The organism is Burkholderia sp. 8Y (genome assembly GCF_902506145.1).
GTDB lineage: Bacteria > Pseudomonadota > Gammaproteobacteria > Burkholderiales > Burkholderiaceae > Caballeronia.
Map to the genome: position 1 here is coordinate 1 of NZ_LR733523.1, position 49,567 is coordinate 49,567.

A 49,567-nucleotide genomic window follows, 5' to 3' on the forward strand; every position below is an offset into this window, starting at 1 on the left:
ATGGAACCACTCGGCTATATCCCTCCCGCTGAGGCTGAGGCACACTACTACAGGCAACTCCGAAGTGCCGCTGACATGCCCGCATTAACTTAACCCAACCGGCCTCCACGATTCCCGGTGCGGTTCAGTCACGCTGTACGGGCTGATTGAGTCGGGATTCACATACTCGAACAATCAAGACGGAAACAAGACTTACCAGATGGTGAGCGGGACCAACACTGGAAGTCGTTGGGGCCTTAAGGGAGCGGAAGAACTGGGCGGAGGATACAAAGCGATCTTCACGCTCGAAAGCGGGTTCGACTCGTTCACGGGTGCGTTGGGCCAGGGGGGGCGTGAGTTCGGTCGCCAAGCTTTCCTCGGTGTGACGGGACCGATAGGCACCGTCACGGTTGGTCGTCAATATGATGCGATTTATGACGGACTGGGGCCGTTCACGACCAACTACCTGTATGGCGGGGGCTATTTCTCTCACGCCAACGACGTCGATAACACTGACGGTGGCTTCCGGGTCAATAATGCGATCAAGTACGTCAGCCCCGTACTAGCTGGTTTCACGCTAGAAGGCTTCTACAGCCTCGGCGGTGTTGAAGGAAATTTTTCGAACAGCCAGGTCTGGGGCGCCACTCTCACTTTCGCACACGGCCCGCTGAGCGGCGCGGCCGGATACGAGAAAGTCAACACGCCGGCGGCAGTTGAAGTCAACGGTTACCTGAGCGGCGGCGGCTACAACAACGTTATTTACGGGCCGTATCTCGCGGGCGCGCACGACCAGCAGATCTTCGGTGCAGGTGCCGCGTACACGGTCGGCAGAGCGAACTTTCTCCTCAACTACACGCATGTAGTGTTTGGCGGCGGAGCGTTGGCTGGCGACGCAAAGTTCGACAACTTTGAGGTGGGCGTTGGTTTCCACTTCACTCCCGCGCTACAAGGTGTCGCCGGCTATCAATTTACGCGTGCAGTAGACGATGCCACCGGCAGTAGCTCGAGATATCATCAAGTGAACCTAATGGGAGACTATGCGCTGTCGAAAAGAACGGACGTCTACGCTCAGGCGGTGTACCAGCGAGCAGCCGGGGCAGCGCAGCAGGCCCAGATCGCCGGGTTGGACCCATCGAGCAGCAGGTCGCAACTTGCACTCCGCGTTGCATTTCGGCATCGATTCTAGACGCCGCTCCGCCATTTCGGAATGTAGCACTCGCCAGAAGCGTCCGTGTCGGTGGCCAACCTCGCATATCGATCGCCCGCCCGGTTTGTGATTTCCTGGCCAGCGCTGGCTGGCCGGGCGCCCGGGATAATGCGGCACGCCAGCCTTCAACGCCTGCAGAGATATAGCTAAAAGCACTGCGAGCAGGAATCCACGTAGCCGAAGCTCCTCGAGCAGCTTGAACGGTTCGGCGTCCCCAAACCGGCTTCATTTTTTGTTTTTGCCTCTTGGCTATTCATTCAATCTCGACGGTTCCACAACCTATTGCACCTTCGCGACGGTTTTTACCAGGCAGGCGTATAGGATCTACCTTAGTTTCGTGCAGCAGGCGTCGATGTTGGCGATTTCGTTGCTGACCAGTAATGGCATGGCGGCGGTGCGAAGGGCGTCACTGGCGGTCATTGCCGCCAAGGCCAGTCCAATACCCAAAAGCAGGCCTGCTTCTCATCACGGGAGCTGACCAGTTCCTCGATATTGCGCCGCATGGCTGTGAAAGTGGCTTGGCGACAGCGTTGCTTCAGCAGTCGTCGCTAAGTGGGAGAGGGAACTGGGGAACAGAGATGACTGAGGCCGAGTTCGCTGGACACGGAACTGGGCCTGAGCGCGCAGTGGCTTGTCTACGGGCAGGGGAGGGAAGGAGCGATCGCCTTGCTCTAGCCCAAGCCGTCGCGCCCAGCAATTTGAAGATCACAACCGCTTGGGTTCGCGAAAGATACGGCGGAAGCAGTAGGAAGCGCCCACTCGCCGAACGGGCGCCGCAGCGATTGGGACCAATGCGAGAAACAGACGATAAACCGAATGCGATCGCCGGAGCAGTATGGATCCGTGACACTAAGCGGCGGGCAAGTCTAATTACCTTTGCAACAAGGGCGCGTGCAGTGTTGCCGGGCCCGGCTCGCCGGCGTGGACGTGCGTGCCGAGCAGCGCGGCGACGGGAACCGTTGGAGCTGACAGCCACCGACAAAAGGGCGGAGCGGCAAGAGAAAGCTAGCCGCACGAGTGACTGCGGCAAAGCGGCCGCCCCTTGCATAATGAGGAGAAGGGATAAAAAACGCGCCAAGGGTGCCGTTAAAGAGGGGATGGACCTGAAAAACTCTACTACCTCCGCATCGTGCCTAATTGACGCGGTTGCGGACACAAAGCGATGAACCGCCTTCTTTTTTTTCGGCGGTTGCGGTCGCTGTTTTCTATTCCTCGCGATAATCCGCAACTGCTGATCGCGCAGTTCGGGGCATTCCGACGCCAGATGCCGCTGATGTATGGCGTGCTCATCGCAAATACATGGGCGCTCGCTGTCACGCATTCAAGTACTGCGCCAACATGGCTGACCCTCTATGTACCCGGCCTTTTCACCACGATAGGTCTGATGCGGATCTGGAGATGGATACGCGAGGGGCGTCGGCCGCCATCGGAGGACGCGGCGCACCAGGCTCTTTCAAACGCCAACTGGCTTGCTGCGGGGCTTTCGGTGCTTTTTGCCGCGTGGGCGCTTCTGCTGGTCCGCTATGGGAACGCATTCGCTCAGGCGCACGTCGCTTTCTGTATGGCCATTACAGTCATAGGCGTGATGTTCTCGCTGATGCATCTTCCGCGCGCTGCCGCTATCATTGCCGTCACCATCAACGGTGCTTTTTTCGGATACTTCGTGATGTACGGAAACAGTATATTTCGCGCTGTTTCCTTAAACGTCGGGCTAGTCTCTGGTGCGATGCTTGTAATTTTGGCGAATCACTACCGCGACTTCATTCGGATGGTCGAGGCCCGCGCCGAAACAGACCGGCTTGCTCATCTCGATAGCTTAACCGGGCTGCCCAACCGGCGGTCTTTCTTCAACGAACTCCAAGTGGCCTACGCGACGGCCGTCGCGGGCAAAAGGATGCTCGCCGTCGGCATTGTCGACCTGGACGGACTCAAGCCGGTCAACGACATTCACGGTCACGCCATGGGGGACAAGTTGCTCAGCCAGGTAGGCGAGCGTCTGGCAGGATTCGTCGCACCGCATCTCAGGCTGGCTCGCCTTGGTGGGGATGAATTCGGGCTGCTGATCTCAGATCTCGTTTGCGCGGAGGATCTTGTCGCGCTAGGCGAACGAGTCTGTGGAGCGCTGCGTGAGCCTTTCACTGCGGGAGATTTCGAGGTTCGCATCTCGGGCTCTTTAGGCTTCGCGATCTACCCGACGCACTGTACTACAGCCGCAGAACTCTACGAGTTCGCCGATTACGCGCTTTACTCGGGAAAGCGGAGTCGCCGCGGTCGCGCTGTGATCTTCTCCGCAGATCATCATTTCGCCATCCGGCGCAATACGATGGTGGAACATGCCCTCCTTATGGCCGACCTTGACGGGGAATTGTCTGTCGCATTTCAGCCGATTGTCCGCGTCACGACGGGCCAAGTTTTAGGCTTTGAGGCCCTCGCCCGCTGGTCGAATCCTCTGCTCGGCAGCGTACCGCCCGCCGAGTTCATCATGGTCGCCGAGCGTGCCGGGATCGTGAGCAGCCTGACCTGTATTTTGCTTAGAAAAGCGCTTGCCACCGCGCTTCGTTGGCCGCACCCGATTCGGCTGTCCTTCAACCTTTCGGCGATCGACCTTGCCTCGGCTGAGACCGTGTCAGACATTCTCAGACTCGTTGCCGAGAGCGGCTTTGATCCATCTCGGCTCGACTTTGAGATAACCGAAACGGCCATTGCTCGGGAGTTTGAGGCCATGATGCAGGCTGCGTCGCGCCTGCGCGCCCTAGGGTGTGGGCTATCGCTGGACGACTTCGGGGTCGGCTATTCGAGCCTGTCGTATCTGCACGCGCTGCCGCTTACAAAAGTAAAGATCGATCGCAGTTTCGTTCGCGAAATGCATACGGTGCGTACGAGCTACAAAATCGTCAAGTCGTTGCTAGCTCTCGGTCGAGACATGGGCGTCGAAACCATCGTGGAGGGCGTCGAGACCCAGGGCGAGTTAGAGGCACTCAAGTGTGCTGGTGGGAAACTGGCCCAAGGATTCCTGTTCTCACGGCCGGTGCAGCCGGACGAGACGAGCATCGTGCTTGACCTGTGCTTGTTGCCGGCGCGCCCGGAGGAGAACGTTCGGGAACGCGCTGGTAATCGGGGAGGATTCCATTCGCAGAACGTGAAGACGCGGAACGAACGAACTTGACATAGGACAAAGATGCATCATTTATTCGTGGTCCTAATTCATCGCGGGCAGGACCAGCAACCAGCACCTCAGTGGATCCTCCATAGTACGCAGCGTTCCTTCGATCGCCCGGCACTTTTGGCGCTGCCGCGAGTGTCGCCGGAGGTCGGTTCTCATATCCTGACGATGGCCATTGGGTCGGCCGCATCGTAAGACATGCGCGTGGAGGAGAACCGGCAAACCGCAGCAGCGTGCGCAAAACCGCCCACGCAGCGCGCGTATTCGTCGGTCAGGAGGTCACCAACCGGGCTTGAACGTAATACAACGCCGCACACGATATACAATGCAAATAATGTATATCCTGGGGAGATCATGCAGGTGGCAAAATGGGGTAATAGCCTTGCCGTGCGGCTGCCAGCGAGCGGGTTGACGCAGACGACTGGTCTACGAGCTGCGTTCCTACTCCTTGGGAGCACGACATGAAGGTGTTAATGGTTTTGACCTCGCACGATCGACTGGGCAAAACGGGTCGCAAGACCGGCTTCTGGCTGGAAGAACTCGCCGCGCCTTACTACACGTTCAAGGACGCAGGCGCTGAGATCGTGCTGGCTTCGCCGCAAGGCGGGCAGCCACCGCTCGACCCAAAAAGCAACGAGCCGGCGAATCAGACGGCCACAACGAGGCGCTTCGAACAAGACGCAGCGGCCAAGGCGCAACTCGCGGCGACGGTGCGCCTCGATAGCATCTCGCAGGCGGACTTCGATACTGTGTTTTATCCCGGTGGTCACGGCCCGCTGTGGGATCTGACGGGAGACGCAAACTCGATCGCGCTGATCAAGTCGTTCGTCGCCGCGGGCAAGCCCGTCGCGCTGGTATGTCATGCACCGGGCGTGCTGCGGCACGTCACCGCGCCGGACGGCAAGCCGCTCGTCGATGGCAAGCAGGTCACGGGCTTCGCGAATTCCGAAGAGGCGGCGGTCGGCCTGACCGACATCGTGCCGTTCCTGGTCGAAGACGAACTGAAGGCCAAGGGCGGCATCTACTCGAAGACTGACGACTGGGCGCCGTACGTAATCACGGACGGGCTGCTCATCACTGGACAAAACCCGGCTTCGTCGTCTTCCGCTGCCGCTACGTTGATGAAGCACCCGGCGCTCGCCGCGCAATGAAGGCAGCGTATGCGCCGACGCGCGTTGCCCTCGGCGAGCGCGCGACCGTTTCAAAAAAAATCTGTAGTGGCCGTTCGAGCGTCCGTATTCGCAGCGGGCTCCCGAGCGGCTCCCAAAGCTCAGCCGTTGCACCTAAGCTACGATCAGCGCCGTATCGACGTGGCGCGGAAGTATCAACCGTTTCCAACATTTCCTGCGTGCATCGGCGGCTTCAGGGGTCCAGTTCAAAGTGATCAGAGTAGATGTCCGACCGGCACTTTTCTCGGCGCCGATGCACCTAGACTGAGTTCGTTATAGCACGACCTGGACTCCGAGCTCGACGACGTCCTCGCTTCTGAGCCCGAAGTACTCCGCGCTCGATGTCGCATGGACCGACATTTCCCCGTACGGCCGTTCGCGCCAGCGCGACATTTGTCCATGCGAACAACCGGGCATGGCGTCGTCGCGCGGCAGGAAATAGGTCGTGTGCTTGTGATCGAAGCGCCAGTCGCCGAGCTGGCCATTAAGCGATTCGAGCAGACGCGGCAGATTCGGACGCTCGGTGAAGCCATGTCGCAAGATAACTTCGTAGCAGCCCGCGCCGAGGTCGCGCACCTCGACGCGCGTGTGCTCGTCCACGCGAGGTGCGGACTCCGAGCGATTCGTGAAAATTACCGTCGTCTGATTCAGCACGCGGTTGTGGCGCACGTTGCTCGTGAGCGCGGACGGCGTCGCGCCCGGCACGCTGCCAGGATAAATCGCTGTGCCTTGCACCCGTGCCGGCGCGTCGGCGCCGGCGAGCGTGTCGCGCAGAAAGTCCGCGACGGGCTGCGCATGCGATGCGTGCCGCTGCGCAAGTTCGGACCCGCGATGCCATGTCGCCATTAGCACGAACAGCACGATGCGGACGGCCACAGGAAACCAGCCGCCTTGCGGAATCTTGTGGACGTTCGCCGCGACCAGCAGCGCATCGACCACAATGAGCGGCGCGCTGATCGCCAGCACCGCGACCCGGGGCCAGCCCCAGACGTTGCGCGACAGGCTCACCATCTGCAGGGTGGTAATCAACATCGTAAGACCCACCGCAATGCCATACGCCGATGTGAGCCGGTCGGAGCTGCGAAACACGAGCACCAGAAACATCACAGCGCCAAACAGCAGCGTCTTGACGGCGGGCACCTACACCTGGCCGCGCTGCGACGACGACGTTTCCACCACGCGCAGGCGCGGCAGAAAGCCGAGCTCGATCGCCTGGCTTGCCATCGAGAACGCGCCCGAGATTACCGCTTGCGACGCGATGACGGTGGCGAGCAGAGCGATCAGCACAGTCGTTATTAGCGCCCACGAAGGCGCCGCAAAGAAGAACGGCTGCTTCGCCGCACCAGGCTGATGTTGCATCGTCACGGCTTGTCCGAAGTAGCCGATCAAATCGAAGGGAATACGACGAAAAGCCATGCCAGGCGAATCGCGCGCCGGCCATAGTGACCGATGTGGCGTAGAGTGCCTCCGCCCCTGTCAGCGCGAGAATAACGGCACCGAGTATGGTGAACGCGAGCGCCGGGTGCGTATGTGCCAGTGCCCAAGCGTGCGCCGGTGAAAGCGCGAGCAATATGTCCAGATGCTGCGTGATCCGGTACGCAACTTATCCGATCCAGGCGTAGACCATTAGGTTGCCGTACGCAGAACCCAATCAGAGCATCTTGCCTGGCGGAACGAGTCCATCGTGCGCCGTTGTCTTGCTTGGCGTGGTGGATCGGATTGGAGCGCTGCGCGTTGAAACTGTTAGAAAGGGCCTAAGGTCGAGCTATGCGCCTCGGAGGGAGCCGAGAGCAATCTCGCACTACAACTGTAGGCGACAAGCGTCCGTGTTCGCCTTTTCTCAGAGCTCGGGATTTCTCAAGTCCGCACTCACTATTGCTTCGCCACGTCGCTGGGCGGCATGCAGCGCCTCATCCTTGCTCGCGAACGGACCGATCTGCTCTGCCCCGTCGAACGGAAAGAGGAGTTTGCCGTCCGTTTTCCTCACGACCTTTAGCTTGCCGTAAAAGCCGGCCCTCGCGTGGCCGTGTGTAGAGGTGTAGATGAAGAAATCCGCCTCAGATATGGCGCGCGCTGGCGCCACGGTCTTTGTTGGGAAAAGCACCACCTTCGGTCGCTTGCCGACTACGTGTTCCATAGATCAAGCTCCACAAGAGAAATTGAGTTGCGACAGGGCAAAAACCCGATGGATCAATGTGCCTTGCCTCGCTTCTGCGGGTATCGAGCTTCGCGGCGCGCGTACGACAGGATATTGAACCGGCAGTGATCGCATGCAACAACTACACCCAACGACGATCCTCGTGCGGAGATGCTCGACCCGCCGGTGGCGCGTCCCTTGACGCGTCTTCTACGGCGCTCGCCAAACGCGTGCGACAACACAGACAACCGAAGCTGAGCACGTTCACCGCGTCGCGCTGGTAGTCCCGTTAGCTTGGTCGTTGCTGTTGGCCTGCGCTTCCAGTACTGCCAGGCGTACGTCGTCAGGCAGCGGCGAAATGCGGGCGCTTCTGATGAAGGCTTCGAGCCGTTCTGTTGCGGCTGTCAGGTCACGATAGGTGATCCCACGCAACTGCTCATCATGCAGTCGCAGCACCTGCTCGAGAACGCTCGCAGTTTCAGCGTCGATAAACCAAGGATCGTCCTGTTTTTCGCGAGACAGGCATCCATTCAAGTTCTTCTCGGCACGCGCGTACAACTCCAGCGGAAGCGCGCCGAAGCCGTTCTCCTGGAGGAAAAGCGTCATGTAAAGCACGCGCAGCAGCTCGTTGAATTGATAAGCCGTTCCACTTCGTTCGCGCCGGCATGCGGCGAGCGCGAGGTGGATGGCCAGGGACATCTTACTAGCGGTCTCGACTGGCAACGGAAGCAACATGGCGCGGGTCAGCGGACGACGCGGACGGGCCGTGCTGCGAGTTTTGCGCGTAACACTACGGGGCATGGCGGAAATAATAAATGGTGGACAAGAGGGGGCATAATGGCCGTCTTGGACGATCGATCGTGCCGGAAGGTTTTCCCTTGCTGTTATCAAACTGATAAATATATCTGCGAAGCCTAATAGTACGTCGCGTTGGACGCTGTTATTCTCGTCGAGCACAACACTTCCTAATAGTAAGGGACGATCATGGCAACAGGTACTGTGAAGTGGTTCAACGACGCAAAGGGTTATGGATTTATTACGCCGGATGACGGAGGCGACGATCTGTTCGCGCACTTCTCCGAGATCCGGGCAGAAGGCTTCAAGTCACTGGCGGAAAACCAGAAGGTGAGCTTCGAGATTACGCAAGGACCGAAAGGCAAGCAGGCGGCAAACATCAAGCCGCAATGAACTAACGCCCGTGGACGACCGGCGCCGAGGCTTTTCCGGCGGCACGATGGAAAGTTATCCGGGGCCCGTCGCAAGCATGAACCTGTGAGACCTATATAAAATGACTCAAGCATTGAGCGCACTGACCGGCTTGACGCCTAGGAACCTCGACTCTGAAATCGAGCATCTTGAGCGCGTTCTCGCGAAAGACGCGGCGAACTCCCTGTTCGGTCGCACTTATTGGCGCAATCGCGTCGTCAAGGCGCGGGCGACGCTAGGAGTAGGACCCTCACAAGGTTCACGACTCGAGCGGCTGTTGTTCCGCGTGACTAATCAAGCAACTCACGCAGGCTAGTACGTCTCCCAGCCCGTCCGATTGGCACTAGCTTCCGCTAGGGATCATCGTTCCTACGGCTGGTCTGTTGCCGGTGCGGACTTGAACCGGCTGAGAAAGCTCTGCATGGCGGTTCGAACATACTCCCTAGCTGCTCCTGCCGTTGGTCGCCATGCAGTACCCGTCGGTACCCCAGCCGGTACGAGACTTTGATTTGGATGATTCGCTGGATGAGAGCCTCGACGCTAGGCTCCATCCGATCAGCGAGGCATTCCTTTACCCGGTTGCACATCGGATGATGCAGCAATGCGATTCTATCCTGCGCATCGACGGTGAATCCAGCGGAGCGGATGCGAACGTGGAAGCGGCCCGCAAACTAGGGTTGCGGATCTATCACCGCGTTGACGATATCCCGGCTGCACCGGCAGACGAAGGCAGCGTTGAGTGAGCACTACGGGTTGAGGGTCGGCTTCTGAACCAAGCGAGATCCGTCCAGTCTCGGGTTTAATTTCTCGGCATCCGAAGAACGGTAAACAGCCTTAGGTTCGGCTACCGTTCAGGGCTGCTAAGCTGGGGCCATGGATGGATCGGTTCGACTAAACCGATAGCCTCCACCGGCTCGCTTTGCTTTGTACATTGCAGTGTCGGCTCTTTTTAAGAGACCCCCAAGCGACTCCTTTGCCGCCTTGCGCGTTGCGATCCCGATGCTCAGCCCACGGGCAGGAAATCATCGGCCAGGGGCCGAATTGCGGTAAAAAGCCTGTCGCATAACTGGTCGACCTCCTCACGCTTTTCGAGTCCTGGGGCGATCAGGACGAATTCATCGCCGCCGACACGCGCAAGGATATCGCCCAACCGTGTCGCTTCCTTCAGGGAATCGGCGACTCGACGCAGAACGGTGTCCCCGGTCGCATGCCCCAAGCCCCAACTTGTCATTCACCGACTTGAAACCGTCTAGATCGATGAACAGGGCTGTGAGGGGACGCCCACCCTGGCTGGCGGCGTCGTTCAGTTGATCCAGTTCTCGCTAGAGGTCTCGCCCGGCAGTCCCGTCAAAGCATCGAGGTAAGCCGCTCGAGTCATTCGCTCTGTGCCCCGAACAACGCCCTTGAACCCCCTTCTCTGCATTCCTGAGAGCGAAGGCGAGCAGTGCTGCGACGGCAAGCAATAACCCAGCAAAGGCACAGCCTGTCAACTCGACCCGGACTGTCTCATCTGCAAGCCCCGCGACTCGCCTGGCCTCACACTCGGCGGCGAGCTGCGCGATCTGCATGCGTATCCGGTCCATCGATTCCTTCCCGGCGTTCCAGGCGCTCGTCATCGAAAATCTAAGCAGCACGCTCGAAACGGTTCACGGGGAAAAGGTGGAGATCACCGGCCGCCTAGAGCAGGTGCTAGCGGAACGCGACGCCGCGCTCGAAGAATCCAGTACGGAGCGTCAAGCTGCCGAAAGCGCCCGAACCGAGTTGGCGAAGGCACTGCTGCGTCCTGAAACTTTGCCTCGCCTCGAGAGCGAGCTTCATGGTTTGAGGCGTCACGTCGAAACTGAGAACTCTACACGGGTAGCCGCCGAACAAGAGGCTGCGGTGGCCGCGGCGAAACTTGAGGCCTCGATTGAGGCGAGAGCCGTCGCGGCGAAAGCGTTTGAAGAGGCGAAAGCAGAGTATCAGCTTCGAGGCGTCGAGCTGGCGGATGTGCGATCCGAACTACGTGAGGCGCTCAAGACAATCGCCGAATTACGGGCGAAGCTCTCTAAGAGTCGCGGCCCGCGCACCACATTACCCGTGAAGCCCGACAAGAGGCCCGGTTGAGAAGTATGACGCACGCGCCGACGCCTTTGCACGAGCGTCGGCTTGACTCTCCCACGCGGACCGTAGTCTGTCACTTGTACCGCGCGGCCTGAACAATCTGAACGGGTTGCCGTTATGCACAGTTGTGTCCATGTGCGGGCCGTCGCAACCGCTCAGTAAATCCGCGGCAACAATCGGAAGGATCACGCAACGATGCTGGAAAAGAAACGGAACACGTCTGACTGGATGGAAATCGGTCGAGAGCTACTAGCCCACAAGAAGCAAGTGCTCGCCGCGTACGCGGTTGACTCCACTGGCCGCGAAAAACGCGCCGCTCAACTCTTCTATAGCTTTGCCGAGTTGACCCACAAAACGAAAAAGAGCACCGCGCGTCACCTGATCAGGAACTACGAACGGTTTGAAGCGTCCTCAATGAAAGACGACCATGAACGTGCTTTCACCACCAACGAGCTGACTATATTGGCGGCGAGAACAGACGATGAGGTCGCTGAATTCGTTGAGCCGCGGAACCTGACACCGGAAGAGAACGACGCGCTGAGCCTGGCTCTCGCCCAGAAGGAGCTTTTCCAACTCCCTCGGGGCATAGGAAATTGCGCGCATGCGGTGTCGTATTACGCTGTGGGCTGAAGCCCTTGTTTTGGCCAAAGCCTCCTTGATGTTGTCGTCGCTTCCCGAGCCCATTCCCTTAACGGCGCGCAGTTCTTTCCGCTCATCGCAATTAACTGGGCGACCGTCTTGACGCCGGCCGTCGCCACCAACGAGTTATGCGCCCTCGTTCCGAGACCAAGGTCGCTGATGGTCATCGACTTCAAAGCTTCGTTTCTCGCTTGAGTCGTATGAGCGGCGATATAGCCGTTCAGGGTGTCGATTGCAATCAGCGCTTTAGTGACGCTGGTGATGCGAAGGTTCAGTTCATGGCGATAGGTTCGAAGATAGCTAAGGCCCGCGATAGTAGCACTTCGCGTCCCTTAGATAGGGACGCCCGCGCTAGAGGATGTTATGCGCCCTCGTCGTGGCCGCCCGTCACTTGGGCAGCCAGAGCACTCCCGAACGTGTGCGTCCGTTCAGGTAGTCATCCGTTCGCCAGACGATAGCCAACGCCGCGAACTGTCACGATCTCATCTTCGCCGATCTTGTGACGGAGGCCGTTGACGTAGACTTGGATCGCGTTTGTTCGCTGTTCCTTTGCGTCGTTGTAGATCTTCCGCTCGATTTCGGTCCGGCTCAACACGCGGGCCGGTTCCTCCATTAGCGTGTGCATAACGGCAAACTCGCGAGGTGTGAGGTAGAGTTGCTTTCCGGCGAACCGGAACTCTTGCGCAGTCGGGTCCAGCATGAGCTGCCGGTGACGAAATATCTTTTGCTTGTGGCCTTTGCGTCGTCGCAACAAGAAGTGCACTCGCGATGACATTTCCTCGCGGTCCAGTGGTCTTGTCATGTGATCGTCGGCACCAGCATAGAGCGCTTGGATGCGTTCGTTGGTCTGACGATGTTCCGTAAGGACAACTACGGGGGCATCTCCGCCTGCCTTCCGATAGCTAATGAGAATCTCGATGCTGTCCGGATGTGCGAGGTCGAATGACAAGAGCACAAGGTCGTAGGACTCGCGCATCAACGCTTGCTCTGCTGCAGCTCTGTCGCTCTTCCAATCAATGGTGTAGCCCGCGAGACGCATTGACTCGACTATCGCCTCGGCTTCAGTCCTGTTTCGTTCAATCAATAAGAGCCGCATAGCAAGAGGCCAACGAAAGCAGCAGGCACGACGGCGCCCGCGACTTCGGACGACGTTTGTTGGTGGATCAGTATTTTTGCATGCGCCGTTGTTGGCAAATCCCGGATCAGCTCTTTGCCATGTGCAGGCCTCTGACGACACACGTCGCGCGGGTAAAAGCCGGTCTGTGCAATGTGGCCATAAAGCAAAAAAGCCCGGAGGCCAATGGCGTCCGGGCTTTGAGATGCGCTACCGCAGTTCTTAGAACTTGTGACGAACGCCGATAAGCGCAACTTCTTGGTGGTTGCGACCAGCCGCGTAGCCCATGTCGGAGACCGAAGCTTGAGCGGAAGATGCGCTGCCGTCGGTACCGCGTTGCGTGCCGTTTGCATGCTGGTACACGCCTTCGGCGTACAAGTCGGTACGCTTCGACAGCGCGTAGTCGGCGCCAATGCTCACTTGGTGATAGGTAGCGTTGGTGTCGCCCATGCCGTGCGTATAGGTATAGCCGAGGCCAAGCAACGTAGCCGGCGTCAGTTGGAAGTTCACGAAGCCATTGGCAACGTGGAACTTCTCTTGCGTCCGGAATGTCGAGAGAGCGTCCGGCTTGTACTGAGCGAAGCTGTACGATGCGCCGGCCGTGAACGGGCCGAACGTGTACTGGCCAGCGCCACGTGCGATGCCGATCGAGTGAGCCGACGAGTACCCTTGGTTAATCACAGTGTAGGTAAGCGAGTCGGAGGACGGGCTATTCCACGCCGTCGCAGAGCGGCCTGCCGACGGATTGTCTGCGTGCAAATAGCTCGCCGCGAGCCCGAGCGGACCATTGTTATAAGCAACTGCGCCACCCCACGTCTTGCCTTGGCCTGTCGTGCCAGCCAAGTTGCTGAAGCCGTAGATGCCTTCGAACTGGAAGCCCGCAAACACCGGCGAGACGTACTTCACAGCGTTGCTCACGCGCAGGCTGTTGTCATAGTTATCGAGATCGCCGGGCGTGGCGAACGCCGAACCCCAGTAGTTGTCGGCAGTAAGACCTTGGACCAAGTCGACAGACGGGTCATATTGGCGACCGAGGGTGACCGAACCCCACTGGTTGCCCGACAAGCCGACAAATGCTTGACGGCCGAACTCACGTCCACCTTGGTTCAGGCGACCGGTGCCGAGGTCATAGCCGCTTTCCAATTGGAAAAGCGCCTTCAGGCCACCGCCCAAATCCTCCTGCCCCTTCAGGCCCCAGCGATCGCCTGACAGGTTGCCGCTTTGCATGGCGAACACGCGACCACCGGTTCCGTTTGCGTTGGTCGAATGGCTCACATAGGTAAGGGCTGTGTCCAGAACGCCGTAGAGCGTCACGCTGGACTGAGCGTTTGCCGCGCCGGCCGCGCCAAGAAGGGCCAGGGACACCATCGCTGCTTGCGTCTTTTTCATTTCGGAAGCTCCGCCACGTAAATTTGTTTGAATATTGCTATAAAGAACGGGGTGAAGCATACATTGCGGTAAGAGATTTTCATTATTTGTTGCAAATTTGCGACAAGCCGCCGTCACGGTGCGGCGCGATTGCTGAGTTGTGTGCGTCAAGCTGTGCAGAAACCGGATGCCAGTGGTTTCAGTTGATCCTTCTGTGCGACGTTCGGTGCGAAGGGCGTAGCCCGCAGCGCCGAACGCCGCACGCCGCTATGCAGCAGCGCGCAAGAACTCCTTGGTAGTGACGCCGGCAACCAGCGCTTCCGCTGACGGCCGGTTCGTACTACGCTTGGTCGTGGCCATGGTGTAAGCCCTCCCGAGGGCAGTGCTGAACGATGTGCAAAAACGCTGAGGCGTCAGGAGCGCAGAGGCGGGGGTGGCCGTGGTGTAAGTTGATGAATGTCCAGTTCGTCAACCAGCGACTGAATGAGGAAATCCGGCGGCGCACGCGTATCGTGCGCATCTTTCCCAACGATGCGTCCTGCCTTCGGCTGATCAGGGCCCTGTGTAGCGAAACGCATGAAACGTGGCTCGAAGACAGCCGTTATCTGAACATGGCCTTGCTGGCCGAGCAGAAGAAGGAGTTTTTGCGCGCTGCTGCATAGCGGGCGCGCGGGTTCGGCGCTGCGGGCTACGCCCTCCGCGCCGCACTCAGCGCAGATGGATCAACTGAAACCACCGGCATCCGGTTTCTGCACAACTTGACGCACACAACTGATGAGCGTGGCGGCGCTCGGCTGGACTCGAGGGCCAGCCGAAGCAACTGCTATGGTCGTCAGGAAGTTTACAGGCGCAGTCAGTGACTGGCTCGGCAGAAGCAAGGCGCTGTTGCCCCGCGGCCGGGGGGCAACACTCTGTGCAACGCGCTCGCACACTCATCGCGTCGTTCTGACTGACCCCGGGCCTGGTCGGCGTACTGCTGACGGAAGAAAAGTGCAGCTTGAGACCGAGATGCGGTCTGCTTAGGCCCTTCGAACCTGCGGGGAACGCCCGCGCGACGCGCCTCGTTGCACCCTTAAGCTCGTTTTAAGCACTGCGGCCTACTTTTGAAGCGTCAACAGCCTAACGTCAGGCGTGGCCGCATCGCATCCCGCAGAAGCGGGCCGCAAGACGCGATGCCTAGCGCCGGGCGCTCACACGGGAGAAGGAACATGAACCAGCATCAGCGATTTGCCGCCGCGTGCGCCTTGATGGCGGCCGCTTATTGTGGCGGAACGGTACAGGCGGCTGCCTTACCGCAAACCGTTGCATCCGACATGGGTAAGGTATCAGGGAAGGGGAACGAGGCGTTCCAGCAAATCGAACTCGCGCGCCTCGCGATTTTCAACGGTCACGGGGCGGAAGCCGCGAAGCTCGTGAATGCCGCTCAGGAGTCACTCAGGGCGGCGCAGGCGGACAACACCGCATTTACCAAGGCTGAGAAAGACCTCAAACTTCCTCCCGCCGCCTCGGGCGGACAGCACGAACAGCCGGGCGTCGCCGCAGCTTCGCAGGACCTGGTGTGGCTTCCGATCGGAGCAGACGTAACCATCACCGACAATCTGGCCCAATCTCCGAAGAAAGCTAAAGCTGTTGCATCAGCGAACGCGCACATCAAGCAAGGAGAGCGCGATCAGGCACTCAACGCCCTGAAAGTTGCGAATATCAACGTTGCCTACACCATGGAGCTCGTGCCTCTCAAGCTAGTGATGGCGGACGTCGACGACGCCGCGAGGCTGCTCGGCCAGCACAAGTACTATGAAGCCAACGACGCTCTCAAACAAGCGGTCGCAAGCGTGCGCTATGACTGGCTAGATCTAGATGCAATTCCGAAACAAGGTCGCAAGAGCAGTTCGGCGCAGCCGATTGCAAAAGCCGCCTCAAATACGGCGTCGTCATCCACAAGCGCGCAATGAACAGGCTCGCGTTGGGGATAGATGCAAAAGTAAAGGATGAGAGCGATAGCTCAATTCGACATGTGCTGGGGGTGCTGCCGTGGATACGGTTGACAAACCATCTCTCGATGCCGGCCGGCGCAGGCTTCTCGTCGCCACGTCCGGCGCAGCGGCACTGGGAGGCGTCGCTACACTGGTTCCATTTGTCGGCTCCCTGGCCCCCTCTGACAAGGCGCGCGCACTGGGAGCGCCGGTGACGGCCGATGTCAGCGCACTGGAGCCCGGCGCAATGATGGCTATTGCCTGGCGCGGTATGCCGGTCTTCTTGGTTGCCCGAACAGACTCCATGTTGGCGGACGTAGTGGCCGCGGACGCTATGGTGGCGGACCCGGCCAGCGAACGCCCATTTTCTATGCGACTGCCGCCCTATTGCTCGACCGAATACCGTTCACGAGCGAGCAATCCCAAGCTGCTCGTCGTAATCGGCGTGTGCACGCACCTCGGATGCACGCCTACGCCGCGCTTTGTGCCCGGGGCGCAGCCGAATCTGCCCGATAACTGGCCCGGTGGCTTCCTGTGTCCCTGCCATGGATCGACTTATGACCTTGCCGGCCGCGTGTTCAAGGACAAGCCCGCGCCGTGCAACCTAGATGTGCCTCGCTTCGAATTTCTTTCCTCTTCGACGGTCGTGATCGGAAGAGACGAACAGGGCGAAGCCTAATTGCACACGCGAAAGGTGAAATGATCGAAAGCTTGGAAGTCATGTGACCGTTCGTTAGGAAGAGTTGCGTTAGTAGTACTTGAGCCGCTTCCGCACAGCTCCAGACGTGTTGAAAAAACCGATTACGGCCTATCTTGTGCCCAAGCTTCAACTTACAACTAAGGGCGGTGATTCGGTCACTCTCGATTCGTGTCGCTCGTGGTTGGCAGTTTCGCTCAATGTCATGGACTTGAGCGGCCGTCGCGGCTGCGATGAACGTCGAGTATGGCGAGAAGCCCCTGAAGGTTCACGGGCTTAACTAGATGATGATCGAACCCGGCCGCCTGCGAGCGCAGACGATCTTCGGCCCGACCGTATCCAGTGATGGCGACAAGCACAGGTTTGCTGCTGCCTTTTGCTCGCAACAGCGGGGCGAGCGTGTGGCCGTCAATATCAGGCAGGCCGATGTCAAGCAGCGCAACATCGAATTCAATTTTCTTCGCTGCCGCAACCGCCGCATGCGCCTCATAGACGATCGTCGTTTCGTGCCCCTCGGCCTGACAGAGCATGCCCAAGGAGTCGGCTGCATCTTTATTGTCGTCGACGATGAGGATGCGCGTATGGCCAGGATGGTGTTCGTCCTGCTTGCCCGCCGTAGGCGTTTCCGCCCTCGTTCTCGGTTGTACCCTCGGAAGGGTTATGCTAACGCTTGTTCCCTGCCCGGGCCCGGCGCTGTCGATGGATATTGAGCCGTCATGCATCTGTACGAGTCGCTTGACAAGCGACAGACCGATCCCCAAGCCTCCCTCCGAGCGATCGAGCGTCCGCGCGCCCTGTGAGAACAGGTCGAAGAGCGACAGGCATTGGTAGGTGAAGACCGGCATACCCTGACTCGCTCGAAGTTAAGAAGTCACGCCTCGGAGCTTTCTATGACCCATCTCAGCCATCGGAAATGACGCAAAATGCCGTGCTTGCGCTGCGCCGACTTCGGTTTGTGACGCCGTCACTTTGTCATCGCCCGACACGCATCGGCGCAGGTCCGACAAGTCTGCGCGCACTGTTGGCAATGCACCGCTTGATGCCTTGCGCACTCGGCGGCACAGGCATCGCACGCTTCAGCGCACAACTCACAGAACTCATGGCTCAGCTCGCTCGAACGCGACAGCAGTGAAGCGCCAAGACGGCAGATGGCCGAGCAGTCGATGTCGAGCGCGATGCAGACATCCATACCGCCGGCGCTGCCCTCCCTGAGACACGCAGCGGCGCATCGATCGCACGCGTCCGCACAATCGTTACATGCGTCGATGCAGTCCTGATAGGGGTGCATGATGGTTCCCCGAGAGTTGATGGGCAGGTTTCTTAATAGCAAGCGGCGAACCATTGTCGAGGCCACGGATACGCGAGCAAACTCGGTTCGCGGTCGTTCGAGCAATTGCTAGAGCACGCGCTACGCCGCTGCATCGCTGCTGTGTCATTTAGTCAAGCGAGAACAGTGCACCTGCGTAGCAACTTCAAGTCGGCTTGGCCGTTCCGCGGGTGGCTGTCTACCCCACAGACGATTATCGATGCCGTCATCGGCGACCTGCCGCGCTATCGCCGCCCCGTCGTCCCCGGCATGCTTTGCAAACCATTTGTAGAAATGGCACATCGTGATGCATATTCCGACGGACGAAACTTGATGCGGGGCGGATCCGTATGGCTTAGCATCCGGTGACCGAGAGAGAAGGTCGCTATAAGCGAGTTTGAACTGCGTGAAGAGGCCATGTGAGCGAACAACATTGCGCCTGCCGAGCAGTTGGATAAATATGCCGTGAGGGCGTGTCAAGTCCCTCTATCGTCGAGGCGAAGCAGTTGGTCACGAGACGCTCGCGGCATGGCGTAGTTTATGCGTCGCAAGGGCGAGTGCAGGCTGCTCATGTTTCGCTGGGGTTGCCTTGAACGCGATCCGTGAAACAGCGGCCGGAAACTCGCGCCTTGCATTAAGTGCATAGCGTGCTCACGCAACAGCGAACGACCACGGTCACGAGAGGCCGTGCTTATCGTTCAAAACCCCTAATCGATTGCCCCCCGCTGGGACGGAGTGTCCAAAGCGAGAGTTTCGAAGCATATTGGATCATCGTCGTTGAGTAACTCTTGGACGCATCGGTACGCCCTAGTGAGGCGTTGCGCAATGCTGATAGAAATCGTTGCGTGCACGGTGGGGCTTGTAGTCGTCCGCTTGTTTGGTGCCCGACTGAAGTTCTTGGGGGCCACGCCGCGCTGTATCTGGTTGTCGGCCGTCGGAGGTATATCGGTTGCGCTCGTGTTCGTCTACGCCGAAGGACAGGCGATCATCCGCCTGGCGGTGACGGGCGTTCTTTTAGCAGCTAGGCCAGCACGATGGCTTTCTGTGGGTTGGCCCCTTCTAAGGAACTGAGCGAGCGGCGAAGGGGTCGGGCTGTAGGACGTGCAGGTTCTGACAGCGATGCGCCCAGCGCCGCTATTTTCTGGCTGCATATGACATCGTTCTCGCTCTGCAACGTGCTCATTGGCTATCTCCTCACAAACAACTTTCGCGCGGCAGGACCGCTGATGTTTCTCGTCGCAGCGATGGCGCTGCATTTTCTGGTGACGTCACCCTGGTGGCTATCTTGGGGGGCGGCGTGATCATGATTGTGCTGAAGGAGGAGTTGCCTGAAGGGTGTAGGAGCCAACGTGGCCCTTTCCTTCTGGGGCAGCAGCATAGGCCGGGCGGTTGCTTACGTGGTGAGACCCAAGACGCGATGTCGGTCGGCCGCTAAGAGTTTCAGAATGCCGGCGGACGTCTCAAGGCAATCCTCGGCAAAGAGCGACCGGACTACGATGGGCCTGGTGACGCTCGGCAGCGCCGTTCAGTGGGATCCGGTGCCAGGCAAGATTTCGGTGTTCCGGTGAAACCGCTGTGGGCGCGACGAGTGCCGTGTCTGAATTCGATCGAAAGCTGAACGGAGGACGTATGAAGGCAATAGGAAAAACGACGTGGGCGATCGCTGAGGGATACCTACCGCCATACAGCAACGGCGACGGACCTGATCTGGTTAGTCACGAAGCAGCGTGCATTCTCAACACGGGCGACGTTGATGCTCATATCGAATTGAACGTATTTTTCAAGGACCGTGCGCCGGCCGGTCCTTACCACGTCACCGTGCCAGCGATGCGGACGTTGCATATGCGCTTCAACGATCTTCGCGATCCCGAAACAATACCAGTCGGCACTGAGTATGCCAGCTGCTTTCAGTCGGACGTGCCAGTGGTTATCCAGCACACCCGCCTTGACTCTCGGCAGTCGGAGTTAGCGTTACTAACAACGATTGCATTCTCCAGTGACTGATTGGTCGGTTGGCGCTTTGGGCAGTAGACGGAACGATGGGACACCATCAACCAAAGCGTTCTCTGGCAGGGGATGCTGCTCCGGCGTCCCCCACGGTTATCTGAAAGTTCGACGGAGCTGCCAGCCTCTAGGTCGGGGCGTCGCGGTTCTCGTTGCGTAACGTTCCGCTGCGCAGTCGACGGGACTCGACCGTGTTCGCCGCCCACATCTGTTCTTGCCGTGCGACGATTAATCGTCCGAAGAGCCGGACAGGGGGGCGATGCGCTTGTCCCCCTCTACACGACCCAACGCGAACAACGCAAGTCGCCCGACGTTGCGTCAGCGTGCGTGCGCAATGGCAAACAGGCCGGCTGTGGCGAGGACGTACAGGACGAGCACGGTTAGAGAATCGAGACCCATGCCGAGCACCTTGCGCTTTGGCCGAAATATTAGCCCGGCAAGATAGACACTGGTCAACAATACGCCAAGCCCCGCCAGGTAGATATCAGTATTTTGAGCTTGCGGCAGCACCGCCTGGCCTGACACGACTGTAGCGACGAGGAAAAGCACGGGCAGGAAGGCATTACCCCCGAAGATGTCGCTCACTGCAAGCTGATAATCACCCGCCTTTGCCGAGGTCAGCCCCGTTGAGACTTCGGGCAGCGACGTTGCTGCAGCGAGGACAGTCGCCCCAAAAAGCACGCCGGTCATTCCAATGTGCTTAGCAATCGCATCGCCGGAGCGCTCGAGCACCACGCCGGCTACGAGGGTGACGATTGCAGCGACAAAGAAAAGGAGCACCGTTTTAGCGGTCCTTGTGCCACTTTTGATTGCACTATTGTTTTTCTCAGACTGCGAATGCCCCTTTGGCTTTTCTTGAGTGTCGGGCGCGTCGCCCGCTTTATCGTGCCAGGGAAGTCCGCGGTTGGCCACGCCGATGAGCCAGACACCGATTAGCCAGATTACCGTGATCAGAACGGCGACAGGGGTGAGGCGCGCGGCGATTAAGGAAGCCGGCATTTGGGTGCCCATGACCGAGACGATCAAAACCCCGACGACAAGAAGCCCTTCTATAACGAGTGTGAGGCTCGCCGCCTTGTACATAAGCGGCACCTTCTCGCGCATACCGAATGCGTCAACAATGACGAGGACCACCGTCTGGATCGCTATGCCGCCAAGGATGTTGCCGACGGCAACGCCGATATTGTTGGAGGCGGCCGCACTGACCGTAATCGCGATTTCAGGAAGGTTTGTCGCTATCGCCAACAGAATCACTCCGCCGAGGGCCTGACCTAGCCCAAACCGCGTCGATAGTATGTCGGTCGTGTCTGATAGCTTTATACCGGCGAACCAAACGGCGACGGCGGCGGCTGCGAAAACGCCGAGCAGTGCGACTAGTGGTAATCCGTCAAACATGGTGTTGTCCCATCACGGCTTTTCCTCCGGTCAGCAAGTGCCGGTCCAAAGTTGCGACAGTACAGAGATACCACGGAGTCGACACGTCACCGCCGATCGGGGATGCCCGGGATCTGGCGTTCGTCTGTTGCATCGTCAGACACAAGAATGTCACGGTGTGCTCTTAACCTGCATGCCACCGCAGGCGACATACAATGAGGAGTCGTGCATGAAGCTCCGGCAAACAGCGCTGGTTATCGGTGCCCTGTGCGCCACTGGCGCAAACGCGGCAAACATCACAGGGCGCGGGCACTACATTCGCGGCACCGATCTACATGAAATGGGCCGATGCTTGGTAGTGTGCTGAAGGATGTGCAAAAACGCTGAGGCGTCAGGAGCGCAGAGGCGGGGGTGGCCGTGGTGTAAGTTGATGAATGTCCAGTTCGTCAACCTGCCCTCGGGAGGGCTTACACCATGGCCACGACCAAGCGTAGTACGAACCGGCCGTCAGCGGAAGCGCTGGTTGCCGGCGATCGGGATCTGATGAAGGCGCTTATGAAGGATGCGCTGCAGGAAGTGCTCGAAGCGGAAATGACAGAGCTGCTGGGCGCTGCGCCCAATGAGCGCAGCGAGACGCGAAGCGGCTATCGTGCGGGCTACTACGGCCGCGCTCTGGTGACCCGCATCGGCAAACTCGAGCTGCGCGTGCCACGTGATCGGCATGGCGAATTCTCAACGGCGCTGTTTGAGCGCTATGCGCGCAGCGAGAAGGCGTTGGTGGCGGCGTTGGCCGAGATGTACGTGCAGGGTGTGTCTACGCGCAAGGTCAAGGCGATTACCGAAGAGCTGTGCGGTCACAGCTTTTCGGCCTCGGCGATTTCGGCGATCAACAAGGGGCTGGATGCGACGCTGGCAAAGTTTGCACACCGGCCACTGGAAGAAGCGTATCCGTATCTGATCGTCGACGCGCGCTATGAGAAGGTGCGTGAGTCGGGCGTGATCCGTTCGCAGGCGGTGCTGATTGCCATCGGCATCAACTGGGAAGGCCACCGGCAGGTGCTGGCTGTGGAGTTGGCCAACCGCGAAAGCCATTCGAGCTGGAAAGAATTTCTTCTGGCGCTAAAAAAGCGCGGCCTGTCAGGCGTCGAGTTCGTCGCCTCGGACGACCACGCGGGGCTAAAGAAGGCGATCGGTGAGGTGCTGCCGGAAGCCGCCTGGCAGCGCTGCTACGTTCACTTTTTGCGCAACGCATTGGACTACCTGCCACGCAAGGCCGACGACGACTGCCTGCAGGAACTACGCTGGATGTACGACCGACGCGACCTGCAAGAGGCGCAACGAGATCTCGCGGCGTGGATTACAAAGTGGCAGGGCAAATATCCGAAGCTTGTCGATTGGGTTGAAGGCAACATTGCCGAGACGCTCACGTTCTACCGGTTGCCGCGCGCGCATCACAAGCACCTGAAGTCCACCAACATGCTGGAGCGGCTGAATGAGGAAATCCGGCGACGCACGCGTATCGTGCGCATCTTCCCAAACGATGCGTCATGCCTTCGGCTGATCAGGGCTGTCACCGGGCGGCACTATGGAGCCATTCTGAGGGCGGCGTAAAGGCGCCACTTGATGGGCGGCGTAATAGCGCCACCCCAAGGGCGGCGTATTGGAGCCACTCAAGGGGCGGCGCATAGGAGCCAGCAGCATCGGGGCGAGAACGCGATTCGAACTTTCCAACTCGGTACGCTCCGTTCTATTTGAACGGAGCGTCCATGGCCAATCGGAGGTTCGAATTGTTCGAGTACCGCCAAGTCCTTGTCCGCATGCGGCAGGGCGATTCCGACCGCGACATCGCGCGCGGCCGCTTAATGGGACGCAAGAAGTTGACGACCGTGCGCCGCGAAGCCGAGGCGCTCGGATGGCTGGATCCGACACAGCCGTTGCCGGATGACGCCACGATCGCTGGCGTTTTCGGTCGCTCGCCGCACCTGCCGCACACCTGCGTGTCGACGGCCGAGCCGTTCCGTGAACAGATCCGCGACTGGTCGGCTGCGGGCGTCCAGGGCACCACCATCCACGCCGCCCTTCAACGCAATCACGGCTACACGGGCAGCTATGACGCCGTGAAGCGCATGCTGCGCCGTCTCGGTGCCGAGCGTAATCCGGGCACTACGACGACGATCCTAGAGTTTCCTCCGTCGGACGCGGCGCAAGTCGACTTCGGCGCCGGCCCAGTGCTGACACATGAATCGGGCCTGCCGCTCAAGACGTGGATCTTTGTGATGACGCTTTGCTGGTCGCGTCACCAGTACGCCGAGATCGTGCTCGACCAGACGGTAGAGACGTGGCTGGCCTGCCATCGGCGCGCCTTCGAATGGTTCGGTGGCTGTCCCGGCCGGGTCATCATCGATAACGCGAAGTGCGCGATCATCAAGGCGTGCCGATATGAGCCTGCAGTCCAGCGCTCCTACGCCGCGCTTGCTGAGGGATATGGATTCCGGATCGACGCATGTCCGCCGCACGACCCTGCTAAAAAAGGAATTGTTGAATCCGGAGTCAAATACGTTAAAAGATCCTTCGTACCGCTACGCGAGTTCAGGAATCTGGCCGATGCGAACCGGCAATTGCGTGACTGGGTCATGCAGCAGGCCGGCACTCGCGTGCACGGCACGACCCGCGACCTGCCGCTCGCGCGCTTTGCCATCGAACGCCCGCTGCTTGCACGACTGCCTGACGTGCCGCCGGTACTGGCCGTGTGGAGCGAGGTCAAGGTGCATACGGACGGCCACATCGTCTACAAGAACGCGCTGTACTCGGTGCCGTTCACGCTTGTTGGCAAGCAGCTGTGGTTGAAGGTCACCGACACCGTGGTTCAAGCGTTCCACCGGCATGAGCTCGTTGCGACCCATCCGCGACTACGCAAGCCTGGTGATCGGCATACGGTGCGAGATCACCAGCCGCCCGAGGCGCAGGCGTGGCTTGAGCGCGATCCGCAGTGGTGTCTGGCACAAGCTAAAGAGATTGGGCCGGCCTGCCTTGCAGTGATCCTCGCGATGTTCAACGACAAGGTGCTCGTGAACCTGCGCGGCGCGCAGGGTCTCGTCCGTCTACGCGAGAAATACGGTGACGCGCGCCTGAACGCCGCCTGCGAGCGTGCACTCACGTTCTCCAGCCCGAAGTATCGCACCGTCAAAGTCATTCTCGACAAGGCACTGGACGGCCAGCCAGCGGCGACGACACAGGCGACGGAACCTGCCGACACCTATCTGAACGGCGGACGCTTCGGCCGCGATCTCCAGTCCCTTCTTCTGCATTGAACGCCATGAATCCAAGTCCCGAACTGAATTCCATCCTCAAGCAGTTGCGACTGTCTGGCATCCTGGACTCCCTCGAACAGCGCAATCGGGAGGCCATCGATGCGCAACTCGCCTATACCGAGTTTCTTGCCATGCTGCTGCATGACGAAGTCGCGCGACGTGCGCAGAAGAAGCTCGGCGCGCGTCTTGGCCGCGCCGGCTTTGCGCTGGGCAAGACGCTCGAAACCTTCGACTTCGACCGACTGCCCAAACTAAATCGTTCGCACCTTCACGATCTGGCTACGGGCCGATACATCGACGAGAAGGTCTGCGTTCTGATGGTCGGGCAGACAGGCGTCGGCAAGTCGCATTTAGCGCAGGCCCTCGGGCACTGTGCCGCGCGCCAAGGTCACGATGTGCTGTTTATCAACCAGACGGATCTACTCAAGAAACTGCATGCGGCGCGCGCCACGGATCTCTACGAACGTAAGTTTCAGCAGTTCGTGCGTGTGCCATTGCTGATCGTTGACGACTTCGCGCTCAAGCCCCTTCGTGCACCCCACGATGAGGACTTCCACGACCTGATCGCTGCAAGGTACGAACGCGCAGCCTCGATCTTGACTTCAAACTTGGACTTCAGCGAATGGGGCGACGCCTTCCCCGACAACCGCGTTCTTGGAGCGGCAACGCTCGATCGCCTGCGCCACGGCGCCTATCGTGTCGTCATCGAGGGCGAGAGCTTCCGCAAGCCCAAACCGATGCCCGACAACGGCGAAAATGCGGTTGCCAAAAACGGCAAAAAACCGCAATCTTGAAACCGTTCGAATCCGCGTTTATCCGTTTCTGCTGGCACCATTACGCCGCCCACCCCCGGCGCCATTACGCCGCCCCGTGACAAGGGCCCTGTGTAGCGAAACGCATGAAACGTGGCTGGAAGACAGCCGCTATCTGAACATGGCCTTGCTGGCCGAGCAGAAAAAGGAGTTCTTGCGCGCTGCTGCATAGCGAGCGTGCGGCGTTCGGCGCTCCGGGCCACGCCCTTCGCGCCGCACGCCGCACAGAAGGATCAACTGAAACCACCGGCATCCGGTTTCTGCACAACTTGACGCACACAACTCGATGCTTACCTGAAGAGCGGTGGAAGCAGGGTTACTTACCAAAGGCATCGGTTCATCAGGCGGTATAAAGCAGATCATCGCAAAGACAGTCGATTTCGCCGGGTCAGATGCTCCGCTGACGGACGGGAAATTTTCGAAGGACGGCCTTTTTCAGTTCCCCGCGGTGGTCGGGGCAGTAGTGCCGGCTATCAACGTTCCCGGCGTAAAGGCTGGTGGGCTGGTGCTGTCGGGCGAAGTACTAGGCGACATCTATCTGGGCAAGATCAAGAAGTGGAACGACCGGGATATCGTTGCGATGAACGAGAAGGTCAAACTGCCGGACAGGGACATTACCGTCGTCCGCCGTGCTGACGGCTCTACCGATTGGAAGTCGAAGGTTGGACAGGGGACGACCGTCAACTGGCCAACCGGCACGGGTGGTAAGGGCGACGACGGCGTCGCCGCCTTCGTGGGGCGTCTGCCCGGCGCGATCGGCTACGTCGAATAGGCGCGCGCAAAGCAGAATCACATGGTGTACACGGCCATGAAGAACGAATCCGGCGCTGTCGTAGAGCCAACCACGGATACATTTGAGGCAGCTCCTGCGGGCGCAACGGGCGAGAGACGTTCTATCAATACTTACGAACAAGCCGGGGAAGGACGCGTGGCCGGTCGTCGGCGCCACATTCGTGTTGCTGCGTACAGTGCAGGACACGCCCGAGCACGGAAAAGAAACGCCCAAGTTTTTCGATTGGGCGTTCCGGAACGGCTCAAGTGCAGCGGATAGCCTTGATGACGTTTCCTTGCCGCAGTCCGTGGTAAGCGAGATAGAGGCGCAGTAGAAGACGAAGGTAAGAGACACTTCCGGCGAGCCGGTGGCCGACTGACAACGCAGCATTTCGGTATTTGATCCCGTTGTCTTACTCAGATGGAAGTCCTATGAAAGCCCGGCCCGCCTCACCCGCCTCCGCGCTGTAGCGTTGGCCCGCACAGCCCGAGCGCCGTCGTGATGACGGCAAGATGAGTCAGCGCCTGCGGGAAGTTGCCTGCAAGTTCTTTGCGCTCGGCGTTGTACTGTTCCGAAAGCAATCCGAGTTCGTTCGCCACGGCAAGAACTCGCTCGAACTGCTGCCGCGCCTCGTCCGTGCGCCCCTGCATCTGCAGGCAATCGGCCATCCAGCACGAGCATGCCAGAAAGGTGCCTTCGTGAGGCCCTTCCCCCCGCTTCTTATGGCGCCTTATAAGTCCGTCTTCGCTCAAGTCTCGGCGAATCCTCTCGATGGTCGATGCCATTCGCGGTTCATGCGCCGGCAGGAAGCCAACGAGCGGTATTAGAAGCAGGCTGGCGTCAAGCTCGTCGGCGCCATAATAGCGCGTGAAGCTGCCCAAACTCTCGTTCCATGCCTCGCGACAGACTTCCTCGCGGATCGTCTCTCGCAGCGACGTCAGCCGTTCTACTAACGACGAGCAAGCGGCATCTGCGGACCGGCTATTCACGAATCGATCAAGGGCGGCCCACACCATGACGCGTGAATACGTGTAGTGCCGCGGAGTCGAGCGCGACTCCCAGATGCCCGAGCCCGGCGTGTTCCAGACGTGTTGCAGATGCTCAACGATGCACGTCTCGACGAAGTCCTGGCTGCTCGCGGCCGCGAGCCCGCCCCGGCGCCCGACGTCAAGGCAGTCGATGATCTCCCCGAGCACGTCAACCTGATGCTGATCCGCCGCTGCGTTCCCAACACGAACAGGCGACGCGTAGCGGTGGCCCGCCAGCCAGTCGACCGTCCATTCCGAAAGATGACGTCCTCCATCAACGCGATACATGATGCGAATCTGGTCTGGCGATGCGCCAATCGAACGCAGCAGCCAATCCCGCCATGCGCTCGCTTCGTCGTTGAAGCCTGCGTTCAAGAGAGCAACCATTGCGAAGCTCGTATCGCGCAGCCAGCCATAACGATAATCCCAGTTCATTCGGCCGCCCGGCGCTTCGGGCAAAGACGTCGTCGGTGCGGCGACGATCGCGCCCGTGCGCCCGTGGGTGAGCGCCTTGAGTGTGAGCAGAGAACGTCTCACGGCCTGTGGCCAGGCGGTCCTGGTGTTATCGAACCGGCTGATCCAGTCGCGCCAAAAGTGCTGCGTTTCGCGTAGCGCGGCCTGCACGTCCACGGGCGGCGGTGGCGCTTCCTGCGCCGCGCCATAGCTCATCACGCACGTGATCGTTTCGCCGGCATGCACTATGAACGACGCTTCAGCCGTGCCGTTGCTCATGGTCAGCGCGATATCCGTACGCAGGACGACCCGGTCCGGTCCGATGCAGGATTGAACCGCGCCGTCGATCGGTTCGCTCCAGGGAGAAAGCGCGCCGTAGTTGAAGCGCAATCGCAGCAGCATGTTCATCTGCACGACGCCCCGCAGGCCGATGACCATGCGGATCACCGAACTTGATGCTTCGCCCACGGGCATGAAATCAATCAAGCGTACCGCGCCGTCGTGCAGATCGAAATCGGTCTCCATGACGAGCGTGTCGTCCTGATACCGCCGCGTCTGTCGCTCGATGGGCCCGGCGGGCGTAATCGACCAGCATCCGTTTTCGGATGTGCCGAGCAGGGCGGCGAAGCACGCATCGGAGTCGAAGCGCGGCCAGCAGAGCCAATCGACCGATCCGTCGCGGCTCACGAGCGCGGCGGTCTGTCCGTCGCCCAACAACGCGTAATCTTCGATGCGCCGGCTCACCGCAGCCCGCTCCGTCGTTTCGCCAGCAGCCCAACGAGGCCAAGCGTGCTGATTCCCGCCAGTCCCCAGAACAGCGCGCGGTGCCGATCGGTGAACATCTCGACGCTTCGTTGCCGCGCTTCGTCGTCGAAACGTCCGTGAGCGCCATAGTCACCGGGGACGGGATCGAACAGATTGCTCGGGGCGTCCTTCGGCAGCGGTTCGTTGGTGAGCTGGCCGCTATAGCCCGAGCGGGCCAGATACCGGTCGATGAGCGCGGGCGCGATGCGATTCGCGAGAATCGCCTTGACGCTCGAGAAGCCCACCCACACCTCGCGCCGGCGGTGCGTCGCGGCGAAATAAATGGCGCGCGCCGCGACCTCGGGTTCGAAGATCGGCGCGACGGGCCGCGCACGCTTGCCCATCTTGTTGAGCGCCCAGTCGAACTGCGGTGTATTCACGGCGGGCAAAACCACCATCGTCAGGTGGATATTTAGTCGGTCATGGATGATCTCGGAGCGGAGCGAATCCGTGAAGCCGCGAATGGCGAATTTAGCGCCGCAATACACCGCCTGCAGTGGCACAGAGCGGTAGCCCAACGCTGAGCCGACGTTCACTATGGTGCCACGGTTGCGCGTCCGCATGCGCGAAAGGGCGGCCATCATGCCGTGGACCTGTCCGAGGTAAGTGACCTTCGTGCCGCGCTCGATCTCCTGCGCGCTAAGTTCGGAGACCGGTGCAAAGGCCGTGGCCATCGCGACGTTCACCCAGACTTCGATCGGTCCCAGCGTCCCCTCGACACGCGACGCAGCGCGGTCGACCGCGTCGGCATCCGCGACATCGGTAGGGATGGCTAACGTGCGAACGCCGTATGTCGATCGGACTTGCGACGCCGCTCGCTCCAGCCGCGAGGAATCGCGTGAAAGGAGGGCGACGTCGTAGCCCTGGCGCGCGAATTCTTCCACGGTCGCGCGACCGACACCGGCACCCGCGCCTGTGATCACGACTACCTTTGGCATAGTGCCTCCTGGTTGACGCAGATGGCATACGAAGGACAACGCTCGAGCGGCTACAAGCACTGCGCGTGCCGAGCCTAGTCGTCCTCAATTCTCTCCCGGCTGCGCGCAAGTATGTCACAATCTGCTCGTTTGCTCACCGGCAAGCTCTCCATGCGCATCTCACAATTATTCGACCGGCGCACCGTTCTACACGCCCGGAAGGTCTGGCTCCACTACGGAGTGTTCTGGCTCGGCGCAATCGCTACTGGCCTTACTGCAGTGCTATACGCGCGGCTGATCGATTTTGGCTACGAAGCGTTCCTGCGATGCACCAATCGTGTTTGGTGGCTGCCACTGATCCTCACGCCGACCGTGGCTGCGCTCGGCGTCTGGGTTACGCGGCGGTGGTTCCGCGGTGCAGAAGGCAGTGGCATCCCGCAGGTCATTGCAACACTCCACGCTCGACACGAGGTGGGACCGCGTCTGCTCACTCTTCGCATTCTTGTTGGCAAGATTGCAGTATCGTTTCTCTCGATTATCGGCGGCCTTACAATCGGGCGTGAAGGGCCGACAATACACGTCGGTGCCGCGCTGATGTTCAGCCTCCGGCGGTTCTATCCCGCCCGTTTGCGACGTATGGGCGGAGTCAGTCTGGAGTACCGGCTGGCGCTTGCAGGGGCGGCCGCCGGACTATCGGCGGCCTTCAATGCTCCGTTGGCCGGCGTCGTGTTTGCGATTGAGGAACTGACTCGCAGCTTCGAACAGCGTACCAGTGGCGTTTTGATCACGGCCATCATCTTCGCGGGCATCGTATCGTTAGGCATTCAGGGCAATTACACTTACTTCGGGTCAATTGATGTAGGTAGCCGCTTACCGGATTCACTGGCCGTGGCAGTCGTCCTGATAGGGTTGATAGCAGGCGTGCTGGGCGGCTCCTTCTGCTGGATCTTGCTCAATACACACCGCTGGATGCCAGCAGCCCTGCTTAACTGGCGCGGGCGTTATCCGGTGTTTTTTGGCGGTGCGTGTGGTCTAGTTATCGCCGTCGTTGGCGTAGCCACGGCCAATCACACGTTTGGCAGCGGTTACGCGGAAGCGCGCGGAATGCTTGATGGCAGCGTACACCTAGGGGGCGCGTATCCAATTCTCAAGATGCTATCGATGATAGCCTCGTATCTACCAGGTGCGCCAGGCGGGCTTTTTGCGCCGTCGCTTGCTATTGGAGCCGGAATCGGAAATGCGTTGCATCTCCTGTTCGAACAGATGCAGCTGCCGATGCTGGTCGCCCTCGGAATGGTGGGTTACCTTGCAGCGGTCACTCAAAGCCCGATCACCGCTTTCATCATCGTCATCGAAATGATCAATGGTCACGCACTCGTGATTTCACTGATGGCCACCGCGCTCATTGCCAGCCAGATTTCGAAGTTATTCGCTCCGCCGCTGTATGAGGCACTTGCCAAGCGATACGAGCCTCCGGCCTGAGCGACGCCTGGGCCGAGTGACTACTCGAGCGGCAGTCGGGCGACCGGGCGAGTGCCGTGGAGACGAGCGTCAGACGCTGCTCGCCAGCCAGCCGAACGTGTGCATTTCGGTGAGATGCATCGCAGCGAGCTTGTGCAAGCATCGCTCCCCTTTCAACGTGAGATGCACTTCCACTTGGCGCCGGTCGCTTGCTCCCGGTTTTCGCACAACGAGTCCTGCGCGTTGACACCGGCTTACCAGGGCGGCGGTGCCATTGGGCGCAGCTTGCAGGCGTTCCGCCAGTTCACCGACACTCGCCCACGTGCGTCCCGGGATGCCGCGAACATGTAATAGAAGTTGATACTGGAGAGCCGTGACACCGGCTGCGTGCGTAATTTCCTCTGAGTACCGGAGGAACTTCCGAAGCTGATAGCGAAAGTTGGAAAGCGACTCGAGATCCGCCTTGCTTGGCAATCCCTTGGCGCCGCGGTTGTTCCCTTGCTTCATTTTTGCGCTGGGTCCTACTGTCCAGTTAGTCTTGGGTACGTCCCTCTTTGCGGAGGTGTCGATAATGGTAGCAGATGAGCAATCGCACATGGCGGGCATCACGGTTTGCGCAGCGTCGGGTAGTTCTTGCAATCAAGGTAAAAAGCGCACGGTGTGCTACAAACCGGCAACTGGACGAATCGCTGCGCGAGAGGCCCCGTTTCGTTACTTGAAGAAGGCTGCGGATCGTTGCCAAACGGGGAATGCAGTTTGCTCTTTTCAGGCGCCGACAGTGGTGGAGGTTGGGCGATAACTCGGTTGCTCGCAAGCGCGTCGCCTTATCTAATGTTGCGGAGAACTTAGATGCCGGCACACTGGTCGATCGGTTGTGCACAGGTGTGGCTTGCATTATCGGTGCTTTCTGCTTGCGCCGTCGCATTTGACATCGTGGTCGCGCGGCACCGTCAACCGATGGTCATCATGTCGGTGGTGTGGCCGCTCACGATGCTTTACTGGGGCCCAGTAGGGCTAGTCTTTTACTTCTGGTTCGGGCGCGCTACGCCCGGCGGGCAGGGGCATGAGGCGTCGATGTGGCAGGCGACGTTCCTCGGCGCAACGCATTGCGGCGCAGGGTGTGCGCTGGGGGACTTCGTTGGTGATTGGCTCGCGTTCCTGCTGGCTTTCAGCATCGCCGGATCGGAGTTGGGAGGACGGCTTGCGCTGGCTTTCGCCCTGGCCTACCTGATCGGGGTGGCTTTCCAATATTTCTCGATAGCGCCTATGCGGGGCATTGGCCTGAGCGATGGCGTGAAGGCCGCGGTGAAAGCCGATACGCTTTCTCTCGTTGCGTATGAAGTCGGTATGTTCGGCGTTATGATCGCTTTCGCGAAGCTCGCCACGCCGCTCAAGCCGACTGACGCCGAGTACTGGTTGAGAATGCAGTTGGCGATGGTGGCAGGGTTCCTGACGACGTACCCGGTCAACTACTGGCTCATACGGCGAGGCATCAAGGAGAAGATGTGATCTGCGTGCGTCGGTTTCTCGTATCCCTCTTCCAAACCGGGCTGGCGCTTGAGCTTTCGCTTGGTCAGATCGCAGCGTCTGCGAACGAGACTGCGCCCGATACAGCCGATTCGCTCACCAGCGGGCCGACGCCGCTTGCCTATTTCCTTCACAGCAAAGGGCCGGCGGCGCATCCCGTTCTTCAGCTCGACTGGGTGCTGACGGCCATTTGCAGTCTCGTTTGCATCATTATCGCGGTGATGCTGTTGATCGCAACCTTCCGCCGCCGCAAGAATGAGCATCACCGGGCGCTCGGTGAAGGAGGCGGCTTGGGCTTCATCTATGTCGGCACCGCCATATCGACTGTGGCGTTGTTCGGCATTGCCGTCTACATGCTGACAGTACTCGCGGAAGTCGCCGATCCGCCCAAAGCGCCTGCGCTCACCGTGACCGTGACCGCCTACGACTGGTGGTGGAAAGTGGACTACGGCCAGGGCGCGAGCGCTTTTACGACCGCGAACGAGCTGCATATTCCGGTGGGTGTACCGGTGCTCGTGCTGCTCAAGAGCGCGGACGTGATTCACGCGTTCTGGGTGCCGCAGTTGTCCGGCAAGACACAGACCATACCTGGCAACACGAACCGTCAGTGGATACAGGCAGACCGCCCCGGCATCTTTCGCGGTCAATGCACGCAGTACTGCGGCGTGCAACATGCTCACATGGCATTCGAAGTCTATGCGCAGTCGCAAGCAGACTACGACCGATGGTACGCCGCGCAACAACGTGATGCGCCCGCGCCCGCCACCGTGCGGGCGATGCACGGCAGGAAGCTCTTCGAGGAACGCTGCGCGGGCTGCCACGCGGTTCGTGGCAGCAAGTCGGCGGGCGTGCAGGCGCCCGATCTCACGCATGTTCTGTCGCGCCGGCTGCTGGCGGCGGGAACCGTCGTCAATACGCCGGAAGATCTGATGGACTGGATCCAGCATGCGCAGGAAATCAAACCCGGCACGCTCATGCCCGACATGAAGCTCTCGCCCGCCGAATCAGGCGAGCTGTCGGCATACCTCGCTACTCTCAGGTAAGGACGAAGACGATGGCCGTGACAGGGGATCGAACCGCCGTGCAATCCCACCGGGTCGCGTTCAAACGCGAGCCGGAGTTTGGCAGCGTCCCGAAGGGTTCGGAAGAAGAAAAGCGGCTGCGCGATGTATGGGAAGGCGAGTCGGGTTGGCGCGGCTTCATCACGACAGTCGACCACAAGAAGATCGGCTTGCGCTACATCGTGACGGCGTTCGTGTTTCTGCTGTTGGGCGGTATCGAGGCGCTCATCATGCGCTTGCAGCTCGCGCGGCCGAACGAGACGCTCGTGACGCCGGGACAGTACGCCGAGCTATTCACCATGCACGGCGTGACGATGATCTTTCTCTACGCGCTGCCGGTCCTGAGCGGCTTCGCAAACTTTCTCTGGCCCCTCATGCTGGGTTCGCGTGACATGGCGTTCCCGCGTTTGAACGCGCTCTCGTACTGGGTCTTTCTCTTCGCTGGCATCTTCCTCTATTGCAGCTTTCCATTTGGCGAAGCGCCCAATGCCGGCTGGTTCAACTATGTGCCGCTCTCGTCGCTCGAATACAACCGTGGAATAAACATAGACGTCTACTCGCTCGGCATGGTGTTGCTCGGCATTTCGACGACCGTCGGCGCAGTCAACTTTGTAGTGACGCTCTTTCGCATGCGGGCGGTCGGCATGTCGGTGGACCGCCTACCGATCATCGTGTGGGGTACGCTGACCACCTCGTTCGCCAACCTGTTCGCGGTGCCGTCCGTGAGCCTCGCGTTTTTGCTGCTGTGGATGGACCGCAACGTCGGCACGCATTTCTTCGATGTCGCGAGCGATGGCAGGCCGCTGCTGTGGCAACACCTCTTCTGGATGTTCGCGCACCCCTGGGTATATGTCGTCGTGCTGCCCGCGATGGGCATTGTCTCCGATGCGTTGCCCACATTTTGTCGGCGTCCACTCGTCGGTTACGCAGCAGTGGCCATGTCGACGGTTGCGACGATGATCATCGGCTTCGAAGTGTGGATTCATCACATGTTCGCGACCGGGATTCCACCGCTTGCACTCGCGTTCTTCGGCGCGGCGAGCGTGCTCATCACCATCCCGAGCGCGGTCGCCGTCTTCGCGTGGATCGCGACGATATGGAAGGGGCGCCCCGTTTTCTCGACGCCTTTCCTGTACTTTGCGGGCTTTGTCCTGATGTTCGTGATCGGTGGCGTGTCGGGTGTTATGACCGCTGCGGTGCCGCTCGACTGGCAACTCACGGACACTTACTTCGTCGTCGCGCATCTTCATTACGTGCTGCTCGGCATCAACGTATTCCCCGTGTTCGGCGGCATCACCTATTGGTTTCCCAAGTTCACCGGGCGCCTCATGAGTGAGCGATGGGGCAAGATCGCGTTCTGGATCATACTCGTCGGCTTCAATCTCGGCTTCTTTCCGATGCACATATCCGGGCTGCTCGGCATGCCCCGGCGTATCTATACCTATCCGGATGGCATGGGATGGGATACCTCCAATCTCATCACCACGATCGGCTCTTTCATCTTCGCCATCGGCGTCGGGATCTTCGCGGTGAACGCGCTCGTGTCGGCCAAGCGCGGAAAGAAATCGCCGCAGAATCCGTGGGATGCACCGGGTCTCGAATGGTCGACCGAATCGCCGCCTGCAGCCTACAACTTCGCGGTGTTGCCGATTCTCGAGTCACGCCATCCGATGTGGGAGGATCGCCTGCAGCCGAAGGGGCGGCAGTCGAGCCTGGAGTCCGGTTATCTGCTGCATCAGGGACGCGAGGCACTCGGCGTGCATCCGTTCAACGGCAAGCCCGATGCAATTCTAAAGATGCCGGAGGACGCATGGTCGCCGTTCTTGCTGGCTCTTTTCGCTGCGCTCTCTTTTGCCGCACTGCTGCTGCGCTCGCCGTGGTTCACCGGCATCATGGTCGCGGGTTGCGGTGCGACTCTCGTCGCGTGGATGTGGCCGCGTCGCTCGCTCGGGCAACGCGAGCCGCCCACGCCTGAAGAGACAATTCCCGCTCAGGCAGCAAAGAAGAAAGATTTGCTGCCGGTCGGGAGCACGGGTGAGCATTCGGGCGGATGGTGGGGCGTGCTCGCGCTCGTCGCCACGGAAGCGAGTCTTTTCGGCTACCTCATTTTCTGCCACTTCTACTCGCAGTCGCAAACCACGCTGCCGTGGCCGCCCGAGGGCATGCCGAAGATCGGCACCGGAGCGACGGCTACCGGCGTGCTCATCTTGAGTAGCGTGCTCGCGTGGATGTCGGAAAGAACGCTCAAGAAAGGCAAGCGCTGGCCAGCATTCGTGTGGATGCTTGGCGCGATTGTGCTCGGCTGCGTCTTCTCCGGCATGCAGCTGAAGGAATGGCACGACCATCTTTACGGCATGACCGCCCATCTTTATGGCTCGCTTTACTTCACGATCACCGGTTTCCACATGGCGCACGTGATGGTCGGCCTTGTGATTCTCGTGCTGCTCGCCGTGTGGATCGCGCTCGGCTATTTCGACGAGGAACGTAATGCCCCGATGCGCATTGGCGGCCTGTACTGGCACTTCGTCGACGTGGTGTGGATCTTTATCTTCACGACGCTCTACGTGACGCCTTTCTGGATGAGGGGCCACTGATGCAAGCTTCCGCGCTGCCCGAGCAGCCTCTCACGAAAGATGAAAAGCGACGTCTCGTTCTCTGCGCCTGTGCGGGCTTTTTTCTCTCGCCGGGCGCATGGCTGCTACAGGTGATGATCTCCGAGACGATTTCTGCACAGGCTTGCTACGCCGAGTCGATTCGCCGGGCCAAGCCGGTCTTCACGCACTTTCATGCGTGGCTTTACGGCACGTCGGCCGCGGCCGTGCTTGTGTCGGTTGTCTGCGCGGGACTGGCAGTCTACGGCTTTCGCTTCTTGCAGAAAAAGGAGAAACAAGTCAAAGAGGCGAGCGAGTCGTCGTCAGAAAAGCCTTCGCGCCTTGAAGAGCAGTTGAGCCGCAAGCGGTTCATTGCGCTTTGCAGTGCATTGATCGGCTGCCTCTTCGTCCTTGCGCTAGTGTTTACCATCCTGGCTGAAGTGTTCCTTGGTTCCTGCAATCCATGGCATTGAAATGAACGCGACGAGTTTGAAAAACCACATCGCCGCTGCACTGATGCCAGTCGTGCTCGCGACCCTGGGCGCATGCAGTGGCCAAGCAGACGACAATCTGCCCGATAACGTCACGGCGCAGTCGCCGATGACGAACTCCCTGCAACTAATTGCCCGCGGCGAATATCTTGCCAAGGCAGGCGATTGCAGCGCGTGTCACGACGCAGCAGACCATACGCCACTTGGCGGGGGGATGCCGGTCAATTCGCCGTTCGGTCCCATCTACGCGAGCAACATTACGCCGGACCCGACCTTTGGTATCGGACGGTACACGCCGAAAGAGTTTTCGGACGCGCTGCGCTATGGCAAGCGCCGCGACGGCAAGCGCCTGTATCCGGCGATGCCGTACCCGTCGCTCGCCAATATGACGGATGAAGACGTCACCGCGCTGTACGCGTATCTGATGCATGGCGTGAAGCCGAGCGCCAAGCGCGCGCCGGAAACTCATCTGCCTTTCCCGTTCAACCAGCGATGGGGGATGCTGTTCTGGACGTTCGCGTTCGGCAATCGCGATAAATACGAGCCCGATCCGAAGCGCAGTGCGAAATGGAATCGCGGCGCGTACCTGGTGCAGGGCCTTGGGCATTGCGGCGCGTGCCATACGCCGCGCGGTCCCGCCTATAACGAGCTCGGCTACAGCGACAAGTCGCCGTGGTATCTCACGAGCGGCGTGAACGACCACTGGCTTGCGCCTAATCTCACCGGCGACCCGGCAAGCGGCTTAGGGCGGTGGACCGCGCAGGATATCGTCGATTTTTTGCATACCGGTCACGGCGCGGGCGCGATCGCCTTTGGCGCCATGGCGCCGGTCATTGGGGACAGCACGCAGTACATGACCGATTCCGATTTAGAAGCGATCGCCACTTACCTCAAGTCATTGCCGCCGCAGCAAACCTACGGCAGCTTTGCCAACACGGAGCACGCCAAGGTACAAACGGCACGCAGCATCCAGACGGGCGAAGTCGAGCGCCCCGGCGCTGGCGTTTATCTGTCGTTCTGCGCGCGCTGCCATCAGGCCGACGGGAAGGGACAGCCGGGCAAGGTCGCGGCGCTTGCCGGAAACCCGCTCGTGCTCGCAGAAGACCCCACTTCCGTGATGCGGATCGTGATTGAAGGCAGCAAGAGCCCGACGACCAAGACAGGCCCGGCGCCGCAGAAGATGCCGGGTTTCCGGGGTCAATTGACGACCGCACAAATGGCGCAGGTTGTCAGCTTCATTCGTGGGACGTGGGGCAATCATGCAGCACCGGTTTCGGACCGCGAGGTCGAAAGCCTTCGCTCGAACATTCATAAGTAGGCGACGGGAGGCGATGGCGTCCCAGCGGTGCGCCTCGAATCTCGTCAAAGATGCAAAGGTGCTGTTTAAGCGGCCTCAGGTTTTTGAGCTTTTCTCGCCGCTGCGAAGGACGAGCACTGCATTGGTGCCACCAAACGCGAATGAGTTCGACAGCATCGTGAGCACAGATGCGCTTTTGCGCGCAGCGTTGGTCACATAGTCGAGGTCGCAAGTCGGATCGGGCGTGCTCAGATGCATGGTCGGAAGCAACGTCTGATTCTGCATTCCCATTAGACATAACAAGCACTCGAGGGCCCCAGACGCGCCGAGCAAGTGACCGTGAACAGACTTGGTCGAACTCATCGGGATGTCGTACGCCCGAGTGCCGAACACCGACTTAACGGCAGCCGTTTCAGTCGCGTCGTTAGCGGGTGTACCGGTACCGTGGGCGTTGATGGCATCGATCTCCGAGGGATCGAGCTGCGCTGCGGCGAGCGCTGCCGTCATTGCCGCGGCCTGACCTTCGACGCTTGGCCGGGTAATGTGTCCGATGTCGGTTGCGATGCCGTAGCCCAGCACTTCACCGTATATCGGTGCGTTGCGAGCGATCGCGTGTTCCCATTCCTCCAGCACCATGACCGCCGCGCCTTCCGCAAGTACCATTCCGCTGCGGTCTTTAGAAAACGGCTTGCATGAGGCCGCAGGGTCCCTTTCGTCAACAGCGGCAAGCGTGTGCAGCGCCTCCCAGGCCTTGAGGGAGCCGTATGACAGCGGCGCTTCCGAGCCGCCCGCGAGCGCCACGTCGAGTTCGCCCCGCGAGACTCGCAGCCAAGCTTCACCGATGGCCACGGTGGAGGACGAGCACGCTGACGAGTAAGTGAGGCTGGGACCGCGCAGGCCGTATTCAAGACTGATCCACGCCGCAGGAGCGTTATACATGCCCATCAGCACCATGAAGGGTTTGACGCGCTCTGAGCGCTCGCCATAGAGCGCCGCGTACCCTTCATCCATGGTGTGGGCGCCACCCATACCCGTGCCGATAAAAACACCCGTGCGCGCGTGGTCAATCTGGGTCGCCTCCAGCGCCGCGCGAGACATCGCCTCGCGACTTGCAACCAGCGCGAACTGACTGACGCGGTCGAGCATCCGGGATTTCGCTGGTTCGAAATGGTCGGCGGAGAACAACGAAGCAATGCCGCCGATCGGGGAGACTAAGCGATTCGCGAGCGCCTCATCAAGACGCTGGATGCCTGAGTGGCCGGCAGCAGCGCTGTCATACGCTTGTTGCGCATTGCTGCCGAGCGGGCAAATGGCACCGACCCCGGTGACCGCGACGCGCCTCACGGCGAGGAAGGGGAGCTTGAGTGCGTCGCGCCTGCCTGGACGCCATCAACTGTCTGATGTTCCACGTGCTCGTCGATGATCCGCGCCACGTCACCAAGCGTCGCGAGCGAAGCCGATTCGGCGCCAAGGTTGATATGGAAACGATCTTCGACGTTGAATAGCAGTTCCGCGACGGCCAGCGAGTCCAGCCCGAGCGACTCGAGCGATGCCGCTGGCGTCAACAAGGCCGGGTCCAGACTGTATTCTTTCTCTAGCGTGGTGCTCAACCAATCGAAAGTAGTGCTCATAGCGACTCGCGAACGTGTTGTTGTGTGGACGCGCTGCGACCTGCATCGTTAGCCCGTCTGAGAAACCTTGCCACACTATCAGTGTCAGCGGTACTTCATCCTGATCCGGGTGTGAGCGCCGGCGCTACTGCGCAAGCGTTGCTGCTCCGACCCATGCGACGGCGCCAGGGTCAATTGCGCACCGGGTCTTCCCGACCCAACGCGCGCCCTCAGACAATAAACCGGGCCAGAGGCTAGCGAGCGCCAGCAAGAGTGCGCTGCTGCGCGGACGCATGCATGCGTGCGCGAATGCAAAGGCGAGCCTCATGCGCGGGAGGAACTGATGGCGCCATTCGCGTGCGTAACGCCGTGCCGCCACCCGCTGCCATGACACGTCCTGCCCCGAACTTGCCTGCGACGCTTTCGCGCGAAGTAGCTCGATGCACAGCAGCCACGCCGATTGCACCGCCATGCTAATACCTTCACCGACGATGGGATGCACTTCGCCCGCCGCATTGCCGACGCGAAACAAGCCATCGTCGGCGCGCAGTCGAATGCCCGGATCGATCGGTCCGGCCCCGATCCAAGAACCTTCTTTGGAAGCCTGACGGAGAACGTCCTTCACGCCTGCGCATTCGCTTCGAAGCATGGCCTCGAAACAATCGCCGGCGCTTGCCCCAATGTGCTCACGACGCAGCGCTTCAAGCCGGTCACGGCGCAGACAGCCCGCGACGGTGGTAACGCCACCCCCCACGTCGACCATGCCTCCGTAGCCCCCTTCAAAACAGAAGACCGGAAGAAGTCCCGGCTCCAGCAGCGCCTCGTGGAAGTTCGCCTTGAAAGCGAATAGATCCGCCGGTCGCTGTTCTCTGCGATTCTGGAGGGAAGCCAGCGCGAGCGCCCCCCACGACCCATGCGCGGCAATCATGACGGGCGATGACAAGGTAGTGATGGAGGACTCGCCCTGGCGTCGAATGGCGCAACGCCAGGAACCTGGCCCGCCGACTAGTTCTGTTACCGAGTACGGCTGCAGGACCTCAACCCCGACCTTGCGCGCCTGTTCGACCAACACGGTATCCAGCGTCTCGCGCCCGATGGCTCGTCCCCACCGATAAGTGCTGTTCTGCGCCTCGGGCAAGTCGGCCACGACCTTGCGAGTGCCTTGCATCAGCGCGACGCGAACCAAATCTGGACCGGCGCGTAACGTTAGTTGCCGTTCGATGCCAAGTGCCGCAAGCAGGGACAGGGTGGCCGGTGCGACGCATTCACCGCAGACTTTTCGGCGGGGGAAGCCCTGCTTCTCAACAAGGGCGACGGACCAGCCCGCCAGCGCGAGCAAGATCGCGGCCGTTGAACCGGCTGGACCTGCCCCAATAATCACGGCATCGAACGTTATTTGCATGATTCTTTCCTGGCGACGCGCTCCGCGGTGAAGCAGTGGCTAAAGAGCCCTGCGGGAAACTCAGCAAGCTCCCACTGCGCTCCCCCCATTGGCCAAAGAGCCCGCAGTTCCGCTTCACGGAATCCCGCTTGCACGCTCAAAACGGCGTCATTGCGCGTGACAGCGTTTGCTCCGAGCACGCCGACGAGGCGGCTTCCGAGCAAGGCTGGCCAACCGCGGCGGGGCTCGCATGCAAAGAAACGGTCCGTCGCCGATTCGATCACCTCGAACAGCGCGGCGAGTTCAGCAGCCGCCAAATGGTGGAGAAAAAGCGTCGTGAAAATTATGTCCCATCGTTCAGTGCGTGCGACCTGTATGTTCGCGCTTTCACGGATCCAGTCGCCTACGTCCGTTTTAGAAACCCGCACACTCCAGCCGAGGCGTGCATAAGCTCGGATGGTCTCGCGGGTCATGAGGTCTTGACGGTCGAGCGAAGTCAGTTCAACGCCGTTATGGGCAACGCCGAACTGTCGCGCGACCCGCAGCAAGAGCGTACCGTCACCGGCGCCAAGTTCGAGTACCTTCAACGGCGCTCGAGAACGACGCGAATTCATCAACGGAGCAAATGCGCGGCCGACTATCGTAGCAGTGGCCATGACCTTGTGGAGGCGCTGAAGATCGCGCCGCGAGCGTCTCGCGGCCGGGTCTGCTGCGTCCAGCGTATCCAGGGTCTCGGCGGCGACGATTCGCGGTAGGGTCATGAGACTGAGCAACTGGTAGGGCAGGATGTCATGCGCGTCATTCGGGTTCCACCTTCAGCAGTGCTCCATGACAGCTGAATCCCGCGCCAAATGACGACAGCCACCACCATCCGGCTGGTGCTTGATCGGCCAAGGCTGCCTGCAATACGAAATAGACGAAGGCGCTCGACATGTTGCCGTACTCGCGCAGCATCGCCGCGCTATAGCGTAAGTCGTGCGCCGCCAGGCCGAATTCCCTTTCGATCGCGAGTAACACGTCGCGTCCGCCGGCGTGCATGATCCACGTTGCGACGTCTGCCTTGTGCAAGCGCGCTCGCACGAGCGCAGACTCCAGCACTTCGCACGCGTATCGGGCGGCGAGCGACGGCACGGCGCGCGTCAGGACGTTTCTCAACATGCCTGCGCGCTGCTCGAACATCAGCGCTTTTCGTTCGCCAGGGTCGATCCGCGACGTACTCCCCACCCACTTGATGTTTCGCGACGTTGTGCTTGGATGACGCGACAAGACGGCCGCGCCCGCGCCGTCGCCAAAAAGACAGGCGCTGATTATCACGCCGGGGTCATTGTCGAGATACATCGCCGCGCTGCTCACTTCGACGCAGACGGACAGAACGTTGTCACAAGCTTGGAAGGCATCGGGTGATGACTGCAACAGCGCGTTGCCGAGCTGAAGGTTTGGTAGGGCAGCAGCGCAGCCTTGACCCACTAGATCGAATGCTTGCACGTCGGGGCGCAGGCCTGCTGCTTCGATAACGTACCCGGACAGTCCGGGGCAAAGGTATCCGGTGCAAGTGCTTACGACGACGGCGTCGATCTTGCCTGGGTCGATCTTCGCGTTCGCCAACGCGCGCGTCGCTGCGGTCGTAGCCAGCAATGGGGCGTTATCTAGAAAGCGTCGAGCGAGCGTGCCTGGGTCGATCTCGAATACTTCACCCAGTGATTCGAGCGCAAGTCGTCGCGCTTCGATGCCGTTGTCTCGCTGCAAGACGGTACGAGCGACGAGGTGCGAACGAGCGTCGAGGCGGGAGTACCAGTCGGACGCTTCGAACGCAGCGAGGCATTCCGATTTCGTATAACGCCGCGGAGGGTTCGCCGTGCCGATGCCGCGAAGAAACATAAAACTCCTATGGAGGATGGACCTCGGCTGTCACTCGACTGCAGGAGGACGGCTCCAGCTAAGTGCAGGCGCGCGGCGACGCATGGTGCCGCCCTTGATTTCCGCATTCCGTTGATCGATTTCCGTTCATATGATACGAACCGGGATCGACTTTGCACCGGGCACTTTGCTCTCTTTAGCGTAATGCCATAGCGGCAGCAACACATTGCACTCCGGGTAATAGCCGCCGATGCAGCCCTCCGGGATCTCATAAGCCTTGACGGTCAGCCCTGACAGACGACGGTCGATGCCATCGTCCGCAACGGTTTGCAACGTGATCTCCTGGCCTTCCTTGAGCTGATGCTTCTTGATGTCCGCTTCGCTCATGAGAATGACCATGCGAGAACCCTTCACGCCTCTGAACCGGTCATCGAGGTTATAGATGGTCGTGTTGAACTGGCTGTCGCTGCGCAAGGTCATGAGGCGCAGTGCGTCCGGCGTCTTCTCCGGCATGTCCGGGTCTTCGCCGAGCGAGTTCGGCGTCATGAATTCGGCTTTACCGGACTTTGTTTTCCATACGCGCTCGCAAGCGGGCAGAGGCCGATGAAAACCGCCGGGCTGCCACATGCGTTCGTTGAAGTCATGGAACGTCTCGGGATACGTCGTTGCGATCTCGTTTCTGACGAGCGAATAGTCATTGCTCCACGCGTCCCAGTCGACCGTGGAACGCGAGCCCAGCGTCGCCTTGGCGATGCCCGCGACGATGAACTGCTCCGCTCGCGCTTTCTCGCTTGCCGGTTCGGTGACGCCCTTCGAGCCGTGCATGCACCCCGTGCTGTCTTCCATCGAGACCGCCTGATCGCCCAGCGGCGTGCGATGAAACTCGATGCGGCTCAGGCACGGCAACACGTACGACACTTCGCCATGCACGAGGTGGCTGCGATTAAGCTTCGTCGCCACGTTGATGGTCAGGCGCAGGCTGGCCCACGCTGGCTCCGTCTGTGACCGATCCGGCACCGAACGCACGAGGTTTCCGCCGAGGTTGAAGACCGCCTTCACTTTGCCCTTGACCATCGCCTCGAACGCTTCGACGGTATTCATCCCTTTCTTTCGCGGTGGCTCGAATGAAAACTGCTTCGCGAGCTGATCGAGGGGCGCGAGTTCCGGCTTCTCCGTGATGCCGACCGTGCGCTGACCTTGTACGTTGGAGTGACCGCGTATCGGCGACGGCCCCGCGCCCGGCTTGCCCACATTGCCGCGCAGAAAGAGCAGGTTGCACAGCATGCGTACATTCTGCACTCCGAGCCGGTGTTGAGTGAGTCCCATGCCGTAGTGCGCCATCACGGCCTTGGCCTTCATGTATTCGTCGGCTGCTTCGAGAAGCGCCGAACGCGGCAGACCGCTGACACGCTCGATCTCACTCCATTCGGTCTTGCGTGCACAGGCCGCGAAATCTTCGAAGCCGGTCGTGTGCTCCGCGATAAAGGCCACATCGATCATGCGCTCGGTGCCTTCGGCCTGTGCGCGGTCATCGGCCTCGATCACTGCCTTGCATATGCCGAGCATTGCGGCGGTATCCCCGCCGGTCTTCACCTGATGATATTGCGTGCTGATCTGCGTTTCCTTGGGCGTCAGCATCTCCACGGGCGACTGAGGGTTCGCAAACGACACGAGGCCCGGCTCGCGAAGCGGATTGAACGTGATGATGGGCACGCCGCGTTTGCGCGCGTCCTGCAACTGGTGAAGCATGCGCGGACTATTCGTGCCGACGTTCTGCCCGAAGAAGAACATGAGGTCCGTCTTCTCGAAGTCCTCGAGCGTGATGGTGCCGACGCCGACACCGATCGCTTCCTTCAGACCGACGCTCGAACTCTCGTGACACATGTTCGAGCTGTCGGGCAGGTTATTGCAGCCGTACATGCGCGCGAAAAGCTGGTACATGTAAGCCGTTTCGAGCGACGCGCGCCCTGACGCGTAGAAGACGACGGTCTCCGGATCCAGCGCATTCAGCTCTTTGGCGATGTCGTCGAACGCCTGTTGCCAGCTGACTTCGACGTACTTGTCCGTGGCTGCGTCGTAGCGCATCGGCGCGGTCAGGCGTCCTGCTTCTTCGAGATCGTGATCGTGCCAGTTGAGCAGCTGCTTAACCGTGTGAAGCTCGAAGAACTCGGGCGTCATGCGCTTGGCGGTCGTATCCCAAGCTGTCGCCTTCGCGCCGCTTTCGCAGAATTCGAACGTGTGGGGATCGGCGGGTTTGGCCCACGAACAGCTTACGCACATGAAGCCGTCCGGCTTGTTCTGCTTGAGCAGGATCGCGCTGTCTTTTAGCGGCACCTTTTCCTGCATGAGGATAGTGGCGACCGCTTTCAATGATCCCCACCCGCCAGATGCGTAAGGATACGTTGGGTTCTTCGTTTCTTTGCTCATTGGCGCGCTCCCCACGAAAAGGCACGTTGTGACGTAAGCAAGCGTCGTTCCGCGCAGCCATCGACCGGTTGATAGCGGGAAAGACGGCTGCGGCAGCCCACCTTTAACAGTGGGCTACACCGGTTTTGCAGACGAAACGCGGCTAGCGACGCGCTCGATGGTCAGCCCTTGCGCAAATACGGAGAAAACGACCACTGCATACGTAAGCATGACAACGGTGTCGCGTTGCGTCCCTGACGGCAGCGAAAGGGCTAGGGCGATGGAGATGGCTCCCCTGAGCCCGCCCCATACCATGATCGCCGCAGACGCAGGCGGCAAGCGAAGTAGCTTCGGACAAAGCGCAACCGGCGCGCCAACCGTTGCCGCACGCGCCAGCAAAGTGAGCGCGACGGCCGCGACCGCCGGGAACCAGGAACGCACGGTAGCCGTGATGGCGACGCCTTCCAGGCCAATGAGGGCGAACAGCACGGCGTTCAGTATCGCGTCGACGAGTTCCCAGAACGTATCGACGCTTGCGCGCGTTTGCTCCGACATCGCCTGCTGCCGGCCCTGGTTGCCGACGATGATGCCCGCGACGACAGTCGTGATGGGTCCCGACACGTGCAGTACGTCGGCCAGCGCGTAGCCTCCCATGACCGCTGCGATCGTCAACATCACCTCGACCTTGTATCGGTCGATGCTGCGGAGCATGAAGAAGAGGATCCCTCCGGAAATCGCTCCCAGCAGCAATCCGCCGCCGGCCTCACGAAGGAATAGGGTGAGCGCGCTCACGATCTCCGACTGCTGGCCGCTTGCGGCCATGGTCGAGAAGACACTGAAAAGGACGATGCCAACGCCGTCATTGAACAGTGCCTCCCCGGCAACTGCCGTCTCAACGGATTGCGGGACGCTCGAGCGCCGCAACGCGCCGATAACTGCCACGGCGTCCGTCGGTGCGATCAGCGCGCCAAATGCCATACAGTACGCCATCGACAGGGGAACGCTGCACCATTGTAAGACGAGGTACACGCCTGCACCGACGAGCGCTGCCGATACCACGGTCGAGACGATCGAGAGGAACGCGACCTGCCAGGCGTAACGGCGCAGTACTGCGCCGTTCAAGTCTAATGCGCCAGCGAACAGGAGCAGCGAGAGCATGCCTTGCAACACGAGTTGGCTGAACGCCAGGTGCTTCGACCAGGCGACTGCCGCGGAGCGTAGTTCCGACGCACCGAGATGGCTCGCGGCGACCATCAGCAAGGATAGTCCGAGCGCCAGTCCGGCAATCCCTATAGTCATCGGGAGTCGGATGAATCGTGTGTTCAGGTAGGCGAGAATGGCCGCCAGGACAAGCACTCCGGTAATTGCATTAAACATGGAACGGGTCCCACAAAAGGACAAATTGCAGCCGACGCATGTTACAGACCTGTCTGTCGTCATCGGGGGTGTGTGCGCGGAGCAATGGCGCGTGCGGTCTATCAAGCTCGCTGGCGCCTCCGTGGTCAAGAGCCGTTGCGTTTGGAGACGCTTATTTTCCCGCTGGGTTCAAGCGTCAGCTTGTGCAGGTCTTTCACATTCTCGACGCCGTTCTGACTCAGCGCCTCGTTGATGTCATTCTCGGACACGCCGTAGCGCAAGAGCGCCTTCTTGGATGGCTTGCCCTCTGAGAACAACGTAATGGGACTGCCTTCTGAAATGAACGCCCAGACGCGGTAGCGCGAGGCGAGATGCGCAAGCACCCAATGCGCCGCGATCATGAAACCGGTTGCGATCAGAGTGCCCATAAGGGGCGCGCTCCCCGTGATAGCCCGGCTAAGGTTGGAGCCAACGATGATCGCCACCACAATGTCGAGTGCCGCCCATCTCCCGAAGATTCTGCGCCCGGCGACCCTCACGAGAAACAGGCCCCAGCAGAACACGATAGCCGCGCGGGCGCATTCCTGAAGGGTCGTGACGTGGCCTTGAGCCCCAAAAACGTCTTGTAACAAGTTCATTTTCATTAAGGTGGACGAGTCGTCCCCATAGTAAGGTGCTCCGGTTCACTCTCGTAGTTCGCCACGAGCCGCAAGCGCCTCTATCCTGTCAGCGGTGCGTAGTGCAATCGCCTGTATTGTCAACGACGGATTGACGCCACCGACCGTCGGAAAGACGGATCCGTCGCAAATCCAAAGATTATCGATGTCCCAGCTGCGGCAATCCGCGTTGACGACGCTTGTCGCAGGATCGTCGCCCATGCGCGCGGTGCCGTTTAGATGCGCAGTGTCGTTCTTCTCCGCCCAAGTGTCTCGAGCGCCCGCCGCCTCAAGGGCGAGGTTCATGAACTGTAGAGAATGGTCTATCAGTCGGCGATCATTTTCACACCACGAATGCGTCACCCGCGCGATGGGTAACCCGTACTGATCTTTCTCATTGGCGAGCGTGACGCAGTTGCGCTCCTGCGGCATGGTCTCGCCGACGATCTTCAAGCCAGCCTGGTGGTTGTACTTCTGCATCTCGTCGACCAACGGTTGACCCCATAGGCCGCGTCCGTTTTGCACCGACGCCCACGCCACCGGCAGCGGTCCCTGACTCATGTAGCTGTAGCCGCCGAAGAAGTCCTTGCCCTTGTCCTCATAGTTCCAGTGCTCGGTCAGCGCAAGCGATGGCGGCCCCTTGTACCAGCGCACTTCTTCGTCCATCGTTCCCCAGACGGCCTGATTGCTTTGGACCATCAGGTTCTTGCCGACGAGGCCGGAGCTGTTCGCGAGGCCATCCGGATAGCGGTCCGTCGCGGACATCAGCAGAAGCCGAGGCGTTTCAATCGCATAGCCCGCGACCACGACATTGCGTGCGCGCTGGAACTGCCATTGCCCTTCGCGCAGATATTCGACGCCAGTGGCACGGCCGTCGTCGCCCATGACGATGCGTCCGGCCATCGCGAGGTCGCGAATCTCCGCGCCTGCGCGCACGGCGCGCGGTATCCATGTGACGAGCGCGCTTTGCTTCGCGTTGGTCGCGCATCCCGACACGCAAAATCCGCGATATACGCAGGGATGCGCCTCGCCGCGCGGCGCCGAGACTGTTGCGAGCGGCGTCGCCGACCAGTCGATGCCGAGCGCCTCGCAGCCGCGCGCAAGCACGAGCGCGGCGGCGTTCAGTTCGTGCGGCCGATACGGATAGCGCGGCCGCTTCGGTCCCCACGGATAGTTCACCGGCCCCGCGATCTTCAGCGCCTCTTCGACTTCGCCGTAATAACGCCACATCTCGCGCCAGTCGAGCGGCCAGTCCGCGCCGTAGCCGAGCAGCGAGCGCGATTTGAACCACTCGGGCCGAAAGCGCAGCGAGACCATCGCGAAGTGAACGGTGCTGCCGCCCACCGCCTTGCCGCTGTTGTTGTTGCCGAGCTTGAGCGGGTTCTCGCCGTCGCAGATGCGGTCGTCGGTCCAGAAGAGCTTGCCCTGATGCGTCTCGTCGGATGCGAACTCTTCGAGCGGACGCCACCACGCGCCGGCATCGAATGCGACGACCTTGAAGCCCTTCTCCGCGAGACGGCATGCGAGCGTGCCACCGCCCGCACCCGTGCCGACGATCGCGAAATCGACCGCTTCGTCTTGCGGATATTCGCGCATCGGAATCCAGGCGCCGGGATGAAACACATCGGGCGCGCGCCCGTTCTTGCCGCGCGGATAACGCTCGGCGTCCTTAGGCGTTTCAGCGGACACGGCGATTCTCCTTGGCCGCATCGTCTTCGTGACCCGGCTTCGCTTCGGCGGCTTCCCACGGATCGCGCCGATTCGCGACCATCCGCACGTAGCCGCGCGGATTGGCCGGACCGCCGAAGCCGATCTCGCTCCACGCGTGCGGATGCGCGTAATACATGCCGCAGATGTCATGCAGCACGCGCTCCGCAAAGAACAGCGCGGGCGGCATGCCCTGCCATGCCGCGTCACTGAGCCTGCCGTGCTGCATGTCGTCGATGAGCGCGCGGCGCGCCTCATCGTCGATGCTCGCGAACGGCAACTCATGACGCGCGCGGCTTTCAGCATCGAGCGCGCGAAGGCCGATGCGCCACGCATCGCGCATCGGCGGCAAACGCGCGTCGCGATAGCCGTCGCCGGTGTTCTCGGCAAGGCGCGCATCGACGAGCGCGGCCACCGGCACGGCGGGCCGCTCGCGGTCCTGCGGCACGATGCACGCGCACAATGCGCCGAGCGCGCGCCATTCCACGGCATCGAGAAATTTTGGGCCTTGCTGCGTGGCGAGCCGTTCGTCGATGACCTTGCGCGTCACGTCGTCCCATGAGGGCGTGTCGCGCTTGTTCATCACGTCATAGCCGGGATAGCGGGGCAGTGTGGTCATTTTTCGGTCTC

General features: G+C 60.4%; 41 protein-coding genes and 8 pseudogenes. 24 read left to right on the forward strand and 25 right to left on the reverse strand.

The features are described from left to right. The first annotated feature begins 133 nt into the window (after window positions 1-133). From GV035_RS25435 to GV035_RS25450, 4 genes are all read left to right on the forward strand, one after another. Window positions 134-1,165, forward strand: coding sequence for a porin (locus tag GV035_RS25435; RefSeq protein ID WP_201304063.1), 1,032 nt, complete (start codon window positions 134-136; stop codon window positions 1,163-1,165). Window positions 1,166-1,424: 259 nt separating this feature from the next. After that, a complete protein-coding gene (locus GV035_RS25440; RefSeq protein ID WP_236572816.1) occupies window positions 1,425-1,664 on the forward strand; it encodes a cation:dicarboxylate symporter family transporter in 240 nt (79 codons plus the stop codon). 684 nt (window positions 1,665-2,348) lie between these two features. Next, window positions 2,349-4,352: a putative bifunctional diguanylate cyclase/phosphodiesterase gene (locus GV035_RS25445; protein ID WP_159838288.1), complete on the forward strand. Its 2,004-nt coding sequence runs from the start codon at window positions 2,349-2,351 to the stop codon at window positions 4,350-4,352. Between the two features lie 458 nt (window positions 4,353-4,810). Beyond that, window positions 4,811-5,500 carry a type 1 glutamine amidotransferase domain-containing protein gene (locus GV035_RS25450; protein ID WP_159838290.1) on the forward strand — a complete coding sequence of 230 codons (690 nt, stop codon included), beginning with the start codon at window positions 4,811-4,813 and terminating at the stop codon, window positions 5,498-5,500. Between the two features lie 291 nt (window positions 5,501-5,791). Here the strand turns inward: GV035_RS25450 and GV035_RS29980 are convergent, their stop codons facing one another. From GV035_RS29980 to GV035_RS25465, 5 genes and pseudogenes are all read right to left on the reverse strand, one after another. Continuing rightward, window positions 5,792-6,364 carry a KUP/HAK/KT family potassium transporter gene (locus GV035_RS29980; RefSeq protein WP_442859602.1) on the reverse strand — a complete coding sequence of 191 codons (573 nt, stop codon included), beginning with the start codon at window positions 6,362-6,364 and terminating at the stop codon, window positions 5,792-5,794. Then, a pseudogene (locus tag GV035_RS29985) lies at window positions 6,350-6,934 on the reverse strand (KUP/HAK/KT family potassium transporter); the annotation flags it as partial. The pseudogene GV035_RS29985 and the gene GV035_RS29980, both read right to left, overlap by 15 nt. Window positions 6,935-7,028: 94 nt before the next feature. After that, window positions 7,029-7,088, reverse strand: a pseudogene (locus GV035_RS29760) (hypothetical protein); the annotation flags it as partial. A gap of 270 nt (window positions 7,089-7,358) precedes the next feature. Continuing rightward, window positions 7,359-7,655, reverse strand: coding sequence for a DUF6723 family protein (locus GV035_RS25460; RefSeq protein ID WP_201304060.1), 297 nt, complete (start codon window positions 7,653-7,655; stop codon window positions 7,359-7,361). Between the two features lie 264 nt (window positions 7,656-7,919). Then, entirely contained in the window at window positions 7,920-8,354 is a 435-nt protein-coding gene (locus GV035_RS25465; protein WP_159838292.1) for a hypothetical protein, read from the reverse strand. A 285-nt stretch (window positions 8,355-8,639) separates the two neighbouring features. Between GV035_RS25465 and GV035_RS25470 the strand changes: the two genes are divergently transcribed. Together GV035_RS25470 and GV035_RS25475 are read left to right on the forward strand one after the other, a co-directional pair. Next, window positions 8,640-8,843, forward strand: a complete 204-nt coding sequence (locus tag GV035_RS25470) for a cold-shock protein (RefSeq protein WP_159838294.1) — start codon at window positions 8,640-8,642, stop codon at window positions 8,841-8,843. Window positions 8,844-9,370: 527 nt separating this feature from the next. Then, entirely contained in the window at window positions 9,371-9,604 is a 234-nt protein-coding gene (locus GV035_RS25475; protein WP_236572804.1) for a DUF4406 domain-containing protein, read from the forward strand. A 117-nt stretch (window positions 9,605-9,721) separates the two neighbouring features. Here GV035_RS25475 and GV035_RS29990 read toward each other — a convergent pair whose 3' ends face one another. From GV035_RS29990 to GV035_RS29995, 3 genes and pseudogenes are all read right to left on the reverse strand, one after another. Beyond that, window positions 9,722-9,868: a diguanylate cyclase domain-containing protein gene (locus GV035_RS29990; RefSeq protein WP_159838350.1), complete on the reverse strand. Its 147-nt coding sequence runs from the start codon at window positions 9,866-9,868 to the stop codon at window positions 9,722-9,724. Continuing rightward, window positions 9,865-10,092: a diguanylate cyclase domain-containing protein gene (locus GV035_RS29580; RefSeq protein WP_159838296.1), complete on the reverse strand. Its 228-nt coding sequence runs from the start codon at window positions 10,090-10,092 to the stop codon at window positions 9,865-9,867. The genes GV035_RS29990 and GV035_RS29580 overlap by 4 nt, the downstream gene beginning before the upstream one ends. Then, window positions 10,073-10,177: pseudogene (locus GV035_RS29995) on the reverse strand (hypothetical protein); the annotation flags it as partial. The gene GV035_RS29580 and the pseudogene GV035_RS29995, both read right to left, overlap by 20 nt. 250 nt (window positions 10,178-10,427) lie before the next feature. On the opposite strand from GV035_RS29995, the gene GV035_RS25495 reads away from it, so the two are divergent. Then, window positions 10,428-10,967, forward strand: a complete 540-nt coding sequence (locus tag GV035_RS25495; protein WP_159838298.1) for a hypothetical protein — start codon at window positions 10,428-10,430, stop codon at window positions 10,965-10,967. 192 nt (window positions 10,968-11,159) lie between these two features. Continuing rightward, complete coding sequence (locus tag GV035_RS25500; protein ID WP_236572806.1) at window positions 11,160-11,594, forward strand: hypothetical protein; 435 nt, start codon at window positions 11,160-11,162, stop codon at window positions 11,592-11,594. 445 nt (window positions 11,595-12,039) lie between these two features. On the opposite strand, the gene GV035_RS25510 is transcribed toward GV035_RS25500, so the two are convergent. Together GV035_RS25510 and GV035_RS25515 are read right to left on the reverse strand one after the other, a co-directional pair. Further along, a complete protein-coding gene (locus GV035_RS25510; RefSeq protein WP_159838302.1) occupies window positions 12,040-12,699 on the reverse strand; it encodes a response regulator transcription factor in 660 nt (219 codons plus the stop codon). Window positions 12,700-12,939: 240 nt separating this feature from the next. Beyond that, window positions 12,940-14,106 carry a porin gene (locus tag GV035_RS25515; RefSeq protein ID WP_159838304.1) on the reverse strand — a complete coding sequence of 389 codons (1,167 nt, stop codon included), beginning with the start codon at window positions 14,104-14,106 and terminating at the stop codon, window positions 12,940-12,942. 452 nt (window positions 14,107-14,558) lie between these two features. Here GV035_RS25515 and GV035_RS25520 point away from each other — a divergent pair. The 4 genes and pseudogenes from GV035_RS25520 to petA all read left to right on the forward strand — a co-directional run. Further along, window positions 14,559-14,747: pseudogene (locus GV035_RS25520) on the forward strand (transposase); the annotation flags it as partial. 109 nt (window positions 14,748-14,856) lie between these two features. Then, window positions 14,857-14,988, forward strand: a pseudogene (locus tag GV035_RS29190) (MFS transporter); the annotation flags it as partial. A gap of 305 nt (window positions 14,989-15,293) precedes the next feature. Beyond that, on the forward strand, window positions 15,294-16,037 hold the full coding sequence (locus GV035_RS25525; RefSeq protein ID WP_159838306.1) for a YfdX family protein: 744 nt from the start codon (window positions 15,294-15,296) through the stop codon (window positions 16,035-16,037). Window positions 16,038-16,116: 79 nt separating this feature from the next. Then, window positions 16,117-16,737 (forward strand): ubiquinol-cytochrome c reductase iron-sulfur subunit, encoded by a 621-nt coding sequence (petA, locus tag GV035_RS25530; RefSeq protein WP_159838308.1) that lies wholly within the window; start codon window positions 16,117-16,119, stop codon window positions 16,735-16,737. Window positions 16,738-16,958: 221 nt separating this feature from the next. On the opposite strand, the gene GV035_RS25535 is transcribed toward petA, so the two are convergent. Beyond that, window positions 16,959-17,600, reverse strand: a complete 642-nt coding sequence (locus GV035_RS25535; protein ID WP_159838310.1) for a response regulator — start codon at window positions 17,598-17,600, stop codon at window positions 16,959-16,961. A gap of 2,054 nt (window positions 17,601-19,654) precedes the next feature. Between GV035_RS25535 and GV035_RS25545 the strand changes: the two genes are divergently transcribed. Then, window positions 19,655-20,065: a sensory rhodopsin transducer gene (locus GV035_RS25545; protein ID WP_236572810.1), complete on the forward strand. Its 411-nt coding sequence runs from the start codon at window positions 19,655-19,657 to the stop codon at window positions 20,063-20,065. Between the two features lie 318 nt (window positions 20,066-20,383). On the opposite strand, the gene GV035_RS25550 is transcribed toward GV035_RS25545, so the two are convergent. Continuing rightward, complete coding sequence (locus GV035_RS25550) at window positions 20,384-21,460, reverse strand: sodium:calcium antiporter (protein ID WP_159838314.1); 1,077 nt, start codon at window positions 21,458-21,460, stop codon at window positions 20,384-20,386. Window positions 21,461-21,668: 208 nt separating this feature from the next. On the opposite strand from GV035_RS25550, the pseudogene GV035_RS29585 reads away from it, so the two are divergent. The 5 genes and pseudogenes from GV035_RS29585 to pstS form a co-directional block, all read left to right on the forward strand. Continuing rightward, a pseudogene (locus tag GV035_RS29585) lies at window positions 21,669-21,795 on the forward strand (phosphate ABC transporter substrate-binding protein PstS); the annotation flags it as partial. 118 nt (window positions 21,796-21,913) lie between these two features. Next, window positions 21,914-23,011 (forward strand): annotated as a pseudogene (locus tag GV035_RS25560) (IS256 family transposase); the annotation flags it as partial. A gap of 215 nt (window positions 23,012-23,226) precedes the next feature. Next, window positions 23,227-24,750, forward strand: a complete 1,524-nt coding sequence (gene istA / locus GV035_RS25565; protein ID WP_201304064.1) for an IS21 family transposase — start codon at window positions 23,227-23,229, stop codon at window positions 24,748-24,750. Window positions 24,751-24,755: 5 nt separating this feature from the next. Beyond that, a complete protein-coding gene (gene istB, locus GV035_RS25570) occupies window positions 24,756-25,544 on the forward strand; it encodes an IS21-like element helper ATPase IstB (protein WP_159838317.1) in 789 nt (262 codons plus the stop codon). Between the two features lie 303 nt (window positions 25,545-25,847). Continuing rightward, a pseudogene (gene pstS / locus GV035_RS25575) lies at window positions 25,848-26,668 on the forward strand (phosphate ABC transporter substrate-binding protein PstS); the annotation flags it as partial. Between the two features lie 115 nt (window positions 26,669-26,783). On the opposite strand, the gene GV035_RS25580 reads toward pstS, so the two are convergent. Continuing rightward, on the reverse strand, window positions 26,784-28,559 hold the full coding sequence (locus tag GV035_RS25580; protein ID WP_159838318.1) for a glycoside hydrolase family 15 protein: 1,776 nt from the start codon (window positions 28,557-28,559) through the stop codon (window positions 26,784-26,786). Continuing rightward, on the reverse strand, window positions 28,556-29,557 hold the full coding sequence (locus tag GV035_RS25585; protein ID WP_159838356.1) for an SDR family oxidoreductase: 1,002 nt from the start codon (window positions 29,555-29,557) through the stop codon (window positions 28,556-28,558). The genes GV035_RS25580 and GV035_RS25585 overlap by 4 nt, the downstream gene beginning before the upstream one ends. A gap of 111 nt (window positions 29,558-29,668) precedes the next feature. On the opposite strand from GV035_RS25585, the gene GV035_RS25590 reads away from it, so the two are divergent. Further along, window positions 29,669-31,018: a chloride channel protein gene (locus tag GV035_RS25590; protein WP_442859601.1), complete on the forward strand. Its 1,350-nt coding sequence runs from the start codon at window positions 29,669-29,671 to the stop codon at window positions 31,016-31,018. 69 nt (window positions 31,019-31,087) lie between these two features. Here GV035_RS25590 and GV035_RS25595 read toward each other — a convergent pair whose 3' ends face one another. Beyond that, window positions 31,088-31,504, reverse strand: a complete 417-nt coding sequence (locus tag GV035_RS25595; RefSeq protein ID WP_159838320.1) for a MarR family winged helix-turn-helix transcriptional regulator — start codon at window positions 31,502-31,504, stop codon at window positions 31,088-31,090. A gap of 342 nt (window positions 31,505-31,846) precedes the next feature. On the opposite strand from GV035_RS25595, the gene GV035_RS25600 reads away from it, so the two are divergent. Genes GV035_RS25600 through GV035_RS25620 form a run of 5 tightly spaced genes read left to right on the forward strand, consistent with a single transcriptional unit; the run spans window position 31,847 to window position 37,985 of the window. Then, window positions 31,847-32,506, forward strand: a complete 660-nt coding sequence (locus GV035_RS25600) for a DUF4396 domain-containing protein (protein WP_159838322.1) — start codon at window positions 31,847-31,849, stop codon at window positions 32,504-32,506. A gap of 5 nt (window positions 32,507-32,511) precedes the next feature. Further along, the gene (coxB, locus tag GV035_RS25605) at window positions 32,512-33,567 is read left to right on the forward strand and encodes a cytochrome c oxidase subunit II (protein WP_201304065.1); all 1,056 of its coding nucleotides are present in this window, start codon (window positions 32,512-32,514) and stop codon (window positions 33,565-33,567) included. 11 nt (window positions 33,568-33,578) lie between these two features. After that, a complete protein-coding gene (gene ctaD / locus GV035_RS25610; protein WP_159838324.1) occupies window positions 33,579-36,179 on the forward strand; it encodes a cytochrome c oxidase subunit I in 2,601 nt (866 codons plus the stop codon). Beyond that, complete coding sequence (locus tag GV035_RS25615) at window positions 36,179-36,649, forward strand: hypothetical protein (RefSeq protein ID WP_159838326.1); 471 nt, start codon at window positions 36,179-36,181, stop codon at window positions 36,647-36,649. Before ctaD ends, GV035_RS25615 begins: the two co-directional genes overlap by 1 nt. 1 nt (window position 36,650) lies before the next feature. Beyond that, the gene (locus tag GV035_RS25620; RefSeq protein ID WP_159838328.1) at window positions 36,651-37,985 is read left to right on the forward strand and encodes a cytochrome c; all 1,335 of its coding nucleotides are present in this window, start codon (window positions 36,651-36,653) and stop codon (window positions 37,983-37,985) included. A gap of 75 nt (window positions 37,986-38,060) precedes the next feature. Here the strand turns inward: GV035_RS25620 and GV035_RS25625 are convergent, their stop codons facing one another. The 10 genes from GV035_RS25625 to GV035_RS25670 form a co-directional block, all read right to left on the reverse strand. Continuing rightward, window positions 38,061-39,308 (reverse strand): beta-ketoacyl-[acyl-carrier-protein] synthase family protein, encoded by a 1,248-nt coding sequence (locus GV035_RS25625; protein WP_159838330.1) that lies wholly within the window; start codon window positions 39,306-39,308, stop codon window positions 38,061-38,063. Then, on the reverse strand, window positions 39,305-39,595 hold the full coding sequence (locus GV035_RS25630) for an acyl carrier protein (RefSeq protein WP_159838332.1): 291 nt from the start codon (window positions 39,593-39,595) through the stop codon (window positions 39,305-39,307). The genes GV035_RS25625 and GV035_RS25630 overlap by 4 nt, the downstream gene beginning before the upstream one ends. A gap of 124 nt (window positions 39,596-39,719) precedes the next feature. Next, window positions 39,720-40,976 carry an NAD(P)/FAD-dependent oxidoreductase gene (locus GV035_RS25635; protein ID WP_159838334.1) on the reverse strand — a complete coding sequence of 419 codons (1,257 nt, stop codon included), beginning with the start codon at window positions 40,974-40,976 and terminating at the stop codon, window positions 39,720-39,722. Further along, complete coding sequence (locus tag GV035_RS25640) at window positions 40,967-41,716, reverse strand: methyltransferase domain-containing protein (protein ID WP_159838336.1); 750 nt, start codon at window positions 41,714-41,716, stop codon at window positions 40,967-40,969. Before GV035_RS25640 ends, GV035_RS25635 begins: the two co-directional genes overlap by 10 nt. A 37-nt stretch (window positions 41,717-41,753) precedes the next feature. Beyond that, window positions 41,754-42,833, reverse strand: a complete 1,080-nt coding sequence (locus tag GV035_RS25645; RefSeq protein WP_159838338.1) for a type III polyketide synthase — start codon at window positions 42,831-42,833, stop codon at window positions 41,754-41,756. A gap of 126 nt (window positions 42,834-42,959) precedes the next feature. Next, a complete protein-coding gene (locus GV035_RS25650; protein WP_159838340.1) occupies window positions 42,960-45,239 on the reverse strand; it encodes an FdhF/YdeP family oxidoreductase in 2,280 nt (759 codons plus the stop codon). Between the two features lie 114 nt (window positions 45,240-45,353). Further along, window positions 45,354-46,595: a cation:proton antiporter gene (locus tag GV035_RS25655; protein ID WP_159838342.1), complete on the reverse strand. Its 1,242-nt coding sequence runs from the start codon at window positions 46,593-46,595 to the stop codon at window positions 45,354-45,356. Window positions 46,596-46,720: 125 nt separating this feature from the next. Then, the gene (locus tag GV035_RS25660) at window positions 46,721-47,218 is read right to left on the reverse strand and encodes a DUF421 domain-containing protein (protein WP_201304062.1); all 498 of its coding nucleotides are present in this window, start codon (window positions 47,216-47,218) and stop codon (window positions 46,721-46,723) included. A 39-nt stretch (window positions 47,219-47,257) separates the two neighbouring features. Continuing rightward, a complete protein-coding gene (locus GV035_RS25665) occupies window positions 47,258-48,919 on the reverse strand; it encodes a GMC family oxidoreductase (RefSeq protein WP_236572812.1) in 1,662 nt (553 codons plus the stop codon). Continuing rightward, the gene (locus GV035_RS25670) at window positions 48,909-49,556 is read right to left on the reverse strand and encodes a gluconate 2-dehydrogenase subunit 3 family protein (RefSeq protein WP_159838346.1); all 648 of its coding nucleotides are present in this window, start codon (window positions 49,554-49,556) and stop codon (window positions 48,909-48,911) included. Before GV035_RS25670 ends, GV035_RS25665 begins: the two co-directional genes overlap by 11 nt. Between the last annotated feature and the right edge of the window lie 11 nt (window positions 49,557-49,567).

Bases quoted from the DNA above. Each gene is read 5' to 3' on its own strand.
- GV035_RS25630 (WP_159838332.1), bottom strand. From the start codon at position 39,595: ATGAGCACTACTTTCGATTGGTTGAGCACCACGCTAGAGAAAGAATAC.
- GV035_RS25550 (WP_159838314.1), bottom strand. From the start codon at position 21,460: ATGTTTGACGGATTACCACTAGTCGCACTGCTCGGCGTTTTCGCAGCC.
- GV035_RS25465 (WP_159838292.1), bottom strand. From the start codon at position 8,354: ATGTCCCTGGCCATCCACCTCGCGCTCGCCGCATGCCGGCGCGAACGA.
- GV035_RS25500 (WP_236572806.1), top strand. From the start codon at position 11,160: ATGCTGGAAAAGAAACGGAACACGTCTGACTGGATGGAAATCGGTCGA.
- GV035_RS29580 (WP_159838296.1), bottom strand. From the start codon at position 10,092: ATGACAAGTTGGGGCTTGGGGCATGCGACCGGGGACACCGTTCTGCGT.
- GV035_RS25525 (WP_159838306.1), top strand. From the start codon at position 15,294: ATGAACCAGCATCAGCGATTTGCCGCCGCGTGCGCCTTGATGGCGGCC.
- GV035_RS25640 (WP_159838336.1), bottom strand. From the start codon at position 41,716: ATGACCCTACCGCGAATCGTCGCCGCCGAGACCCTGGATACGCTGGAC.
- GV035_RS25515 (WP_159838304.1), bottom strand. From the start codon at position 14,106: ATGAAAAAGACGCAAGCAGCGATGGTGTCCCTGGCCCTTCTTGGCGCG.
- istB (WP_159838317.1), top strand. From the start codon at position 24,756: ATGAATCCAAGTCCCGAACTGAATTCCATCCTCAAGCAGTTGCGACTG.
- GV035_RS29980 (WP_442859602.1), bottom strand. From the start codon at position 6,364: ATGGCGACATGGCATCGCGGGTCCGAACTTGCGCAGCGGCACGCATCG.
- GV035_RS25510 (WP_159838302.1), bottom strand. From the start codon at position 12,699: ATGCGGCTCTTATTGATTGAACGAAACAGGACTGAAGCCGAGGCGATA.
- GV035_RS25450 (WP_159838290.1), top strand. From the start codon at position 4,811: ATGAAGGTGTTAATGGTTTTGACCTCGCACGATCGACTGGGCAAAACG.
- GV035_RS25595 (WP_159838320.1), bottom strand. From the start codon at position 31,504: ATGAAGCAAGGGAACAACCGCGGCGCCAAGGGATTGCCAAGCAAGGCG.
- GV035_RS25495 (WP_159838298.1), top strand. From the start codon at position 10,428: ATGCGTATCCGGTCCATCGATTCCTTCCCGGCGTTCCAGGCGCTCGTC.
- GV035_RS25660 (WP_201304062.1), bottom strand. From the start codon at position 47,218: ATGAAAATGAACTTGTTACAAGACGTTTTTGGGGCTCAAGGCCACGTC.
- GV035_RS25535 (WP_159838310.1), bottom strand. From the start codon at position 17,600: ATGCCGGTCTTCACCTACCAATGCCTGTCGCTCTTCGACCTGTTCTCA.
- GV035_RS25600 (WP_159838322.1), top strand. From the start codon at position 31,847: ATGCCGGCACACTGGTCGATCGGTTGTGCACAGGTGTGGCTTGCATTA.
- GV035_RS25645 (WP_159838338.1), bottom strand. From the start codon at position 42,833: ATGTTTCTTCGCGGCATCGGCACGGCGAACCCTCCGCGGCGTTATACG.
- GV035_RS25470 (WP_159838294.1), top strand. From the start codon at position 8,640: ATGGCAACAGGTACTGTGAAGTGGTTCAACGACGCAAAGGGTTATGGA.
- GV035_RS25590 (WP_442859601.1), top strand. From the start codon at position 29,669: ATGTCACAATCTGCTCGTTTGCTCACCGGCAAGCTCTCCATGCGCATC.
- GV035_RS25585 (WP_159838356.1), bottom strand. From the start codon at position 29,557: ATGCCAAAGGTAGTCGTGATCACAGGCGCGGGTGCCGGTGTCGGTCGC.
- GV035_RS25615 (WP_159838326.1), top strand. From the start codon at position 36,179: ATGCAAGCTTCCGCGCTGCCCGAGCAGCCTCTCACGAAAGATGAAAAG.
- GV035_RS25635 (WP_159838334.1), bottom strand. From the start codon at position 40,976: ATGCAAATAACGTTCGATGCCGTGATTATTGGGGCAGGTCCAGCCGGT.
- GV035_RS25655 (WP_159838342.1), bottom strand. From the start codon at position 46,595: ATGTTTAATGCAATTACCGGAGTGCTTGTCCTGGCGGCCATTCTCGCC.
- ctaD (WP_159838324.1), top strand. From the start codon at position 33,579: ATGGCCGTGACAGGGGATCGAACCGCCGTGCAATCCCACCGGGTCGCG.
- GV035_RS25460 (WP_201304060.1), bottom strand. From the start codon at position 7,655: ATGGAACACGTAGTCGGCAAGCGACCGAAGGTGGTGCTTTTCCCAACA.
- GV035_RS25620 (WP_159838328.1), top strand. From the start codon at position 36,651: ATGAACGCGACGAGTTTGAAAAACCACATCGCCGCTGCACTGATGCCA.
- GV035_RS25670 (WP_159838346.1), bottom strand. From the start codon at position 49,556: ATGACCACACTGCCCCGCTATCCCGGCTATGACGTGATGAACAAGCGC.
- GV035_RS25650 (WP_159838340.1), bottom strand. From the start codon at position 45,239: ATGAGCAAAGAAACGAAGAACCCAACGTATCCTTACGCATCTGGCGGG.
- GV035_RS25445 (WP_159838288.1), top strand. From the start codon at position 2,349: ATGAACCGCCTTCTTTTTTTTCGGCGGTTGCGGTCGCTGTTTTCTATT.